The 54646-nt window shown below is 49.4% G+C and carries 73 protein-coding genes, 1 rRNA gene and 2 other annotated features (1 of these 76 cut by a window edge); of the genes, 70 read left to right on the top strand and 4 right to left on the bottom strand.

Annotation, left to right across the window (positions count from 1 at the left end; genetic code table 11):
• Together disA and pssA are read left to right on the top strand one after the other, a co-directional pair.
• Window positions 1-337: the final stretch of a DNA integrity scanning diadenylate cyclase DisA gene (disA, locus tag EDM60_RS27725; protein WP_122966815.1), read on the top strand. 740 nt of this gene lie to the left of the window's left edge; the window shows 337 of its 1077 coding nt (coding positions 741-1077); the start codon falls outside the window, past its left edge; the stop codon is at window positions 335-337.
• Window positions 338-455: 118 nt separating this feature from the next.
• Window positions 456-1184 (top strand): CDP-diacylglycerol--serine O-phosphatidyltransferase, encoded by a 729-nt coding sequence (gene pssA, locus EDM60_RS27720; protein WP_063231134.1) that lies wholly within the window; start codon window positions 456-458, stop codon window positions 1182-1184.
• Window positions 1185-1277: 93 nt separating this feature from the next.
• On the opposite strand, the gene EDM60_RS27715 is transcribed toward pssA, so the two are convergent.
• Window positions 1278-1673 (bottom strand): nucleoside triphosphate pyrophosphohydrolase family protein, encoded by a 396-nt coding sequence (locus EDM60_RS27715; RefSeq protein WP_063231133.1) that lies wholly within the window; start codon window positions 1671-1673, stop codon window positions 1278-1280.
• Window positions 1674-1960: 287 nt separating this feature from the next.
• Between EDM60_RS27715 and EDM60_RS27710 the strand changes: the two genes are divergently transcribed.
• From EDM60_RS27710 to EDM60_RS27585, 26 genes are all read left to right on the top strand, one after another.
• Window positions 1961-3049, top strand: a complete 1089-nt coding sequence (locus EDM60_RS27710) for a PIN/TRAM domain-containing protein (protein WP_122966814.1) — start codon at window positions 1961-1963, stop codon at window positions 3047-3049.
• A 38-nt stretch (window positions 3050-3087) separates the two neighbouring features.
• Entirely contained in the window at window positions 3088-3774 is a 687-nt protein-coding gene (gene ispD, locus EDM60_RS27705; protein WP_122966813.1) for a 2-C-methyl-D-erythritol 4-phosphate cytidylyltransferase, read from the top strand.
• A 3-nt stretch (window positions 3775-3777) separates the two neighbouring features.
• The gene (gene ispF / locus EDM60_RS27700; RefSeq protein ID WP_063231130.1) at window positions 3778-4251 is read left to right on the top strand and encodes a 2-C-methyl-D-erythritol 2,4-cyclodiphosphate synthase; all 474 of its coding nucleotides are present in this window, start codon (window positions 3778-3780) and stop codon (window positions 4249-4251) included.
• An 82-nt stretch (window positions 4252-4333) separates the two neighbouring features.
• Entirely contained in the window at window positions 4334-5800 is a 1467-nt protein-coding gene (gltX, locus tag EDM60_RS27695; protein ID WP_122966812.1) for a glutamate--tRNA ligase, read from the top strand.
• A gap of 25 nt (window positions 5801-5825) precedes the next feature.
• Window positions 5826-6087: a binding site (T-box leader), on the top strand.
• 88 nt (window positions 6088-6175) lie between these two features.
• Window positions 6176-6841, top strand: coding sequence for a serine O-acetyltransferase (cysE, locus tag EDM60_RS27690; protein ID WP_063231128.1), 666 nt, complete (start codon window positions 6176-6178; stop codon window positions 6839-6841).
• Complete coding sequence (gene cysS / locus EDM60_RS27685; protein WP_122966811.1) at window positions 6822-8228, top strand: cysteine--tRNA ligase; 1407 nt, start codon at window positions 6822-6824, stop codon at window positions 8226-8228. Before cysE ends, cysS begins: the two co-directional genes overlap by 20 nt.
• A gap of 17 nt (window positions 8229-8245) precedes the next feature.
• A complete protein-coding gene (locus EDM60_RS27680) occupies window positions 8246-8647 on the top strand; it encodes a Mini-ribonuclease 3 (protein ID WP_063231126.1) in 402 nt (133 codons plus the stop codon).
• Window positions 8648-8650: 3 nt separating this feature from the next.
• Window positions 8651-9406, top strand: a complete 756-nt coding sequence (rlmB, locus tag EDM60_RS27675; RefSeq protein WP_063231125.1) for a 23S rRNA (guanosine(2251)-2'-O)-methyltransferase RlmB — start codon at window positions 8651-8653, stop codon at window positions 9404-9406.
• Between the two features lies 1 nt (window position 9407).
• Window positions 9408-9932: an NYN domain-containing protein gene (locus EDM60_RS27670; RefSeq protein ID WP_122966810.1), complete on the top strand. Its 525-nt coding sequence runs from the start codon at window positions 9408-9410 to the stop codon at window positions 9930-9932.
• 82 nt (window positions 9933-10014) lie between these two features.
• Window positions 10015-10665 (top strand): RNA polymerase sporulation sigma factor SigH, encoded by a 651-nt coding sequence (sigH, locus tag EDM60_RS27665; RefSeq protein ID WP_005828894.1) that lies wholly within the window; start codon window positions 10015-10017, stop codon window positions 10663-10665.
• A 293-nt stretch (window positions 10666-10958) separates the two neighbouring features.
• Window positions 10959-11108, top strand: coding sequence for a 50S ribosomal protein L33 (rpmG, locus tag EDM60_RS27660; RefSeq protein WP_003392018.1), 150 nt, complete (start codon window positions 10959-10961; stop codon window positions 11106-11108).
• A complete protein-coding gene (gene secE, locus EDM60_RS27655) occupies window positions 11108-11356 on the top strand; it encodes a preprotein translocase subunit SecE (protein ID WP_063231123.1) in 249 nt (82 codons plus the stop codon). Before rpmG ends, secE begins: the two co-directional genes overlap by 1 nt.
• Before the next feature lie 45 nt (window positions 11357-11401).
• On the top strand, window positions 11402-11938 hold the full coding sequence (gene nusG, locus EDM60_RS27650; protein WP_063231122.1) for a transcription termination/antitermination protein NusG: 537 nt from the start codon (window positions 11402-11404) through the stop codon (window positions 11936-11938).
• Between the two features lie 183 nt (window positions 11939-12121).
• The gene (gene rplK / locus EDM60_RS27645) at window positions 12122-12547 is read left to right on the top strand and encodes a 50S ribosomal protein L11 (RefSeq protein ID WP_005828886.1); all 426 of its coding nucleotides are present in this window, start codon (window positions 12122-12124) and stop codon (window positions 12545-12547) included.
• A 90-nt stretch (window positions 12548-12637) separates the two neighbouring features.
• Window positions 12638-13321, top strand: a complete 684-nt coding sequence (rplA, locus tag EDM60_RS27640) for a 50S ribosomal protein L1 (protein WP_122966809.1) — start codon at window positions 12638-12640, stop codon at window positions 13319-13321.
• A gap of 42 nt (window positions 13322-13363) precedes the next feature.
• Window positions 13364-13528: a sequence feature (ribosomal protein L10 leader region), on the top strand.
• A gap of 24 nt (window positions 13529-13552) precedes the next feature.
• Complete coding sequence (rplJ, locus tag EDM60_RS27635) at window positions 13553-14068, top strand: 50S ribosomal protein L10 (RefSeq protein ID WP_063231120.1); 516 nt, start codon at window positions 13553-13555, stop codon at window positions 14066-14068.
• Window positions 14069-14123: 55 nt separating this feature from the next.
• On the top strand, window positions 14124-14486 hold the full coding sequence (rplL, locus tag EDM60_RS27630) for a 50S ribosomal protein L7/L12 (RefSeq protein ID WP_063231119.1): 363 nt from the start codon (window positions 14124-14126) through the stop codon (window positions 14484-14486).
• Between the two features lie 99 nt (window positions 14487-14585).
• A complete protein-coding gene (locus EDM60_RS27625) occupies window positions 14586-15182 on the top strand; it encodes a class I SAM-dependent methyltransferase (RefSeq protein ID WP_122966808.1) in 597 nt (198 codons plus the stop codon).
• A gap of 307 nt (window positions 15183-15489) precedes the next feature.
• A complete protein-coding gene (rpoB, locus tag EDM60_RS27620) occupies window positions 15490-19029 on the top strand; it encodes a DNA-directed RNA polymerase subunit beta (RefSeq protein WP_122966807.1) in 3540 nt (1179 codons plus the stop codon).
• A gap of 29 nt (window positions 19030-19058) precedes the next feature.
• Entirely contained in the window at window positions 19059-22685 is a 3627-nt protein-coding gene (gene rpoC, locus EDM60_RS27615; RefSeq protein WP_063231116.1) for a DNA-directed RNA polymerase subunit beta', read from the top strand.
• Between the two features lie 138 nt (window positions 22686-22823).
• Window positions 22824-23078: a 50S ribosomal protein L7ae-like protein gene (locus tag EDM60_RS27610; RefSeq protein WP_122966806.1), complete on the top strand. Its 255-nt coding sequence runs from the start codon at window positions 22824-22826 to the stop codon at window positions 23076-23078.
• 120 nt (window positions 23079-23198) lie between these two features.
• Window positions 23199-23642, top strand: coding sequence for a 30S ribosomal protein S12 (rpsL, locus tag EDM60_RS27605; RefSeq protein ID WP_005828873.1), 444 nt, complete (start codon window positions 23199-23201; stop codon window positions 23640-23642).
• A 54-nt stretch (window positions 23643-23696) separates the two neighbouring features.
• The gene (gene rpsG / locus EDM60_RS27600) at window positions 23697-24167 is read left to right on the top strand and encodes a 30S ribosomal protein S7 (protein WP_063231114.1); all 471 of its coding nucleotides are present in this window, start codon (window positions 23697-23699) and stop codon (window positions 24165-24167) included.
• A 71-nt stretch (window positions 24168-24238) separates the two neighbouring features.
• A complete protein-coding gene (gene fusA / locus EDM60_RS27595) occupies window positions 24239-26317 on the top strand; it encodes an elongation factor G (protein WP_122966805.1) in 2079 nt (692 codons plus the stop codon).
• 119 nt (window positions 26318-26436) lie between these two features.
• Window positions 26437-27627, top strand: coding sequence for an elongation factor Tu (tuf, locus tag EDM60_RS27590; protein WP_122966804.1), 1191 nt, complete (start codon window positions 26437-26439; stop codon window positions 27625-27627).
• Window positions 27628-27788: 161 nt separating this feature from the next.
• On the top strand, window positions 27789-28721 hold the full coding sequence (locus EDM60_RS27585) for a DMT family transporter (protein ID WP_122966803.1): 933 nt from the start codon (window positions 27789-27791) through the stop codon (window positions 28719-28721).
• Window positions 28722-28729: 8 nt separating this feature from the next.
• On the opposite strand, the gene EDM60_RS27580 is transcribed toward EDM60_RS27585, so the two are convergent.
• Window positions 28730-29128 carry a globin domain-containing protein gene (locus EDM60_RS27580; RefSeq protein ID WP_122966802.1) on the bottom strand — a complete coding sequence of 133 codons (399 nt, stop codon included), beginning with the start codon at window positions 29126-29128 and terminating at the stop codon, window positions 28730-28732.
• Between the two features lie 352 nt (window positions 29129-29480).
• On the opposite strand from EDM60_RS27580, the gene rpsJ reads away from it, so the two are divergent.
• The 38 genes from rpsJ (at window position 29481) to EDM60_RS27385 (ending at window position 51029) form a co-directional block, all read left to right on the top strand.
• A complete protein-coding gene (gene rpsJ, locus EDM60_RS27570; RefSeq protein WP_005828858.1) occupies window positions 29481-29789 on the top strand; it encodes a 30S ribosomal protein S10 in 309 nt (102 codons plus the stop codon).
• 150 nt (window positions 29790-29939) lie between these two features.
• Complete coding sequence (gene rplC / locus EDM60_RS27565; protein WP_122966800.1) at window positions 29940-30569, top strand: 50S ribosomal protein L3; 630 nt, start codon at window positions 29940-29942, stop codon at window positions 30567-30569.
• 17 nt (window positions 30570-30586) lie between these two features.
• A complete protein-coding gene (gene rplD / locus EDM60_RS27560; RefSeq protein WP_063231108.1) occupies window positions 30587-31210 on the top strand; it encodes a 50S ribosomal protein L4 in 624 nt (207 codons plus the stop codon).
• Window positions 31210-31500, top strand: a complete 291-nt coding sequence (gene rplW, locus EDM60_RS27555; RefSeq protein ID WP_007716243.1) for a 50S ribosomal protein L23 — start codon at window positions 31210-31212, stop codon at window positions 31498-31500. The genes rplD and rplW overlap by 1 nt, the downstream gene beginning before the upstream one ends.
• Before the next feature lie 32 nt (window positions 31501-31532).
• Window positions 31533-32363: a 50S ribosomal protein L2 gene (gene rplB / locus EDM60_RS27550; RefSeq protein WP_063231107.1), complete on the top strand. Its 831-nt coding sequence runs from the start codon at window positions 31533-31535 to the stop codon at window positions 32361-32363.
• 48 nt (window positions 32364-32411) lie between these two features.
• On the top strand, window positions 32412-32693 hold the full coding sequence (gene rpsS / locus EDM60_RS27545) for a 30S ribosomal protein S19 (protein ID WP_005828846.1): 282 nt from the start codon (window positions 32412-32414) through the stop codon (window positions 32691-32693).
• Between the two features lie 29 nt (window positions 32694-32722).
• Window positions 32723-33055 (top strand): 50S ribosomal protein L22, encoded by a 333-nt coding sequence (gene rplV, locus EDM60_RS27540; protein WP_063231106.1) that lies wholly within the window; start codon window positions 32723-32725, stop codon window positions 33053-33055.
• 13 nt (window positions 33056-33068) lie between these two features.
• On the top strand, window positions 33069-33731 hold the full coding sequence (gene rpsC / locus EDM60_RS27535; protein WP_063231105.1) for a 30S ribosomal protein S3: 663 nt from the start codon (window positions 33069-33071) through the stop codon (window positions 33729-33731).
• A 2-nt stretch (window positions 33732-33733) separates the two neighbouring features.
• On the top strand, window positions 33734-34168 hold the full coding sequence (gene rplP, locus EDM60_RS27530; protein ID WP_063231104.1) for a 50S ribosomal protein L16: 435 nt from the start codon (window positions 33734-33736) through the stop codon (window positions 34166-34168).
• On the top strand, window positions 34158-34355 hold the full coding sequence (gene rpmC / locus EDM60_RS27525; RefSeq protein WP_005828838.1) for a 50S ribosomal protein L29: 198 nt from the start codon (window positions 34158-34160) through the stop codon (window positions 34353-34355). Before rplP ends, rpmC begins: the two co-directional genes overlap by 11 nt.
• A gap of 22 nt (window positions 34356-34377) precedes the next feature.
• Window positions 34378-34644: a 30S ribosomal protein S17 gene (gene rpsQ, locus EDM60_RS27520; RefSeq protein ID WP_005828837.1), complete on the top strand. Its 267-nt coding sequence runs from the start codon at window positions 34378-34380 to the stop codon at window positions 34642-34644.
• A 41-nt stretch (window positions 34645-34685) separates the two neighbouring features.
• A complete protein-coding gene (gene rplN / locus EDM60_RS27515; protein ID WP_005828835.1) occupies window positions 34686-35054 on the top strand; it encodes a 50S ribosomal protein L14 in 369 nt (122 codons plus the stop codon).
• A 49-nt stretch (window positions 35055-35103) separates the two neighbouring features.
• Window positions 35104-35418, top strand: coding sequence for a 50S ribosomal protein L24 (gene rplX, locus EDM60_RS27510; RefSeq protein ID WP_005828833.1), 315 nt, complete (start codon window positions 35104-35106; stop codon window positions 35416-35418).
• Window positions 35419-35444: 26 nt separating this feature from the next.
• Complete coding sequence (gene rplE / locus EDM60_RS27505; RefSeq protein ID WP_063231103.1) at window positions 35445-35987, top strand: 50S ribosomal protein L5; 543 nt, start codon at window positions 35445-35447, stop codon at window positions 35985-35987.
• Window positions 35988-36011: 24 nt separating this feature from the next.
• The gene (locus EDM60_RS27500) at window positions 36012-36197 is read left to right on the top strand and encodes a type Z 30S ribosomal protein S14 (RefSeq protein ID WP_005828830.1); all 186 of its coding nucleotides are present in this window, start codon (window positions 36012-36014) and stop codon (window positions 36195-36197) included.
• Between the two features lie 27 nt (window positions 36198-36224).
• Window positions 36225-36623 carry a 30S ribosomal protein S8 gene (rpsH, locus tag EDM60_RS27495; protein WP_047074701.1) on the top strand — a complete coding sequence of 133 codons (399 nt, stop codon included), beginning with the start codon at window positions 36225-36227 and terminating at the stop codon, window positions 36621-36623.
• A 35-nt stretch (window positions 36624-36658) separates the two neighbouring features.
• A complete protein-coding gene (gene rplF / locus EDM60_RS27490) occupies window positions 36659-37195 on the top strand; it encodes a 50S ribosomal protein L6 (RefSeq protein WP_063231102.1) in 537 nt (178 codons plus the stop codon).
• A gap of 32 nt (window positions 37196-37227) precedes the next feature.
• Window positions 37228-37590 carry a 50S ribosomal protein L18 gene (gene rplR, locus EDM60_RS27485; RefSeq protein WP_063231101.1) on the top strand — a complete coding sequence of 121 codons (363 nt, stop codon included), beginning with the start codon at window positions 37228-37230 and terminating at the stop codon, window positions 37588-37590.
• An 18-nt stretch (window positions 37591-37608) separates the two neighbouring features.
• The gene (gene rpsE / locus EDM60_RS27480; protein WP_047074695.1) at window positions 37609-38106 is read left to right on the top strand and encodes a 30S ribosomal protein S5; all 498 of its coding nucleotides are present in this window, start codon (window positions 37609-37611) and stop codon (window positions 38104-38106) included.
• Window positions 38107-38122: 16 nt separating this feature from the next.
• Window positions 38123-38308 (top strand): 50S ribosomal protein L30, encoded by a 186-nt coding sequence (gene rpmD / locus EDM60_RS27475; protein ID WP_007716270.1) that lies wholly within the window; start codon window positions 38123-38125, stop codon window positions 38306-38308.
• A gap of 33 nt (window positions 38309-38341) precedes the next feature.
• Window positions 38342-38782, top strand: coding sequence for a 50S ribosomal protein L15 (gene rplO, locus EDM60_RS27470; RefSeq protein WP_007716272.1), 441 nt, complete (start codon window positions 38342-38344; stop codon window positions 38780-38782).
• Window positions 38782-40077, top strand: coding sequence for a preprotein translocase subunit SecY (gene secY, locus EDM60_RS27465; RefSeq protein ID WP_122966799.1), 1296 nt, complete (start codon window positions 38782-38784; stop codon window positions 40075-40077). The genes rplO and secY overlap by 1 nt, the downstream gene beginning before the upstream one ends.
• A gap of 61 nt (window positions 40078-40138) precedes the next feature.
• On the top strand, window positions 40139-40783 hold the full coding sequence (locus tag EDM60_RS27460; RefSeq protein WP_063231099.1) for an adenylate kinase: 645 nt from the start codon (window positions 40139-40141) through the stop codon (window positions 40781-40783).
• A gap of 7 nt (window positions 40784-40790) precedes the next feature.
• Window positions 40791-41537 carry a type I methionyl aminopeptidase gene (gene map, locus EDM60_RS27455; protein ID WP_005828809.1) on the top strand — a complete coding sequence of 249 codons (747 nt, stop codon included), beginning with the start codon at window positions 40791-40793 and terminating at the stop codon, window positions 41535-41537.
• A gap of 117 nt (window positions 41538-41654) precedes the next feature.
• Window positions 41655-41873 (top strand): translation initiation factor IF-1, encoded by a 219-nt coding sequence (gene infA / locus EDM60_RS27450; protein ID WP_003333772.1) that lies wholly within the window; start codon window positions 41655-41657, stop codon window positions 41871-41873.
• Between the two features lie 34 nt (window positions 41874-41907).
• Complete coding sequence (rpmJ, locus tag EDM60_RS27445; protein WP_003333770.1) at window positions 41908-42021, top strand: 50S ribosomal protein L36; 114 nt, start codon at window positions 41908-41910, stop codon at window positions 42019-42021.
• A 21-nt stretch (window positions 42022-42042) separates the two neighbouring features.
• The gene (gene rpsM / locus EDM60_RS27440) at window positions 42043-42411 is read left to right on the top strand and encodes a 30S ribosomal protein S13 (protein ID WP_063231098.1); all 369 of its coding nucleotides are present in this window, start codon (window positions 42043-42045) and stop codon (window positions 42409-42411) included.
• Window positions 42412-42427: 16 nt separating this feature from the next.
• A complete protein-coding gene (gene rpsK, locus EDM60_RS27435; RefSeq protein ID WP_005828803.1) occupies window positions 42428-42829 on the top strand; it encodes a 30S ribosomal protein S11 in 402 nt (133 codons plus the stop codon).
• Between the two features lie 156 nt (window positions 42830-42985).
• Complete coding sequence (locus EDM60_RS27430; protein ID WP_005828801.1) at window positions 42986-43930, top strand: DNA-directed RNA polymerase subunit alpha; 945 nt, start codon at window positions 42986-42988, stop codon at window positions 43928-43930.
• A gap of 127 nt (window positions 43931-44057) precedes the next feature.
• Complete coding sequence (rplQ, locus tag EDM60_RS27425; protein WP_063231097.1) at window positions 44058-44417, top strand: 50S ribosomal protein L17; 360 nt, start codon at window positions 44058-44060, stop codon at window positions 44415-44417.
• A 181-nt stretch (window positions 44418-44598) separates the two neighbouring features.
• Entirely contained in the window at window positions 44599-45450 is an 852-nt protein-coding gene (locus EDM60_RS27420) for an energy-coupling factor transporter ATPase (protein WP_122966798.1), read from the top strand.
• Complete coding sequence (locus EDM60_RS27415) at window positions 45426-46298, top strand: energy-coupling factor transporter ATPase (RefSeq protein ID WP_122966797.1); 873 nt, start codon at window positions 45426-45428, stop codon at window positions 46296-46298. The genes EDM60_RS27420 and EDM60_RS27415 overlap by 25 nt, the downstream gene beginning before the upstream one ends.
• Before the next feature lie 2 nt (window positions 46299-46300).
• On the top strand, window positions 46301-47098 hold the full coding sequence (locus tag EDM60_RS27410) for an energy-coupling factor transporter transmembrane component T family protein (RefSeq protein WP_122966796.1): 798 nt from the start codon (window positions 46301-46303) through the stop codon (window positions 47096-47098).
• Window positions 47095-47829 (top strand): tRNA pseudouridine(38-40) synthase TruA, encoded by a 735-nt coding sequence (gene truA, locus EDM60_RS27405; protein WP_122966795.1) that lies wholly within the window; start codon window positions 47095-47097, stop codon window positions 47827-47829. The genes EDM60_RS27410 and truA overlap by 4 nt, the downstream gene beginning before the upstream one ends.
• 252 nt (window positions 47830-48081) lie before the next feature.
• Window positions 48082-48519: a 50S ribosomal protein L13 gene (gene rplM / locus EDM60_RS27400; protein WP_005828789.1), complete on the top strand. Its 438-nt coding sequence runs from the start codon at window positions 48082-48084 to the stop codon at window positions 48517-48519.
• 20 nt (window positions 48520-48539) lie between these two features.
• Complete coding sequence (rpsI, locus tag EDM60_RS27395) at window positions 48540-48932, top strand: 30S ribosomal protein S9 (protein ID WP_005828788.1); 393 nt, start codon at window positions 48540-48542, stop codon at window positions 48930-48932.
• Between the two features lie 165 nt (window positions 48933-49097).
• Window positions 49098-49814, top strand: coding sequence for an N-acetylmuramoyl-L-alanine amidase CwlD (cwlD, locus tag EDM60_RS27390; protein WP_267901874.1), 717 nt, complete (start codon window positions 49098-49100; stop codon window positions 49812-49814).
• A gap of 111 nt (window positions 49815-49925) precedes the next feature.
• Entirely contained in the window at window positions 49926-51029 is a 1104-nt protein-coding gene (locus tag EDM60_RS27385; RefSeq protein WP_122966794.1) for a P-loop NTPase, read from the top strand.
• A gap of 54 nt (window positions 51030-51083) precedes the next feature.
• Here EDM60_RS27385 and gerD read toward each other — a convergent pair whose 3' ends face one another.
• Window positions 51084-51716 carry a spore germination lipoprotein GerD gene (gene gerD, locus EDM60_RS27380; protein ID WP_122966793.1) on the bottom strand — a complete coding sequence of 211 codons (633 nt, stop codon included), beginning with the start codon at window positions 51714-51716 and terminating at the stop codon, window positions 51084-51086.
• 125 nt (window positions 51717-51841) lie between these two features.
• On the opposite strand from gerD, the gene EDM60_RS27375 reads away from it, so the two are divergent.
• Window positions 51842-52429: a KinB-signaling pathway activation protein gene (locus EDM60_RS27375; RefSeq protein WP_122966792.1), complete on the top strand. Its 588-nt coding sequence runs from the start codon at window positions 51842-51844 to the stop codon at window positions 52427-52429.
• 53 nt (window positions 52430-52482) lie between these two features.
• Here EDM60_RS27375 and pdaB read toward each other — a convergent pair whose 3' ends face one another.
• Window positions 52483-53253, bottom strand: a complete 771-nt coding sequence (pdaB, locus tag EDM60_RS27370) for a polysaccharide deacetylase family sporulation protein PdaB (RefSeq protein ID WP_122966791.1) — start codon at window positions 53251-53253, stop codon at window positions 52483-52485.
• Between the two features lie 126 nt (window positions 53254-53379).
• Between pdaB and EDM60_RS27365 the strand changes: the two genes are divergently transcribed.
• The 3 genes from EDM60_RS27365 to EDM60_RS27355 all read left to right on the top strand — a co-directional run.
• Window positions 53380-54033 (top strand): stage II sporulation protein M, encoded by a 654-nt coding sequence (locus tag EDM60_RS27365; RefSeq protein WP_122966790.1) that lies wholly within the window; start codon window positions 53380-53382, stop codon window positions 54031-54033.
• A 114-nt stretch (window positions 54034-54147) separates the two neighbouring features.
• The gene (locus EDM60_RS27360; RefSeq protein WP_007787097.1) at window positions 54148-54381 is read left to right on the top strand and encodes a hypothetical protein; all 234 of its coding nucleotides are present in this window, start codon (window positions 54148-54150) and stop codon (window positions 54379-54381) included.
• A 195-nt stretch (window positions 54382-54576) separates the two neighbouring features.
• A 16S ribosomal RNA gene (locus EDM60_RS27355) occupies window positions 54577-54646 on the top strand; the annotation flags it as partial.

The raw sequence follows: 54646 nt of genomic DNA, 5'->3' as shown, positions 1-54646 counted from the left end.
CGCTCCTGAGCTTGTACTGGGCGAAATGAAAAAGCTAAGCTCGGAGGAAGTGCTGGAGTTGGGGTCTTTCCTGCGCGTTCTCGGATTTTCGGCAAGCGCCAGCATGCTGGAGGAGTCGGTGTCGCCCAGGGGCTACAGAATTTTGTACAAAATCCCCAGATTGCCAATTTCTATCATCACAAACCTCGTCGCACATTTCCATTATTTGCCCAGAATTATGATGGCAACGATTCAGGAATTAGACGAAGTAGAGGGGATTGGAGAGGTGCGGGCCAGGGCGATCAAAGAGGGTCTGAAACGGATTCAGGAACAAGTGTTCATTGACAGGCACATTTAAAGTAGAATAGGATAAAGGCATTATTTGTTATTCAACATTTGCCCAGGGGACTTGAAAGCGAAAGTCAGCTTGACAGGATACACTGTCTCCTCATGCAAAAGAAATCAGGAGGTAGTCTATGTTCGTGAAATCGTTGCCGAACATGCTAACCGTAAGCAACTTGTTTCTGGGAGTCTTGGCAATTATTCTTGCGTTTCGAGGAGATCATTACGTCGATTATGCGGCGATCACGGTGATCATCGGCATGCTGGCCGACGGGTTGGATGGACGCGTCGCTCGTATGTTGAATGCGCAAAGTGAGTTTGGAAAGGAACTCGATTCGCTTTCTGACGTCATTACGTTTGGGATAGCTCCGGCTTTCATCATGTATGTTGTTGTCCTTCAGCACTTCGATCTGCTGGGGATTCTCATTACGGCCATCTTCCCGATCTGTGGGGCGCTCCGTCTGGCGAGATTCAACGTCCAGGCCGGGGTTCCGGGATATTTCATCGGATTGCCAATCACAGCTGCCGGTGGTGTGCTGGCGACTCTTGCGCTTTATCACCAGGTTTTCAACCCGGTACTGCTTGCAGTGAGCATGCTGCTCCTCGCCTTCCTCATGGTATCGAAGGTCAAGTATCCCAACTTCAAAAAGGTCGGGATTCCAAAATCCGCTTACTGGATTACGCCCATTATTATCGCCATCGTCGTCGTTGTTGCGATCAAGTATCCGCAACAGTTTCCGAAGATCGTCTTCTTGCCGCTTGCCTTTTACGCCCTGTACGGAATAAAAAAAAACGTTGACTTTCTCGTCAAAAAATTACGCAAGCGGAAAAACAAAGAAGAAGAATCTGTGCCATTTGAATAAGCCAGACAATGAAAAAACCCGCACTTCGATGTGCGGGTTTTTCGTTTTTGTATGCAACTTTTCGTAGGGTTCATTCGTAATACGAGTGTGGGGTTAAGAAAGATTGAACACGCCCAGGGTATTCAGCCGGTTTGCCTCTTTTTGCAGGACGTCTTCCAGCTTGATGTCTGTGATGTTGCACAAGGCGGTCAGGTAAAAAAGATTTTTGCCAAGCTCTGCTGTGACTACATCGCGACAATGCTCGCATAGTGGGCCGTTAAAGTGAGTGTCCAGGTGGGACTTGTTCTCCTCCAGGTTTTTGCTGGAATCGTAACTTTGCTTTTTGGCTACCACTTCAACACAACCGCATTCGGTGATGGCTTTGGTCAGGGAGCGATTGATGCGAGATGCCGTCTCCTGAACTTTGGACATGACGTCCAGTACGCTTCGATGTCGGATCAAAAGCTCTGATACTTGCGTTTGAAAGTCGTCTACATTTCGTTTGTCCATATCAATTCACCTCTGCTTTAGGCTGATCGTATCGTCACAATTTTCGCTCATTGTGTTACTGCCATTATAAGAAGGGAGTCTGGTCGCTGTCAATTTGCCCGAGAAGGAAACAGGTGTTTGAGGTTGACGGGAAAATGACAACTATGTTAAAATTTTTGGCTATTTGACATGGTAAAATCATTTTTGCTATAGTGAGGGAAAGCGACAATGAAGCAATTTCGCTATTTGGAAAGTTACAGGGTTTTACTCAAAGGCTTCTGTCTATATTAATAAAAGGAGGTGAAGGCATGGTACGCCGCATAGGAAAAATCTTTTTTGTCTTGGTTGGCGGTGGCTTGGGCTACCAATACGGTGCCGAACTGTTTTCGCTGCTTAACCCGCTTTTGAATTTTGGAGTAGTTGGTGGAGCGCAATATATTGGGGCGGTACTTGGTGCCATTCTGTTCTTCTTTTTAGCTAATTGGCTTTTGGACTACGTCTTGAAAGTAGTTCGCTGGGGAGAAGAGACTCTCGTCAAAATGCCGATTGTTGACGTGATGTTCGGAGCGATGGGGTTGATTAGTGGTCTTATTGTTGCCTTTTTATTATTCCTGCCCATCAGTAAAATTCCGTTTCCGGTAATAGGTGATCTGTTGCCGCTGGTTGTTTCCGGGTTGCTTGGCTATCTGGGCTTTCAGGTAGGATTTCGCAAGCGGGACGAGATTATGTCGGTTTTCTCGATTGGACGCAAGGATAAGAAAAAGGAACAGGCTGCAACAGCAACAAATGTCGAGCACAAAATTTTGGACACGAGCGTCATTATTGACGGACGCATTGCAGATATTTGCCGTACGGGCTTTTTGGAGGGCGTACTGGTCATTCCGGGCTTTGTCCTGGAGGAACTGCAACACATTGCCGATTCTTCTGATGTACTGAAACGAAATCGCGGCCGTCGAGGCTTGGATATTCTCAACAAGATTCAGAAGGAAATGAAGGTCAAGGTTCAAATCTGGGAAGGCGACTTTGAAGAAGTATCCGAAGTGGACAGCAAGCTGATCAAGCTGGCGAAGGTCATGAACGGGAAAGTCGTCACCAACGATTTCAACCTGAACAAAGTATGCGAATTGCAAGGCGTGGCTGTATTGAACATCAACGATTTGGCGAATGCCGTGAAGCCTGTCGTCTTGCCAGGGGAAGAAATGAACGTGCAGGTCATCAAGGATGGAAAAGAGCACGGTCAGGGCGTCGCGTATCTCGATGACGGCACGATGATCGTCGTGGAAGGCGGACGCGAATACATTGGCAACGACGTGGATGTACTGGTCACCAGTGTACTGCAAACGTCTGCGGGACGAATGATTTTCGCGAAGCCGAAGCTCTTGGAAAGAGCACTGTAAGAAGAGACGAGAAGCACAAGACGGGAGAGAATGAAAAAGTGAGTACGGGTGTCGTGATCGTTGCTGCCGGTTCGGGGAAAAGAATGGGCGGCCACCGGAACAAACTATGGTTGCCGCTTGCCGGAGAACCGATTTTGGCTCACACAGTTCGCCTTTTCGCCTCGCATCAGGACATCGACCAGATCGTACTGGTAGTGAGCGAGCCGGACTACGCTGACGTGCTGGCCTTGCTCAAGGCCGAAAACTTGCCAGTAACGGTCGCCTTGGGCGGCAATGAGCGGCAGGACAGCGTCAGAAACGGTTTGGCTGCCTTGGCAACCTCCTGTACCTACGTGCTTGTTCACGATGCGGCAAGGCCATTCGTTACCAAGCAGCAGATCAGTGACATGATCAGACAGGTGCAGCGCGATCAGGCTACGATCATGGCTGTACCTGTCAAAGATACGATAAAAGTGGTGGGGGCATCAGGCTTTGTGGAAGATACCCCGGCACGGGAAAGCTTGTGGGCGGTTCAAACCCCACAAGCTTTTCGTATGTCTTTGCTGCAAGAAGCGCATGAGGCAGCCAAAAAGGCGGGCAAGCTCGGTACGGATGATGCCATGCTGGTCGAATGGCTCGGCCATCCGGTTTCAGTGATGCAGGGAAGCTATGAGAATATCAAGATCACTACGCCGGATGACTTGTGGCTGGGTGAAGAGATTATGCGAAAGCGAAGGGGAGAGTAATTCATGCGTATTGGACAAGGATTTGACGTGCATCAACTGGTAGAAGGCCGTCCGTGCATTATCGGCGGCATCACCATTCCGTACGAAAAGGGGCTGCTCGGCCATTCTGACGCCGATGTGCTGCTTCACGCGATCAGTGACGCGATTCTCGGTGCGATTGGCGAAGGCGATATCGGCCGCCATTTCCCTGATACAGATCCTGCGTTCAAAGGAGCGGACAGTGTCGTGTTGCTTGAGCATGTGTGGAAGCTGGCAAAAGAGCGCGGCTATCGCCTGGGCAACGTCGATGCGACTATCATCGCGCAAGCTCCCAAAATGGCACCTTACATACCGCAAATGTGCGAAGTCATCGCTCGTGTACTGGAGGCAGAAGATGCTTCCCAGGTTAACGTGAAGGCGACAACATCGGAAAAGCTCGGTTTTACAGGCAGAGGAGAAGGAATCGCGGCCCAGGCTGTATGCTTGCTTGTCAAGTAAAGGGGCAAGGTGTAACATAAAGCCTTAGAAACGTATTCATGAAAGATCATAGCCTTTTACATTCACAAGGATGGTGCTATCAATGGCGAAAGAAATCCGCACGCGTTATGCGCCGAGTCCTACGGGGCATTTGCACATCGGCGGTGCGCGCACAGCGCTTTTTAACTATCTGTTTGCCAAACATCACGGCGGTTCGTTTATTGTCCGGATCGAGGATACAGACCAAACGCGCAATAAAGAAAATGCCGATGAAGAGCAAATGAAAAACTTGAAGTGGCTCGGAGTCGAATGGGAAGAAGGCACGGATGTGGGCGGCCCTTATGGCCCGTACCGCCAAACCGAGAGATTGGATATTTACCGCCAATATATCGATCAACTGCTTGCGGAAGGCAAGGCTTACTACTGTTACGCGACGAAGGAAGAGCTGGATGCAGAGCGCGAAGAGCAACTGGCGCGCGGGGAGACTCCGCGGATTTTGGAGAAGCATCGCCATGTGACGGAAGAACAGCGCGCGCAGTATGAAGCGGAAGGCCGCGTGCCGTCCATTCATTTCCTTGTGCCGGACAACCGCGAATACGTAGTAAACGACCTGATCCGCGGACAGGTGATATTCAACTCGAACGAAATGGGAGACTTCGTCATCTGTCGTCCTGACGGAATCCCTACCTATAACTTCGCTGTCGTAATCGACGACTACCTGATGAAAATCAGCCACGTCATTCGCGGCGAAGAGCATTTGTCCAACACGCCTCGACAACTGATGATCTACGAAGCTTTCGGTTGGGAAGCTCCTGACTTTGCTCACTTGGCGCTGATTCTCAATCAGGACGGCAAGAAGATGTCCAAGCGTGATGAGAGCATTTTGCAGTTCATCGAGCAATATCGCGATCTCGGCTTCTTGCCGGAGGCGATTGTGAACTTCCTCGTCCTGTTGGGCTGGTCGCCAGGCGGCGAAGAGGAAATTTTCCTCATCGATGATTTGGTCAAGCTGTTCTCCATGGAGCGCGTGAGCAAGTCGCCGGCTGTATTCGACGCAACCAAGATGAACTGGATGAACAACTACTACCTGAAGCGTCAACCGCTCGATCTGATTACAGATATGTGCGTGCCGCACCTGCAAAAAGCGGGCTTCATCGAAGAGACGCTGTCTGACGCCAAACGGGAATGGGTACGCAGCATTGTCGCCCTGTACCAGGAGCAAATGTCCTACTGTGCACAAATCGTTCCGCTGGCTGCTCTTTTCTTCCTGGACGAAGTGGTGTACGATGAAGAAGCGACAATGGTGCTGAAAGAACCGCAGCTTCCGGAAGTCCTCGCTTCTTTTGTGAAACACCTGTCAGCCCAAGATGCATATAATGTGGATGTCATCAAAGCGGCGTTGAAGGAAGTGCAAAAGGAAACAGGCCACAAAGGAAAGGCGCTGTTCATGCCTGTACGCGTTGGCACAACAGGTCAGGCGCATGGCCGCGATTTGGCTGAGACTTTATTCCTGCTCGGACGTGACAAAGTATTGGCGCGCGCGCAGCGTGTGATTGAAAACGGAAAATAGCCTGTAACAAGGCACATGATATAAAACGAATGCGACGATCAGGAGAAGTACGTCAGGTTACACGTTTACAGAGAGGATGGTGGGGTGAGAACCATCCAGCGTGCCCTGTTCGGAAATGCGCCTGTGAGCAGTGAGCTGAACATGTCGGACTCTTCGGACGACACCAGTAGGTGACATCGGTTCCCGCCGTTATCGGGATGTAGAGCGAGATCGTTTGTCTGGCCGTTTTTAGCCAGAGGCCACAGCGATCTAAGCAGAGTGGAACCGCGGTATAACCCGTCTCTGTCCCTTCGTGTTGATGAAGGGGTAGGGGCGTTTTTTATTTTTCCGACCTTAGATCTAGCAGAAAATCCAGGCAGGAGGTGCCACCCAACTATGTTCGCACAGATGAAAGATGACATTCAGGCTGTATTTGAAAGAGACCCGGCAGCACGCAGTGCATTGGAAGTTGTCATGACCTATTCAGGTTTGCACGCCATTTGGGGGCACCGGATTGCTCACAAGCTCTGGAAGGCCGAGTGGTGTACACTCGCGCGGATTGTTTCGCAGGTCGCTCGCTTTTTCACAGGGATCGAAATTCACCCAGGCGCACGCATTGGCCGCGGATTGTTTATCGATCACGGTATGGGCGTGGTCATCGGGGAAACATGCGAAATCGGCGACAATGTTACGATCTACCAAGGTGTCACGCTCGGAGGAACCGGCAAGGAAAAAGGCAAGCGCCATCCCACCATCGGCAACGATGTGATTATCGCGACGGGTGCAAAAGTTTTGGGGTCTTTCAAAATTGGCGATAATTCAAAGATAGGGGCTGGCGCAGTCGTTTTGCAGGAAGTGCCGCCCAATTCGACCGTAGTAGGAATCAAGGCGCGCATCGTCATTCAGGATGGCAAACGCGTCAAACACGATCTGGACCACGTCAACATGCCTGACCCGGTTGCAGACACGATTCGTCTCATGCAAAAGGAAATTGATCATTTGCGCAAAGAATTGGATCTTTTGAGGGAGGATAAAAAGAACCATGGGCATTCAGCTGACTAACACAATGACACGCCGAAAGGAACCGTTCGTTCCTTTGGAGCCGGGCAAGGTGAAAATGTACGTGTGCGGCCCGACCGTGTACAATTACATTCACATCGGAAATGCTCGTCCGGCTATTGTTTTCGACACGCTTCGCCGTTATTTGAAGTATCGCGGTTATGAAGTGACTTTTGTACAAAATATCACGGATGTGGACGACAAGCTGATTCGGGTGGCGAACGAGGAAGGAACGACCGTCAAGGAAGTGGCTGACCGTTACACAGATGGATACAACCAAGACCTCGGCACATTGAATGTTCTGCCGCCTGACATTCAGCCGCGCGTGATGCAAACGATCCCGGAAATCATTTCGTTTGTCGAAGGGCTGATCGAAAAAGGCTATGCGTACGAGAGTGAGGGAGACGTGTACTTCCGCACCGGACGTTTTCAGGAATACGGAAAACTTTCTCACCAGCCGCTGGACGATTTGCAGGCAGGCGCTCGCGTCGAGATCAACGAGAAAAAGGAACATCCGCTCGACTTCGTGCTCTGGAAAGCTGCCAAGCCAGGAGAAGTTACGTGGAGCAGCCCGTGGGGAGACGGCAGACCAGGCTGGCACATCGAATGCTCGGCTATGGCGCTGAAGTTCTTGGGCGAGGAAATTGACATCCACGCGGGTGGAACCGATCTTGTGTTCCCGCACCATGAAAATGAGATTGCCCAATCCGAATGCTTTACCGGAAAAGTGTTTGCCCGCTACTGGCTGCACAACGGGATGCTCAACATCGACAACGAAAAAATGTCCAAATCCCTCGGCAATTTTTTGCTTGCCCGCGATCTGGTAGGGAAGTTCGGAGGCCAGCTGATCCGCTTTTTCATGCTCCAGGGGCACTACCGCAACCCGATCAATTTCAGCTACGAATTGCTTGAACAAGCGGCGAACGGCCTTGATCGCATCAAAACAGCGTATACAAACCTCTCCCACCGTCTGGATACGGCAAGGGAAGAAGAGCCGAACGGACAATCCGGGGAGCAGGCGCGTATCATTTCGGAATTGCGGGATCGGTTCATCGCCGAAATGGACGACGACATCAATACAGCGAACGCGATCACTGTCATTTTCGATGTGGTGAAGGAAGCGAACCTGTACTTGCGCCATCAAAATGTAGGGGCGGCCGAGGTGCGCGCTTACATGGAGCTGATCGTGGAGTTGACAGAGGTTCTTGGGCTGATCGTTGCAGAAGAGCAAGAGCTGTTGGACAGCGAGATTGACGCATTGATCGCAGAGCGCACAGAGGCGCGCAAAGCGAAAAACTTTGCCCGTTCTGACGAAATTCGCGATTTGCTCGCGGCAAAAGGAATCGTGCTTGAGGACACGCCACAAGGTGTTCGCTGGCGCCGAAAATAAGGGGCCGAAGAAACAAGATGCAAAAAGAAGAATTGACCCGAGATCCCAACCTGACAAATCCACTCGTGCTCGCCTTTCTGGGCGATGCTACCTATGCGCATTGCGTGCGGTACCATCTGATCGCCAAGGGGCTGGTTAAACCTAACCAGCTCCACAAGGCGGCCAATCGTTACGTGTCAGCCAAGGCACAGGCCAATGTGCTGCTTACGCTGATGCCGACATTGCCGGAGGATGAGTTGAATGTGGTGAAGCGGGGACGGAATGCGAAGTCTGGTTCTACCGCCAAAAATGCCGACATTATCGACTATCGGCATGCCACGGCCTTTGAAGCGCTGATTGGCTACTTGTATTTGTGCGGAAAAGAAGAGCGGATCGCAGAAATTGTGCAACAGGCGTTTGCTATTGTGGAAGGAGAGTAAGGCATGAGTGAAGAGTGGATTTTGGGGAAAAACCCCGTCATTGAAGCGCTGCGGTCCGGGCGCACTATCAATAAAATCTGGGTTGCGGAAGGGACCAACAAAAATCTGATGGCACCCGTTTTTGCTTTGGCAAAAGAGAACGGGGTCATCGTGACGACAGCCAACCGCAAAAAGCTGGATCAGCTCGTATCGACGGACAACCACCAGGGAGTTGTGGCATCGGTAGCTGCTTATGATTATGTGGAAGTGGACGATATTTTGAAACGGGCAGAGGAAAAAGGCGAGCAGCCGTTTATTTTGCTGCTGGACGAGCTGGAGGACCCGCATAACCTCGGCTCGATCATGCGTACGGCGGATGCTGTGGGAGCGCATGGAGTAGTCATTCCGAAGCGCAGATCGGTCAGCCTGACCGCAACAGTGGCAAAAGCTTCTGCCGGAGCAATCAATTACGTGCCGGTTGCGCGCGTCACCAATCTCGTGCGCACGATGGAGGAATTGAAAGAACGGGGAGTCTGGATTGCAGGAACAGACGCGAGTGCCAAGCAGGACTTCCGCCAGGGCGATTACACGATGCCGCTCGCAATCGTCATCGGCAGCGAAGGAAAAGGGATGAGTCGCCTCGTACGGGAAAACTGTGATTTCCTTTACAGCCTTCCGATGGCGGGAAATGTGACCTCTCTGAACGCTTCTGTAGCTGCTGCTTTGTTGATGTATGAAGTATATCGCTCCAGGAGTCCACTTCCGACGCGGGTGAAGTAAAATGGCAAAAAGAAAAGCCAAGCAGCTGTTGATCGTAGACGGCTACAATATCATCGGTGCCTGGCCAGAGCTGCGCGTTTTGAAGGATCAGGAACGGATGGCTGAGGCGCGCGATCTGTTAATCTCCCAAATGGCAGAGTACCAAAGCTATACCGGGACAAAAGTGATTATCGTGTTCGACGCGTACAACGTCCCGGGTATCGGTCGGCAGATGGAAGACTTTCTGGTTGAAATTTATTTCACGAAGAAAAAGGAGACGGCTGACGAGAAAATTGAACAGCTTGTCTCCGAATTTAACCAAAAAAATCGACAAATTTATGTAGCGACTTCTGACTACACATCCCAACGTGTTATTTTTGGACAGGGAGCCTTGCGCAAATCCGCGAGGGAGTTATTGCTGGACATGGAAAACGCAGGCAAGGAAATCAAGCAACAGGTTCAAAAAACGCATGAAGAACGCTTCTCCAAACGGGTTGTGCTGAATGACGAAATAGCGAAAATATTCGAAAAATGGAGAAGGGAATAACTTGGATTCGGTTGACGCTTTTTTATGGCATCATGTATAATAGCGTCATCTATGGAGAAACCGGTTGGCGGAGGGATCATTTGTGAGCGTTGACCTCAAGGAGTTAAAACATGCCCAATATGAACTAATGACCGACGAAGAAGTAGTCGACCTGGTTCGCGATAATGATGCCGAAGCTCTGGAGTATTTGATCAACAAATACAAGAACTTTGTGCGTGCCAAAGCGAGATCCTATTTTCTTATTGGGGCTGACCGCGAAGACATTGTACAAGAAGGCATGATTGGTCTGTACAAGTCCATTCGCGACTTCAGAGGCGACAAGCTCACGTCGTTCAAGGCATTTGCCGAGCTTTGCATTACCCGTCAAATCATCACGGCGATCAAAACGGCGACCAGGCAGAAGCACATTCCGCTCAATTCGTACGTTTCGCTGGACAAGCCTATTTACGACGAGGATTCTGACCGTACGCTGCTTGATGTGATTTCCGGAACCAAAGTAACCGATCCCGAAGAGCTGTTCATCAATCGCGAAGAGTTTGATGACATCGAAGGGAAAATGAGTGAAATTTTAAGTGATTTGGAGCGGCAGGTGCTGATGCTCTATTTGGATGGACGATCCTATCAGCAAATTGCCGTTGAGCTAAAGCGCCATGTCAAATCTATCGATAATGCGTTGCAACGCGTCAAGCGCAAGCTGGAGCGCTATCTGGAAGGCAGAGAGATTCATCTGTAAAACAGGGAATCTCTTTTTGTTTTTTCGCGTCATTGGGGCCAAAAAGCTTTGTACATAACGAGACTTCGGGTGAATATGGAAGCAAAAGCCCTTCTTTTTGTCAAGTCATTTTGTTTGACATGGGTATTTCGGTATGATAAATTTATTTAGGTAGCCATAGACTCTTATCTCTCTGTTCTATGGTTACTTTGATGAATGAAATGGTCAGGAAAAAGTAGCGGTTTTCCCGTACTATTTGTCATTGAGTACATTTAACGAATAGCAGGTTTGAAATGAGATGGAGGTGGCAATAAATGCGAGTAAACATCACGTTGGCGTGCACCGAGTGTGGCGAGCGTAACTATATCTCCACAAAAAACAAGCGAACCACTACTGAACGTGTTGAGCTGAAAAAGTATTGCTCCCGTGACAAGAAGCAAACCCTTCATCGCGAGACGAAGTAATGGTTGATGCGACGAAGTCAGGGGGTGGCAAAGTGGGTTTTTTAGCACGAATCGGAGCCAGTTTTCGCCGTACCGGTGATTTCTTTGGCGACGTAATGTCCGAACTAAAGAAAGTCCGTTGGCCGAACCGCAAGGAATTGACCACGTATACGCTGGTTGTTCTCATTACGGTTGTGCTTCTGGCAATATTCTTCTTCGTCGTTGATTTGGGAATCTCGCGCTTGATCGATTTGATTCTAGGAAAGTAATTTTGCAAGTCTTAGGAGGGACGGACGGTTAACGTCCTGGTGGATATGGAAAAAGCATGGTATGTCGTTCATACGTACTCAGGTTACGAAAACAAGGTTAAGACGAACCTGGAGAAGCGCGTCGAGTCGATGGGCATGGAAGATAAGATCTTTCGCGTTCTCGTTCCCACTGAGGAAGAAGTGGAGACTAAGGATGGCAAAAAGCGCACCGTCACGAAAAAGGTTTTTCCTGGATACGTCCTTGTTGAAATGGTGATGACGGACGACTCTTGGTATGTCGTGCGAAACACTCCTGGGGTTACCGGCTTTGTCGGATCCACGGGCGCTGGCTCCAAGCCGACAGCGCTGCGTCCTGAAGAGGCCGATACGATTCTCAAGCAAATGGGGATCGAAATTCCCAAGATCAGAGTCGATTTTGCTCTCCGCGATATGGTGCGCGTCACAGATGGTCCATTTTCTAATCGCACCGGGGAGATTATCGAGATTTACCCGGACAGACAGAAGGTTCGCGTATTGGTGGACATCTTCGGTCGCGAAACACCGGTGGAGCTAGACTTTACACAAGTTCAAAAATTGGATTAGGATTCAACTTGAAAAGTATCGCGCTATGTGGTACATTTCATTTTGTTTTAACAATCCCACAACAATATCTGGGGTTTCTTGCACTCTCACTATAGATCGAAAGTCTTTTACGAGACTTTCTTAATAAGGTGGGAGGGGGCATTCCCCCGTAATAACCACATGTGAAGTAAGGAGGTGTCTTACGTGGCTAAGAAGGTTATCCGCGTAATTAAATTACAAATCCCAGCAGGTAAAGCGAATCCTGCACCTCCAGTAGGTCCGGCTCTCGGTCAAGCTGGTGTAAACATCATGGGGTTCTGTAAAGAATTCAATGCACGTACAGAAAGCGAAGTTGGCATGATCATTCCGGTGGAAATCACCGTGTTTGAAGACCGCTCTTTCACTTTTATTACAAAAACTCCTCCAGCTGCAGTTCTGTTGAAGAAAGCTGCTGGTATCGAGTCCGGATCCGGCGTACCGAACAAAACAAAAGTTGCTACGCTGAAACGTGATAAAGTTCGCGAAATCGCTGAACTGAAACGTCCTGACCTGAATGCTGCATCCGTGGAAGCGGCTATGCGCATGGTGGAAGGTACTGCACGTTCCATGGGTATCGTAATCGAAGACTAATTGTCTTGAGTGCAAGGGGGCACAGACGTTGTGCCCCCCTGTCTGTGGGAGGATTAACCGCTACGACCACATTGAAGGGAGATTTAAATCATGGCAAAAAAAGGTAAGAAATATCAAGAGGCTGTAAAGCTCGTTGATAAAAACAAAGTATACGAAGTAGTTGAAGGCATTGAGCTGGTTAAAAAAGCAGCTACTGCTAAATTCGACGAAACAGTTGAAGCAGCATTCCGTTTGGGTGTAGATCCTAAACGTGCTGACCAACAAATCCGTGGCGCTGTAGTATTGCCACACGGTACTGGTAAAGTACAACGCGTTCTCGTATTCGCTAAAGGCGAAAAAGCAAAAGAAGCAGAAGCTGCTGGCGCTGACTTCGTAGGCGATGCAGACATGATCGCGAAAATTCAAGGTGGCTGGTTCGACTTTGACGTCGTAGTAGCTACTCCTGACATGATGGGTGAAGTAGGTAAATTGGGTCGTGTACTCGGTCCAAAAGGCCTGATGCCAAACCCTAAAACCGGAACTGTTACTTTCGACGTAACAAAAGCGGTTAACGAAATCAAAGCAGGTAAAATTGAGTATCGCGTAGACAAAGCAGGTAACATCCACGCTCCTATCGGAAAAGCATCCTTCGATGCTGATAAGCTGGCTGAGAACCTGGCAGCTCTGACTGAAGCACTGAACCGTGCGAAACCAGCTGCGGCTAAAGGCGTTTACATGAAAAATGTAACCCTGAGCTCCACTATGGGCCCTGGCGTACGCGTAGCTGTAAAATAATGACACTTGACTTCCTTTTGGGAAGTTGTTAAGATAGTCCCTGTTGATGAAAAGAATATGCCGTAGACAGAAGGTGCGGTACTTGCGAGAGTAACGCTTAATATCCCTCCGAGGCGTGTAATGTACGAAAGAGGAAACATTGATTTCCTTTGACGATAGAGCATTATGCCCTCGTGATGTCTGCGAGGGCATTCTTCATTTTCTAGGATTAGAGCACGGGAGGTGTAAACAATGGCAGAAATTCGTCCAACCGTTATTCGTGAAGAGAAAGTACAAGCGATCAACGAAATCGCAGCCAAGCTCCGCGAGAGCCAAACCACAGTGGTGGCTGACTACCGCGGTCTGACTGTAGCCCAAGTTACTGAGCTCCGCAAACAACTGCGTGAAGCTGGTGTTGAGTTCCAGGTGTTGAAAAACTCCCTGACTCGTCTGGCTACTGAAAAAGAAAGCTTGACTGAACTGGATCAATATCTGACTGGCCCGAACGCTTTGGCGTTCTCCAAAGACGATATCATCGCTCCAGCGAAAGTTATTGCTGAATTCGCGAAGAAAAACGACAAGCTGGAAATCAAGGGTGGCGTGATCGAGGGCAAAGTAGTTGGTGCTGAACAAATTCATGCACTGGCAACTCTTCCTTCCCGCGAAGGTCTCTTGTCCATGCTTCTCTCCGTCCTGCAAGCTCCAATGCGCAACGTTGCACTGGCAGTCAAAGCAGTGGCCGAGCAAAAAGAAGGTCAAGGCGCTTAATCGTCTGATCGGCTGATGTTTCAATAAAACTATCCATTGAATGGAGGATTTCAAAATGTCTAAAGAGCAAATCTTGGAAGCCATCAAAGGCATGTCCGTTCTCGAACTGAACGACTTGGTAAAAGCAATTGAAGAAGAATTCGGTGTAACTGCTGCTGCTCCTGTAGCTGTAGTTGCTGGTGGCGCTGCTGAAGCTGCTGCTGAGCAAACTGAGTTCACTGTAAACCTGGTAAGCGGCGGAGCTTCCAAAATCAACGTTATTAAAGTTGTTCGCGAGCTGACTGGTCTGGGTCTGAAAGAAGCAAAAGACCTGGTAGACAACGCTCCAAAAACACTCAAAGAGGGCGTTTCCAAAGACGAAGCAGAAGCTCTCAAAGCAAAACTCGAAGAAGCTGGCGCACAAGTAGAAGTGAAGTAAGTTAGCTTTCTTTAGAAATTCCCCTTGCCTGCGGCAGGGGGTTTTTCTGTAAGAGGACGGCGAGTTTTTTTTCAATCGATGAGGAAGGGTGAATCACACGTGGGAGATCACTATTACACCAGTCAACCGGGAACGGCGCATGACGAACAGCAATTTTCGTTTGTGCTTCGCGGGAGGGAGCTTCGCTTCACCACTGACGCCGGTGTTTTTTCCCGGGACCGGATTGATTTTGGCAGTGTATTGCTCATCGAAAACATGGAGATCGGCAGTCACGCTCGGGTTTTGGATGTGGGGTGCGGCTACGGGCCGATTGGCTTGACCGCTGCCACGCTGGCTGACCAGGGAAAAGTGACGATGATCGATGTGAACGAGCGTGCGGTTGACCTGGCTCGTCGGAATGCCGAAAGAAACGGAATCAAAAATATCGAAGTGCGGGTCAGTGATGTTTACAGTGCCGTGCAAGGTGAGCAGTACGACGTCATTTTGACCAATCCGCCGATTCGGGCGGGCAAAGAAATTGTACATCGCATTTTTACTGAAGGACATGAGCTGCTCGTTGAAGGTGGAGAGATGTGGGTAGTCATTCAGAAAAAGCAAGGCGCCCCGTCTGCATTGAAAAAGCTGCAAGAAACCTACCGTGAAGTGATAGAAGTGGATCGGGAAAAGGGCTACTCCATTTTTCGCGCAATCAAATAGTCAAGCGACAATCATTAGAAAACTTTTCTTGACGTGAATATTTGATTGTGGTAGCATTATAAAATGTCAATATGGGATAAATGTCTATTTTTCAGTAATTCCCTGTTTGTCAAGCGTTTCTACTTTTTTCCTGAAAGAGGAATGTTTGTGTAAAAACATGGGAATTCTTTTAAAATAGAGTTTCTCTGGGTTAAAAATGGTTGATGCTGCTTTAACCCATTTTTATTTTAAGGTGTTCGCCTGCAATTGCAAGATTGCCGAATGCCAAGTTTCTATGTGTGAAAACACAACCTGAGGGGTGAATAAGTTGGCAGGTAAAGTGATTCAAAGTGGCCGACACCGCCAGCGTCGTACGTATTCACGTATTAACGAAGTGCTGGGCCTTCCAAATCTCATCGAGATTCAGCAAAAGTCCTACCAATGGTTCCTTGATGAGGGGCTCCGTGAGATGTTCCAAGACATTTCGCCAATCCAGGACTTCACTGGCAATCTCGTGCTGGAGTTTATCGACTACAGCTTGGGAGAGCCAAAGTACGATGTTGACGAGTCGAAAGAACGTGACGTCACCTATGCGGCGCCTCTGCGTGTGAAGGTACGTTTGTTGAACAAAGAGACGGGAGAAGTGAAGGAACAAGAAGTCTTCATGGGGGATTTCCCGCTCATGACCGAAACGGGAACCTTCATTATTAATGGTGCTGAGCGCGTAATCGTCAGCCAGCTTGTTCGTTCCCCCAGTGTATATTACAACACCAAAGTGGACAAAAACGGCAAGCAGACGTTTACAGCTACGGTAATCCCGAACCGGGGTGCGTGGCTGGAGCTGGAGACCGATGCGAAAGACGTAATTTATGTCCGCATCGACCGTACGCGAAAAATCCCGGTAACGGTTCTTTTGCGTGCACTGGGCTTCGGTTCCGACATCGAGATTCTCAACTTGCTGGGTGAAGATGAGTACATCAAGAACACGCTGGAAAAAGACAATACCGACTCTACGGAAAAAGCGCTGATCGAGATTTACGAGCGCCTTCGTCCGGGTGAGCCGCCAACAGTCGAAAACGCGAAGAGCCTCTTGATCTCTCGTTTCTTCGATCCAAAACGTTACGACCTGGCTTCTGTAGGTCGCTACAAGATGAACAAAAAGCTTCATCTGAAAAACCGTCTGTACAACCAGCGTTTGGCTGAAACATTGGTAGATACCAAAACCGGCGAAATTTTTGCCGAGGCGGGACAAATGATTGACCGCCGCGTACTGGATCGCATTGTGCCTGCGTTGGAAACCAACATTGGTTTCCTTGATGTTCGTACGCATGGCGGCGTTTTGGAAGAAGAGACGATTCATCTGCAATCCATTAATATTTTCTCTCCGATTGAAGATGGCAAGATCATCAAAGTCATCGGAAACGGAAATGTGGATAAATCCTTCAAGCATATTACGCCGGCGGATATCGTTTCGGCGATCAACTATTTCATGAACCTGCTTCATGGCGTTGGTTCCACTGACGATATTGACCACTTGGGCAACCGTCGTCTCCGTTCCGTGGGTGAGCTTTTGCAGAACCAGTTCCGTATCGGTTTGTCCCGTATGGAGCGCGTGGTTCGCGAGCGTATGTCCATTCAGGATCAGAACCAAATCACGCCGCAGGCTCTGATTAACATCCGTCCTGTTATTGCGTCGCTGAAAGAGTTCTTCGGAAGCTCCCAGCTGTCTCAGTTTATGGACCAAACCAACCCATTGGCTGAGCTGACGCACAAACGCCGTCTGTCCGCTCTCGGACCTGGTGGTTTGACGCGTGAGCGCGCGGGCTTTGAAGTGCGCGACGTTCACCACTCTCACTACGGCCGTATGTGTCCAATTGAGACGCCAGAGGGACCAAACATCGGTTTGATCAACTCGCTGTCGTCCTTTGCGCGCATTAACGACTACGGCTTCATTGAAACGCCACGCCGCAAGGTAGACCCGGAAACAGGCTTTGTGCTGAGGGACATCGTCTATCTGACTGCGGATGAAGAGGATGTTTTCAACGTGGCGCAGGCGAACCAGCCTCTCGATGATGATGGACGCTTCGTGAACGACATGGTTATCTGCCGTCGTAAAGGCGAGATCTTGAGCGTGCCTCGCGACAAGGTAGACTTCATGGACGTATCGCCTAAGCAAGTTGTATCCGTTGCGACGGCGCTCATTCCGTTCCTTGAGAACGATGACGCGAACCGCGCGCTGATGGGTTCAAACATGCAGCGGCAGGCCGTTCCGCTTTTGATTCCACAAGCACCGTTCGTCGGTACGGGTATGGAGCACAAAGCAGCGCAAGACTCCGGTGTGGCGATCGTTGCCAAGCATCCGGGTCAAGTTGAGCGTGTAACGGCTCGCGAAATCTGGATTCGCCGCTATAAAGAAATCGACGGCAAGAAAGTTGCTGGCGATATCGACAAATACAAAATGCACAAGTTCATCCGTTCCAACCAGGGAACCTGCATCAACCAGCGTCCGATCGTAAGCCGCGGAGACTGGATTGAAAAAGGCGACATCATTGGTGACGGTCCTTCCACCGAAAAAGGTGAATTGGCATTGGGTCGTAACGTAATCGTCGCGTTTATGACGTGGGAAGGTTACAACTACGAGGATGCGATTCTCCTGAGTGAGAAGCTTGTGAAGGATGACGTTTATACGTCGATCCATATTGAAGAATACGAGTCCGAAGCTCGCGACACCAAGCTGGGCCCAGAAGAGATCACCCGCGATATTCCAAACGTCGGGGAAGACGCTCTGAAAAACCTGGATGAGCGCGGTATTATCCGCGTCGGCGCTGAGATTCAAGACGGCGACATTCTCGTTGGTAAAGTAACGCCAAAAGGGGTTACCGAGCTGACTGCGGAAGAACGCCTCTTGCACGCCATTTTCGGGGAAAAAGCCCGTGAAGTTCGCGATACATCCCTGCGCGTACCGCATGGTGGTTCCGGTATTATCGTAGACGTGAAAGTATTTACGCGTGAGAACGGCGACGAGCTGCCTCCAGGCGTGAATCAACTGGTTCGTGTCTACATCGCCCAAAAACGGAAAATCTCCGTGGGTGACAAGATGGCCGGACGACATGGTAACAAAGGGGTTATTGCCCGGATCATGCCAGAAGAGGATATGCCATTCCTCCCAGACGGCTCTCCTGTTGAAATCGTACTGAACCCGTTGGGCGTACCTTCCCGTATGAACATCGGTCAGGTATTGGAGACTCACTTGGGTATGGCAGCGAAGCTTCTCGGCATCCATGTGGCGACACCTGTATTCGACGGTGCCCGTCAGGCAGAAGTATTCGAGACTTTGGAAGAGGCTGGCCTCGACCGTGATGGTAAAACCATCTTGTACGATGGACGTACAGGTGAACCGTTCGATCGTCGTGTAACGGTCGGATGCGTATACATGCTGAAACTGGCTCACTTGGTAGATGACAAGATTCACGCCCGTTCTACCGGTCCATACTCTCTCGTTACTCAACAGCCATTGGGTGGTAAAGCTCAATTCGGCGGACAGCGTTTCGGGGAGATGGAGGTTTGGGCATTGGAAGCTTACGGTGCAGCCTACACCTTGCAGGAAATTCTCACCGTCAAGTCGGATGACGTCGTGGGTCGCGTGAAGACGTACGAAGCGATTGTCAAAGGTGAAAACGTGCCAGAGCCAGGTGTTCCTGAATCGTTCAAGGTTCTGATCAAGGAACTGCAAAGCTTGGGTATGGACGTGAAAATCCTGTCCGGCGACGAGCAGGAGATTGAAATGCGTGAAATGGAAGATGAGGATGAAGGCAACGGTGAAAAACTGAACCTCGTTCTCGAAGGTGGAAGCTTGAACGACGAGTAAGATTCCGGTACAAAGGGAGGTAACGCCCTGTGATAGACGTGAACAACTTCGAATATATGAAGATCGGCTTGGCTTCCCCCGATAAGATCCGTTCGTGGTCTTTCGGGGAAGTGAAAAAGCCAGAGACGATCAACTACCGCACACTGAAACCGGAAAAAGACGGCTTGTTCTGCGAACGCATCTTTGGACCGACCAAAGACTGGGAGTGCCATTGCGGTAAGTACAAGCGTGTACGTTATAAAGGTGTAGTGTGCGACCGTTGCGGCGTGGAAGTGACCCGCGCCAAAGTACGGCGTGAGCGCATGGGGCATATTGAACTGGCTGCCCCAGTTTCTCACATCTGGTATTTCAAAGGGATTCCAAGCCGCATGGGCTTGGTGCTCGACATGTCCCCGCGTTCCCTGGAAGAAGTTATTTACTTCGCTTCTTATGTAGTAACTGATCCAGGTGATACACCACTCGATAAAAAGCAGCTGCTCTCGGAAAAAGAGTACCGCAACTATCGTGAGAAGTACGGCCACTCTTTCCAAGCGATGATGGGAGCTGAGGCGATCAAACGCCTGCTCGCGGAAATCGATCTGGACAAAGATGTGGAAACGTTGAAAGAAGACCTGAAAACAGCACAAGGCCAACGTCGCAACCGTGCGATCAAACGTCTGGAAGTGCTTGAGGCATTCCGCAACTCCGGAAACCACCCGGATTGGATGGTTCTGGACGTACTGCCGGTAATCCCGCCAGAGCTTCGCCCAATGGTTCAACTCGATGGTGGACGTTTTGCCACTTCCGACTTGAATGACCTGTACCGTCGCGTAATCAACCGGAATAACCGTCTGAAGCGCCTGCTTGAACTGGGTGCTCCTGACATTATCGTACAAAACGAAAAACGGATGCTGCAGGAAGCAGTAGACGCACTTATCGACAACGGTCGTCGCGGCCGTCCGGTAACTGGACCAGGTAACCGTCCGCTGAAATCTCTCAGCCACATGCTGAAAGGTAAACAAGGACGTTTCCGCCAAAACTTGCTCGGTAAGCGCGTTGACTACTCCGGTCGTTCCGTTATCGTTGTAGGACCTAATCTGAAGATGTACCAGTGCGGTTTGCCAAAAGAAATGGCATTGGAACTCTTCAAACCGTTCGTGATGAAAGAGCTCGTTTCCAAAGGACTCGCTCATAACATCAAGAGCGCCAAACGCAAGGTAGAGCGCGTTCAGCCTGAAGTATGGGACGTTCTCGAAGACGTGATTCGCGAGCATCCGGTGCTTCTGAACCGTGCCCCCACCTTGCACCGTCTGGGTATCCAGGCTTTCGAACCAGTATTGGTTGAAGGCCGTGCGATCCGTTTGCACCCGCTCGTTTGTACAGCGTACAACGCCGACTTCGACGGTGACCAAATGGCGGTTCACGTTCCGTTGTCCGCAGAGGCGCAGGCAGAAGCCCGTATCCTCATGCTGGCAGCGCAAAACATCTTGAACCCGAAAGACGGTAAACCAGTAGTAACGCCATCCCAGGACATGGTGCTTGGTTCTTACTATCTGACACTGGAACGTGAAGGCGACAAAGGCGAGGGTACGATCTATCGCGATCCTCATGATGCGATCGCTGCTTACCAGCAAGGCTTCATCAGCTTGCATACGCGCATCGTTTTGCCAGCGAGACGCCTGAACAAAACCAGCTTTACTGAACGCCAACAGAACGCGCTCATCGTAACGACAGTAGGGAAAGTGATCTTCAACGAGATCTTCCCTCCAGATTTGCCGTTCATCAACGTTCCGACCAAATCGAACCTGCAAAACATGGTTCCTGACGAATACTTTATTTTTGACAAAGGTACCAACGTAACCGAGTTTGTGCGCAACCTGCCAGATCCGGGTGCAGTGAAAAAAGGCTTCCTGGGAACGATCATTTCCGAGTGCTTCCGTCGCTTCGGCACGATGAAAACTTCCATGATTCTCGACAGAATCAAAGAGCTTGGCTTCACGTACTCCACTAAAGCGGGTATCACAATCGCGGTAGCGGACATTGCCGTACCTGGCAAGAAGAAAGACATTCTCGATGAAGCGGATCAAAAGGTTGCAACTGTCATGACGCAGTTCCGCCGTGGTCTGATTACTGAGGATGAGCGTTATGACCGCGTTATCTCCATCTGGTCCAAAGCCAAGGATGAGGTAACCGAGGTACTCATGAAGTCCATGGATAAGTTCAATGCGATCTTCATGATGGCGAACTCCGGTGCCCGCGGTAACGTATCCCAGATCACTCAGCTCGCTGGTATGCGCGGTCTGATGGCGAACCCATCCGGTCGAATCATCGAGTTGCCGATCAAATCCAACTTCCGTGAAGGTCTGACTGTATTGGAGTACTTTATCTCCACGCACGGTGCGCGGAAAGGTCTCGCCGATACGGCGCTGCGTACTGCGGACTCGGGTTACTTGACCCGTCGTCTCGTAGACGTTGCCCAAGACGTGATCGTCCGCGAAAAAGATTGCGGTACAGATAAAGGTATTCGTGTTACAGCGATCAAGGATGGCCGTGAAGAAATCGAGAAGCTGTCTGACCGTCTGGTTGGACGTACATGCTTCGAGACTCTCCGCCACCCGGAAACAAAAGAAGTCATCATCGGCCGCAACGAGGAAATTTCCGAAGAGGTTGCCGAGTATATCGAAAAAGTGGGCATCACAAGTGTCTACATCCGTAACGTACTTGCTTGCCGCACCAGCCATGGTGTCTGCAAACTTTGCTACGGACGCAACCTGGCAACAGGAGCCGAAGTGGAAGTTGGGGAAGCGGTTGGTATTATTGCCGCTCAGTCCATTGGTGAGCCGGGTACCCAGCTGACCATGCGTACCTTCCATACCGGTGGGGTTGCGGGAGACGATATTACCCAAGGTTTGCCGCGTATTCAAGAGTTGTTCGAAGCGCGCAATCCGAAAGGTCAAGCCGTTATTTCTGAAATCGACGGGGAAGTTGTCGACATTCGTGAAGGTAAAGACCGTCGTGAAATCGAAGTTCGCGGTGAAGCGGAAAACAAAGTGTACGCTGCTCCATACGGCTCGCGCATCAAAGTATCTGTTGGTGTCAAGCTGAGCGCTGGTGACGAGCTCACGGAAGGTTCCGTCGACCCGAAAGAAATGCTCAAAGTTCGCGGCATGCGCGGCGTTTCCAACTACATTTTGCAAGAGGTACAAAAAGTTTACCGCATGCAGGGTGTAGAAATTAACGACAAGCACGTTGAGGTTATGATCCGTCAGATGCTCCGCAAGCTGCGCGTCATCGACAGCGGAGATACAGACCTCTTGCCAGGCTCCTATGTGGAAGTTCCTGAGTTTGAGCAGGCGAACGCAAAAGTTCTCATCGAAGGCAAAAATCCAGCAGTGGGTCGTCCGGTTCTTTTGGGGATTACAAAAGCATCCCTGGAAACCGACTCCTTCCTGTCGGCGGCTTCCTTCCAGGAGACAACGCGCGTTCTCACAGACGCAGCGATCAAAGGAAAAGTGGATCGCCTGCTCGGTCTGAAAGAAAACGTGATTATCGGGAAACTTGTTCCGGCAGGTACCGGTATGTCTCGCTATCGCAATGTAAAAGTAGCAAGTCAGGTTGATTACGAAGCAGAACTCGAAGCTCTCAAAGCTGAGCAAGAAGCGGTTTCTGTAGAGTAATTGTGGGGGTGGCGTCCGCCAGATTTTGGCGGGCGCCTTCCTGAATAAAAAATATGAGTTGGGCGTTGACAACAGCGAACCCAGCTGATATTATATTCAAGTGTGCCTGATATCTGTACTTTGGAGGATATGAGAATCATGTCTTATGAAAAAGTAGAGCGGGCCAAGGAGTTGACGATCGGTGTTAAGCAAACGATGAAAGCTGTAGAAAACCAGCAGGTTGAAGCAGTGTACATCGCGGTTGATGCTGATAGACGTTTGACCCAAAAAGTCGAGCTCCTTTGCAAAGAGAAGGGTGTTCCAGTCATTCATGTAGATTCCATGCGCCGTCTAGGCAAAGCGTGCGGAATTGAAGTGGGAGCGGCTACCGCTGCGATTAAGAAAAGTGGTTAACGATGTTTTTGTCTGTTGCGCGATGCGTAAAAGATGGACAAGAACTTTCTATTTGGCCTAAAAATGACTCACCTGGATCTGTGGTCTTGAAGATTGGGTATTAAGAAGGGAGGTAACATCATGCCTACAATTAACCAATTGGTGCGTAAAGGTCGCGAGGACAAGGTTGTGAAGTCTAAGTCCCCAGCTTTGCAAAAAGGGTACAACAGCTTCAAGAAAAGCCAAACCAACCAAAGCTCTCCTCAAAAACGTGGTGTTTGCACTCGTGTAGGTACCATGACTCCGAAAAAACCGAACTCCGCGTTGCGTAAATACGCTCGTGTGCGTTTGACAAACGGAATCGAGGTAACAGCTTACATCGGTGGTATTGGCCACAACCTGCAAGAGCATAGCGTCGTGCTGGTGCGCGGCGGTCGTGTAAAAGACTTGCCAGGGGTACGCTACCATATCGTTCGTGGTGCACTTGACACTGCTGGCGTAAACAACCGTAAACAAGGTCGTTCCAAATACGGTACAAAACGTCCAAAACCAGGTCAAGCAGCTGCAGCAGCGAAAAAGAAATAAGAAAAGCGCCTTTGAAGTGGCGTGAATTTATACCGAAAAGAAGGAGGGAATACGATGCCTCGTAAAGGTCCTGTAACCCGTCGTGACGTGTTGCCAGATCCTATTTACAACAGCAAGCTGGTTACTCGCTTGATTAACCGTCTGATGTTGGATGGCAAACGCGGTGTAGCGCAAAATATTCTCTACAACGCATTCACCATCATTCAGGAGCGCACAAGCCGCAACCCGATGGAAGTGTTTGAAGAAGCACTGAAAAACGTAATGCCTGTACTGGAAGTTAAAGCTCGCCGTGTAGGTGGTGCTAACTACCAAGTACCGATCGAAGTAAAACCGGAGCGCCGTACCACTCTTGGTCTGCGTTGGTTGGTTAACTACTCCCGTAACCGTGGAGAGAAAACCATGGAACAACGCCTGGCTAACGAGATCATGGACGCTGCTAACAACACCGGTGCAGCAGTTAAAAAGCGTGAAGACACGCACAAGATGGCTGAAGCGAACAAAGCGTTTGCTCACTATCGCTGGTAGGAAATTGAATCGGGTGTCCGTCTTGGATACCCGTTTATTCAAAAACTCGAGTATGGAAGGAGCATACCTGAATGGCTCGCGAGTTCTCTTTGCCGAATACGCGTAATATCGGTATCATGGCTCACATCGATGCTGGTAAAACGACAACGACTGAGCGTATTCTGTTCTACACCGGTCGCGTTCACAAAATTGGTGAGGTGCACGAAGGTGCAGCAACCATGGACTGGATGGAACAAGAGCAAGAGCGCGGTATCACCATCACTTCGGCTGCTACTACTGCTCAATGGGATGGCCATCGTATCAACATTATCGACACGCCAGGCCACGTAGACTTCACTGTAGAAGTTGAGCGCTCCCTGCGCGTTCTTGACGGTGCTGTAACCGTTTTTGACGCAAAAGGTGGCGTTGAGCCGCAAACCGAAACCGTATGGCGCCAAGCTGACCGCTACGGCGTACCGCGTATGTGCTACATCAACAAAATGGATATCTTGGGTGCTAACTTCGATATGTGCTTGGGACAGATCAAATCTCGTCTGGGTGCAAATCCTGTAGCAGTTCAATATCCAATCGGTGCTGAAGACCAATTCAAAGGTATGGTTGACCTGATCGAAATGAAGGCAATCATCTATACCGATGACCTGGGCAAAACTTCTGACGCTACCGAAATCCCAGCTGACCTGAAAGACAAATGCGAAGAGCTGCGTCTTGCACTGGTTGAAGCAGCTGCGGAACAAGACGAAGAGCTCATGATGAAGTACTTGGAAGGCGAAGAGCTGACCAACGACGAAATCCGCGCAGCTCTGCGTAAAGGTACAGTTGAGTGCAAACTGACTCCTGTAATGTGCGGATCTTCTTACCGTAACAAAGGTGTTCAGCCTATGCTGGACAACGTTGTTCGTTATCTGCCATCTCCAGTAGACATTCCTGCAATCAAAGGTACTTTGCCTGACACTGAAGATGAAGTTGAACGTCCAGCTGACGACAACGGTCCGTTCTCTGCTCTTGCTTTCAAGATCATGACTGACCCGTATGTTGGCCGTCTGACTTTCTTCCGCGTTTACTCCGGCGTACTGAACTCCGGTTCTTACGTTCTGAACTCCACAAAAGGTAAACGTGAGCGTGTAGGTCGTATCCTGCAAATGCACGCAAACCACCGCGAAGAGATTCAAATCGTTTACTCTGGTGACATTGCTGCAGCTGTAGGTTTGAAAGATACAACAACTGGTGATACTCTGTGTGATGAAAAGGCTCCAGTAATCCTTGAGTCTATGGAGTTCCCAGAGCCAGTTATCTCTGTTGCGATCGAACCAAAATCCAAAGCAGACCAAGACAAGATGGGTATCGGCCTGTCCAAACTGGCTGAAGAGGATCCAACGTTCAGAACCCGCACAGACGAAGAGACTGGTCAAACGATCATCTCCGGTATGGGTGAGCTTCACCTGGAGATCATTGTTGACCGTCTGAAACGCGAATTTAAAGTCGAGTCGAACGTAGGTGCACCACAAGTAGCTTACCGTGAAACATTCCGGAAGGAAGCGAAAGTGGAAGGTAAATTCGTTCGCCAGTCCGGTGGTCGTGGTCAATACGGTCACGTTTGGGTGGAGTTCGCTCCTCTCGAACCAGGTCAAGGCTTCCAATTCGAAAACAAAATCGTCGGTGGTGTGGTACCGCGCGAATACATCCCTGCTGTACAAGCGGGTATCGAAGAAGCGATGAAAAATGGTGTTATCGCCGGCTTCCCGCTGGTTGATATCAAAGCTACTATCGTAGACGGTAGCTACCATGATGTCGACTCCTCCGAGATGGCATTTAAAGTAGCAGGTTCTCTCGCTCTGAAAGAAGCTGCGAAAAAATGTGGCGCTGTATTGCTCGAGCCAATCATGAAAGTAGAAGTTACAATGCCTGAAGAGTACATGGGCGACGTAATGGGTGACCTGAACTCCCGCCGCGGTCGTATCGAAGGTATGGAAGCTCGTGCAAATGCACAAGTAATCCGTGCAATGGTACCACTGTCCGAGATGTTCGGATACTCCACAGTTCTTCGTTCCCGTACCCAAGGCCGTGGCGTTTACTCCATGGTGATCGACCACTACGAAGAAGTACCTAAATTTATCGCTGAAGAAATCGTTAAGAAATCTAAAGGCGAATAATTTACGGTTCCGCTTTATCTTGAATCAGGAAAGGTTTACAATATTTAAGGTACAACCCTTGGTAGGGTAAACCTTTCTTACCTATAAAACCCTTATCATTTAAGGAGGCTTTAGCTCTCATGGCAAAAGAAAAATTTGAGCGTAATAAACCACACGTTAACATCGGTACTATTGGTCACGTTGACCACGGTAAAACTACCCTGACTGCTGCCATCACTACTGTATTGGCAACACAAGGTAAAGCAAAAGCAATGAACTATGCTGCGATTGACGCTGCTCCAGAAGAAAAAGAGCGCGGTATCACAATCAACACAGCACACGTTGAGTACGAAACTGACAACCGTCACTATGCACACGTTGACTGCCCTGGTCACGCGGACTATGTGAAAAACATGATTACTGGTGCTGCTCAAATGGACGGAGCTATCCTGGTTGTATCCGCAGCTGATGGCCCAATGCCACAAACTCGCGAGCACATCCTGCTCTCCAAACAAGTAGGCGTACCTTACATCGTAGTATTCATGAACAAATGCGACATGGTAGACGATGAAGAGTTGCTCGAACTGGTTGAAATGGAAATCCGTGACCTGCTGTCTCAATACGAGTTCCCAGGTGACGACACTCCAGTAATCAAAGGTTCTGCTAAAGAAGCTTTGGACAACCCAACTGGTGACTGGGCTAAGAAAATCGTTGAACTGATGGACGCTGTTGACAGCTACATCCCAACTCCTGAGCGCGCAACTGACAAGCCTTTCCTGATGCCAGTTGAGGACGTGTTCACAATCACTGGCCGTGGTACAGTTGCTACTGGTCGTGTAGAGCGCGGTATCGTTAAAGTTGGTGACCCAGTTGAGATCATCGGTCTGGCTGAAGAAACAAAAACTTCCACTGTAACTGGTGTTGAGATGTTCCGCAAATTGCTGGATCAAGCTCAAGCTGGTGACAACATCGGTGCTCTCTTGCGCGGTGTAGACCGTAAAGACATCGAGCGTGGACAATGCTTGGCGAAACCAGGTTCCGTTAAGCCTTACACTAAGTTCAAAGCAGAAGTTTACGTTCTGTCCAAAGAAGAGGGCGGACGTCACACTCCTTTCTTTGCTAACTACCGTCCACAATTCTACTTCCGTACAACTGACGTTACAGGTATCATCCAACTGCCAGAAGGCGTTGAAATGATCATGCCTGGCGACAACACTGAGTTCACCGTTGAACTGATCGCTCCAGTAGCGATGGAACAAGGTACTCGCTTCGCGATCCGCGAAGGTGGCCGTACAGTAGGCGCTGGCGTTGTAGCTTCTATCGACGCGTAGGATTTACTGATACGTACAAAAACCCGACAGCATATGTTGTCGGGTTTTTCTTTTTGCCTGTTTACTCTCATCGATTTTCTGCATGGCTCCCATCAAAATGATTCAATAAGCCAATAGATGACCGTGTGCTACAATACGATCAGCGGATGGGGGATAGAGAAATGAAAAACAATGAAAAGCTGTTATTTTTCATGCTGGCTGGCGTAGTCATACTTTGGGGCTTGAACGTGGTAATGGTAAAGTATCTCACGTCGTTTCCGCCGCTGTATGTAGCAGCTATTCGCATGACGGTCGCAGGAATTTGCTTGGCGCCAATCATTTATAAATACAGAACGAGCTTGCGGTTGAAAAAAACAGATTGGCTGTTGATTGCCGGAGTAGGGGCCAGCTCTATTGCGTTGCACCAGATCACATTGGCAGCAGGCGTGCAGACGACTACAGCAGGCAATGCGTCGCTGATCCTCGGATTGAACCCACTGGCAACAGCTCTGCTGGCTATGCTTTTCCTCGGAGAACACATGTCGTGGCAAAAAGGACTCGGCATTGGCGTAGGGTTTGCGGGAGTGTTGATTGTCGTCATTTCGCAACATGGCGGAATCCATATGAACGGCTGGGGAGATGCGATCATGTTTTTCTCCATGCTGATGTACGTCACTGGCGGCTTATTGATTCGCAAGCTTGTCGTCCGGGGAGTCCCTGTGCTGCTGATCACAGCCTTGTCGCAAATGTTCGGAATCGCGTTTTTGTGGGCGACAGCTCTCACGCTGCAACCGGCATCCTACTACTTGTCGCTTGAAGTGTCTGCGTTCCAATGGCTGGTGATCTTCATTTCCGGGGCGCTTTCTACAGCTTTGGGTTCGGTAGGCTGGAACTATGGCATTCGCCAGCTGGGAGCAAGCCGAACTGCCTTGTTCTTGAACGGAATGCCAATGGCGAGCCTGTTCTTTGCAGCGCTGTTCCTGGGGGAACAATTAAAGCTGGTCCACATGCTCGCGCTGTTAATGATTGTGGCCGGGGTGTACCTCGGATCAAGAAATCTCGTCAAGACGAAGCCCAGCTCAGCAAAAACGATGGCTAAAATAACAAAAGCGTAGGGAGATCCCTACGCTTTTTCTTCTTGGTCCCACTTGTTCACCATATGATAAGCGGTCAAACGCAGACGCTCAAAAATTTGCTCGCGTATCTCGCCCTCAAGTCCGGTTTTGTCCATCGCCGTTTTCATGCAAGCCAACCAGGCTTCTGCCTGTACAGGGCCAATGGGGAAACGAATGTGGCGTGCACGCAGCATCGGATGTCCGTGGCGATTTGAATAGAGGGTAGGCCCACCGAGAAACTGGGTAAGAAACATATATTGGCGCTCTTTCACTTCCGTAAAATCTTCGGGGAAGAGCGGAGCAAGGTCAGGGTGCCGGGCAACCAGGTCGTAAAATGTATCAACCAGACGGGACAAAGTATCAGCCCCGCCGATCATCTCATAGGGAGTGCGCATGGTCTCAGACATACAAATAACCTCCTTTGCAATGACGAATCCCTTTAAGTATAACGTGTTCTTTCTATTATAGATAGAACAGTGGCGAGTTGGCAGGGAATCCCGCTTGCCTTTCTGCTCAGAAATCAGTAAGATGTTCAAGGTGAGTCTTTCAGTAGGCTCGCGTGTACAAAAAAATGTGCGGGAAACTAAGAAATCACTTGCGTAGCCCAAATATTTTTAGTACAATATTGAATGTTGGTCATGGACTTGCGATGATGTGGGAGGTTGCTGACACACCCGGCCCCTTTGCCATGACCGGGGTGCAGGATATTTCCACGGAGAAATGTCTGTTTAATAAATGGGCGAAAAAGGAGGGACTAAAATGGCAAAGCAAAAGATTCGTATTCGTTTGAAGGCGTATGATCACAAAATCCTCGATCAATCCGCGGAGAAAATCGTGGACACAGCGAAGCGTTCCGGTGCAAACGTATCCGGTCCAATTCCGCTTCCTACCGAGAAAGCAGTTTATACGATCCTGCGTGCGGTGCATAAGTACAAAGATTCTCGTGAGCAATTCGAGATGCGTACTCACAAGCGTTTGATCGACATCTTGAACCCTACACCACAAACAGTAGATGCTTTGATGCGTCTGGATCTGCCGTCTGGTGTAGATATCGAGATCAAACTGTAAGGTCCCAAAAAGCGATACACGCGCAGACGTTGTCTTGATAAGCGTGTTATACCAAGCAACAAACCCTTAAAATGGCACCCCTGCGCATCGATGGGGACTTGATACAACATAAAAAACGTTTTACTGAAATAAGCACAGGAGGTGGCACAAATGACCAAAGGAATCTTAGGGAAAAAACTTGGAATGACTCAAGTTTTTGGTCCAAACGGAACAGCGATCGCTGTAACGGTTATCGAAGCAGGTTCTAACGTGGTTCTTCAAAAGAAAGACGTGGAGAACGACGGCTACGAAGCGATCCAAATCGGCTTCGAAGACAAAAAAGAACAGCGCGCTAACAAGCCGGAAAAAGGCCATGCAGCAAAAGCTAACACTGCTCCTAAGCGCTTCGTTCGCGAAATTCGCGGAATTAACCTCGCTGATTACGAGGTTGGTCAAGAGTTGAAAGTAGACATTTTTGCCGAGGGAGAAATCGTTGACGTATCCGGCGTAACCAAGGGTAAAGGTTTCCAAGGTGCGATCAAACGTCACAACCAATCCCGCGGTCCTATGGCTCACGGTTCGCGTTACCATCGCGGTCCTGGTTCCATGGGTGCTGTCGCTCCAAACCGCGTTTTCAAAGGTCAAACCCTGCCAGGTCAAATGGGTGGCGACAACGTAACCATTCAAAACCTGGAAGTAGTTAAAGTAGATGCTGCTCGCAACCTGATTCTCGTTAAAGGCTCCGTGCCTGGTCCGAAAAACAGCTGCGTGCTCGTATCGACGGCAGTCAAGAAACACTAAGGAAAGGAGGAACTGACATGCCGAAAGTAGCTCTTTATAACCAAACTGGTTCTCAAGTTGGCGAAATCGAATTAGCAGATAGCGTGTTCGGGATTGAGCCTAACAACGCTGTTCTGTACGATGCGATCGTGATGCAACAAGCATCCCAACGTCAAGGAACACACGATGTAAAGAACCGCTCTGAAGTACGTGGTGGTGGCCGCAAGCCATGGCGCCAAAAAGGTACAGGTCGCGCACGCCAAGGTTCCATTCGCTCTCCGCAATGGAAAGGTGGCGGTGTTGTATTCGGTCCAACTCCGCGCAAATACGGTTACAAACTGAACCGTAAAGTTCGCCGTTTGGCTCTGAAATCCGCACTGTCCGCGAAAGTACAAAACAACGAACTCCTGGTTCTGGAAGCTCTGAACTTCGCAGCTCCTAAAACCAAGGAAATGACAGCTGTTCTGAACAGCTTGAAAGCAGATCGCAAAGTTCTGATCGTGACTTCCGAGTACGATCAAAACGTAGCTCTCTCTTCCCGTAACATCCCAGGTGCCAAATTCGTAGATGCTGCAGGCATTAACGTTCTGGATCTGGTAGCGCATGACAAAGTAATCGTGACGAAAGAAGCGGTTGCGAAAGTAGAGGAGGTGCTCGCATAATGAAGAGCCTTCATGATGTCCTTAAACGCCCTGTCATTACCGAGCGCACCACTGACATGATGGCTGAGAAGAAGTACGTTTTCGAAGTACCTCTCAAAGCTAACAAAACAGAAATCAAGCAAGCTGTTGAAAAAGTATTTGGCGTAAAAGTAGAAGCAGTAAACACTGTTCGTGTTCCTGCGAAACCAAAACGCTACGGAAAATACTCCGGTTACACATCCGAGTGGAAGAAAGCAATCGTTAAGCTGACTGATGACAGCAAAGAATTGGCCTTCTACGAGGGAGTATAACCTCGACGACTACCGAAAAGGAGGGTAATAACATGGGTATCAAAAAGTTTAAACCGACTTCTCCTGGTCGTCGCCAAATGACGGTTTCTACTTTCGAGGAGATCACCACATCGACTCCCGAAAAATCCTTGTTGGCGCCTCTCAGCAAAAAAGCTGGTCGCAACAACCAAGGTAGAATTACCGTTCGTCATCAAGGTGGCGGTCATAAACGTAAATACCGTATTATCGACTTCAAGCGTAACAAAGATGGTATCGTAGGTCGCGTAGCTACTATCGAGTACGATCCAAACCGTTCCGCTAACATCGCGCTGATCAACTATGTTGACGGTGAAAAACGTTACATCCTCGCTCCACACAACCTGAAAGTGGGCGACGAGATCGTATCCGGAGCAGATGCCGACATCAAAATCGGTAACGCGCTGCCACTGGAGAAAATCCCGGTAGGTACTACCATCCACAACATCGAGTTGAAACCTGGTAAAGGTGGACAACTGGTGCGTGCAGCTGGTGCTTCTGCTCAACTGCTCGGTCGTGATGGTGAGTTCGTAATCGTTCGCCTGTCTTCCGGTGAAACTCGCCGCATCCATAACGTATGCCGCGCTACCATCGGTCAAGTAGGTAACCTGGATCACGAACTGCTGAACATCGGTAAAGCAGGACGTTCCCGCTGGTTGGGTATCCGTCCAACTGTACGCGGTAGCGTAATGAACCCTAACGATCACCCGCACGGTGGTGGTGAAGGTCGCGCTCCAATCGGTCGTAAAGCACCTGTTACTCCTTGGGGTAAACCAACCCTGGGTCTCAAGACTCGCAAGAAGAAGAACAAGTCCGACCAATACATCATCCGCCGCCGCAAGAAATAAGGTAGGCTGATATAATACCGAACGCCTTTGGCGAAGGGAGGTTCACTAATGGGACGTAGCTTAAAAAAGGGTCCTTTCGTGGATGACCACTTGATGAAAAAAGTTGACGAGCAAAATGAAAAGAACGAGAAACGCGTGATCAAAACTTGGTCTCGCCGTTCCACCATCTTCCCTGAGTTCGTAGGACACACGTTTGCAGTATACGATGGCCGCAAACATGTACCAGTATACGTATCGGAAGACATGGTTGGTCATAAATTGGGTGAATTCGCACCAACTCGTACCTTCAAGGGTCACGTCGACAACGACAAGAAATCCAAGAAGCGCTAAATTTCTCTTGACAGAGAGGAGGTACAAAGATGGAAGCTAAAGCAGTTGCTCGCAATATTCGCATCGCGTCTCGTAAAGTCCGCCTGGTTGTTGACTTGATCAGAGGCAAGCAAGTAGGTGAAGCGTTGGCGATCCTGAAACACACGCCAAAAGCAGCTTCTCCGGTTGTTGAAAAGCTCCTGAAGTCGGCTATTGCAAACGCTGAGCACAACTACGAAATGGATCCAAACAGCCTCGTAGTGAGCAAAATCTTCGTAGACCAAGGTCCTACGTTGAAGCGTTTCCGTCCGCGCGCTATGGGTCGCGCAAGCCGCATCCATAAACGCACAAGCCACATCACAGTGGTACTAAACGAGAAATAAGGAGGGATTACGTGTGGGTCAAAAGGTAAGCCCGGTAGGACTTCGGATCGGTGTCATTCGTGACTGGGAGTCCAAATGGTACGCTGACAAGGACTTCGCAACTCTGTTGCACGAAGACTTGAAAATCCGCAAGTTTGTAAAAGGGCGTCTGAAAGACGCTGCTGTATCCACTATCGAAATCGAACGCGCAGCTAATCGCGTGAACGTTACGATTCACACCGCTAAGCCTGGTATGGTAATTGGTAAAGGTGGAGCTGAGGTTGAAACTCTGCGCAAATCCTTGACTGATCTGACTGGCAAACGCGTTCATATCAATATCAACGAAGTAAAACGTCCGGATCTGGATGCTACTCTGGTAGCTGAAAATATCGCACGTCAACTGGAAAACCGCATTTCCTTCCGCCGTGCGCAAAAGCAATCGATCACTCGTACGCTGCGCGCTGGTGCAAAAGGTATCAAAACTTTGGTAAGCGGTCGTCTTGGCGGCGCGGACATCGCACGTTCTGAAGGTTACAGCGAAGGTACTGTTCCGCTCCATACGCTGCGTGCTGACATCGACTACGGTACTGCTGAAGCACATACCACTTATGGTCGTATCGGTGTAAAAGTATGGATCTATCGTGGAGAAGTCCTTCCAGCGAGAAAGAACGTCGCTACTGAGGAAGGAGGCAAGTAATCATGTTGACGCCAAAACGCGTGAAACACCGTAAACAACACCGCGGGAAAATGGCTGGTAACGCAAAAGGCGGTACTACTGTTGCGTTCGGTGAATACGGATTGCAAGCAATGGAGCCATCTTGGGTAACTAACCGTCAGATCGAGGCTGCTCGTATCGCGATGACTCGTTACATCAAACGTGGCGGTAAAGTATGGATTAAAATCTTCCCTGACAAGCCAATTACACAAAAACCGCTCGAAGTACGGATGGGTTCCGGTAAAGGTTCTCCTGAGAAATGGGTAGCGGTAGTGAAGCCAGGCAAGATCATGTTTGAACTTGCTGGCGTACCTGAAGAAGTCGCTCGCGAAGCTATGCGCCTTGCTATGCACAAGCTGCCTATCAAGTGCAAATTCGTGAAGCGTGAAGAAGTGGGTGGTGACGCACATGAAGGCTAATGAGTTCCGTAATTTGACCACTGCCGAGATCGAACAAAACGTCGCTTCTTTGAAAGAAGAGTTGTTCAACCTTCGTTTCCAGTTGGCTACGGGTCAACTCGAAACCACATCTCGCATTAAACAAGTGCGTAAGGATATTGCTCGTGCGAAAACCATCCTGCGCCAGAGAGAATTGGGAATCGGCTAATTAAAGGAAGGAGGTTTGAACGATGACCGCAGAACGCAATATGCGTCGATCCGTTGTAGGTCGCGTTGTTTCCGACAAAATGGATAAAACCATTGTTGTGCTTGTTGAAACTTACAAGACACACCCGTTGTACGGCAAACGCGTGAAATACTCCAAAAAGTTCAAGGCTCACGACGAGAACAACACGGCAAAAGTGGGCGACATCGTAGAATTGATGGAAACTCGTCCTTTGTCCAAAGATAAACGTTTCCGTTTGGTACGTATCGTCGAAGAGGCAGTAATCGTATAAGTCAGATTTTCGGATATCAAATCCGAAAGGAGGAACAGTAAATGATCCAAACTCAGACGAGATTGGCTGTTGCTGACAACTCCGGTGCAAAGGAACTCATGTGCATCAAGGTTCTGGGTGGTTCCGGTCGCAAAACGGCGAACATCGGTGATGTTATCGTGTGCTCCGTAAAATCCGCTACACCCGGCGGCGTTGTCAAGAAAGGTCAAGTAGTTAAAGCAGTTGTAGTTCGTACTGTAAGTGGCGTTCGTCGTCAAGATGGTTCTTACATTCGTTTTGATGAAAATGCAGCTGTAGTCATCAAAGAAGATAAGTCCCCACGTGGTACTCGTATCTTTGGACCAGTAGCTCGTGAGCTCCGCGACAAAGATTTCATGAAGATCATCTCTCTGGCTCCAGAGGTTATCTAATTGAACGGAAAAACTCAGGCAGTTTGTTCGATAGGAGGTGCACCAAGCGATGCACGTTAAAAAAGGCGACACTGTTATCGTAATTGCGGGCAAAGATAAAGGCAAAAAAGGTCGCGTTCTCGCTGCTTATCCGAAGAAAGAACGCGTACTGGTTGAAGGTATCAACCTCGTGAAGAAACACAGCCGTCCGTCCCAAGCTAACCCGCAAGGTGGCATTGTGACTCAAGAAGCAGCGATTCACGTTTCCAACGTATCTTTGATCGATCCGAAGTCCGGAAAAGCTACTCGCATCGGTTACAAAGTTTTGGATAACGGTAAGAAAGTACGGTATGCGAAAAAGTCTGGCGAAGTACTCGACAAGTAGTCAGGTTGGAAAGGAGGATATCCTAGATGGCAACAAGATTGAAAGAAAAGTACACTAACGAAATCGTGCCTGGTTTGATGAGCAAGTTCAACTACACTTCCATCATGCAAGTGCCGAAAGTAGAAAAGATCATCATCAATATGGGTGTTGGCGAAGCGGTAGGCAACGCTAAATCCTTGGATACTGCGGTTGAAGACCTGCAAATTATCGCTGGTCAAAAGCCTGTAGTAACTCGCGCTAAGAAGTCCATCGCTGGCTTCAAATTGCGTGAAGGTATGCCGATCGGTGCGAAGGTTACCCTGCGCGGCGAGCGTATGTACCACTTCCTCGACAAATTGATGAACGTATCTCTCCCGCGTGTTCGTGACTTCCGTGGAATTTCTTCCAAGGCATTTGACGGTCGCGGTAACTACACACTTGGTCTGAAGGAACAACTGATCTTCCCTGAGATCGAGTACGATAAAATCGACAAAGTTCGCGGTATGGACATCGTAATTGTTACTTCCGCGAAAACGGATGAGGAAGCTCGTGAGTTGCTGACTCAAATGGGTATGCCATTCCGTAAATAAACCCACTCGTAAGGAGGGAAGAATGTGGCAAAGAAATCTATGATCATCAAGCAACAGCGGCAGCCGAAGTTTGCAGTACGCGCGTACACTCGTTGCGAGCGTTGCGGACGTCCTCACTCCGTATTGCGCAAATTCAAACTCTGCCGTATTTGCTTCCGTGAACTTGCTTATAAAGGTCAAATTCCAGGCGTGAAAAAAGCAAGCTGGTAATTTGAAACGGGAAGGAGGTTTTCTCTCATGGTTATGACTGATCCAATCGCAGATATGTTGACACGTATTCGTAACGCCAACATGGTTCGCCACGAGAAAGTGGAAATCCCGGCGTCCACCATCAAGAAGGAAATCGCGCGCATTCTGAAAGAAGAAGGCTTCATCCGCGATGCGGAGTTTGTTGAAGACAACAAACAAGGAATCATCCGCGTATTCCTGAAATATGGTGCGAACAACGAGCGCGTCATCACAGGTCTGAAACGTATCTCCAAACCAGGACTTCGTGTTTATGCAAAAAACAATGAAGTACCTAAGGTTTTGGGTGGCCTCGGTTGCGCGATCATCTCTACATCCACTGGCGTTATGACTGACAAGCAAGCTCGTCAAGCTCATGTTGGTGGAGAAGTTCTTGCATACGTTTGGTAATCAACAGAATGTAAAAAGCACAGGAGGTGCACCACATGTCTCGTGTCGGTAGAAAACCGATCGTGGTACCTGCAGGCGTTACCCTCACTCTGAACGGAACTGAGCTGACGGTAAAGGGCCCTAAGGGTCAACTCGTTCGTAACTTCCATGAAGATATTAAAATCAACATCGCTGAAAACGAAGTAGTAGTAGAGCGTCCAAGCGATAACAAACTTCACCGTTCCCTGCACGGTACAACTCGTGCGCTTGTTGCCAACATGGTAAAAGGCGTATCCGAAGGCTTCACTCGTACCTTGGAACTGGTCGGTGTAGGTTACCGTGCTGCCAAAACTGGCAACGGCGTTACTCTTTCTCTTGGTTTCTCCCACCCAGTGGAAGTTACTCCAGAAGCGGGTATCGAAATCGATGTACCAAACCAAACCACTCTGGTGGTTAAAGGCATCAACAAAGAGCGCGTAGGTCAAGTTGCTGCTGAAATTCGTTCGCTGCGTAAACCCGAGCCTTACAAAGGTAAAGGTATTAAGTACAGTGATGAAGTGGTTCGTCGTAAAGAAGGTAAAAAAGGTAAATAAGCTTCTAGCTTCATGAGAAAGGAGGCCGCTTAATGTTTACGAAAGCTGATAAAAACAAAGCTCGGAAAAAACGTCACCTGCGTATCCGCAAACGTGTGATTGGTACTGCCATTCGCCCACGTCTGAACGTATTCCGTTCTTCTAAGCACATCTACGCTCAACTGATTGATGATGCAACTGGCGTAACACTGGCATCTGCATCTTCTTTGGATAAAGAGCTGGGCCTGAAAAATGGCGCTAACGTGGAAGCTGCTACAGCTGTTGGCACACTGATCGCTAAGCGTGCACAAGAAAAAGGTGCGACTGAAGTGATTTTTGACCGCGGTGGTTACATCTATCATGGACGTATTAAAGCACTGGCAGAAGCAGCTCGTGAAGCTGGTCTGCAATTCTAACAACAAGGAGGGTAAGGAATGCGTATCGACCCTAGCAAATTAGAGCTCGAAGAAAAAGTAGTCGCTGTTAACCGCGTAGCTAAAACGGTTAAAGGTGGACGTCGTATGAGCTTCAGCGCCCTGGTTGTTGTGGGAGACCGTAACGGCCACGTAGGTGCTGGTATGGGTAAAGCTCAAGAAGTTCCAGACGCCATTCGCAAAGCGATTGACGACGCTAAGAAAAAATTGATCCGTGTACCGATGAGAGGAACAACTGTTCCACACGAAGTTATGTGCCAATTCGGTGCTGGTAAAGTTCTCATCAAACCTGCTGCCCCTGGTACAGGTGTTATCGCCGGCGGACCTGTTCGTGCCGTACTCGAACTGGCTGGTGTAGGCGATATCTTGAGTAAGTCTCTTGGTTCCAACAATCCTATCAACATGGTCAACGCTACGCTGGAAGGCCTTGGTCGCCTGAAAACAGCGGAAGATGTCGCGAAATTGCGCGGTAAGACTGTTGACGAGTTGTTGGGTTAATAAGGAGGGAATGAACATGGCAAAATTGCAAATCACCCTCAAACGTAGCCTGATCGGTCGCACTGTAGACCAACAAGATACTGTAAAAGCTCTTGGTCTTCGCAAAATTAACTCCACTGTAGTGAAGGAAGACAACGCTGCAATTCGTGGAATGGTTTTCAAAGTGAAGCACTTGGTTGAAGTGAAAGAAGTAGAAGCATAATTGAACATCTCAATCAGTTAGGAGGTGCAACGTATGAAATTGCATGAACTGCAACCTGCAGAAGGATCCCGTCACACTCGTAAGCGCATCGGTCGCGGTATCGGTAGCGGTACTGGCAAAACTGCTGGTAAAGGTCACAAAGGTCAAAACGCTCGTTCCGGTGGCGGTGTACGCCCAGGTTTCGAGGGTGGTCAAAACCCATTGTACCGTCGTCTGCCTAAGCGTGGTTTCACTAACATCAGCCGCAAAGAATTTGCGATTGTTAGCCTGGACGCGCTGAACCGTTTCGAAGAGGGTACTGTAGTAACGCCTGAACTGTTGAAAGAAACAGGTGTTATCAGCGCGCTGCGCGACGGTGTTAAGGTTCTTGCTAACGGTGAACTGACTGTGAAGCTGACCGTTAAAGCTCACAAGTTCTCCGGAGCTGCTGCTGAGAAGATCGCTCAAGTCGGTGGAACAACCGAGGTGATCTAATGTTAGCGTCCTTAACTAACATTTTTAAGATTGGCGACTTACGTCGTAAGATCCTTTTTACTCTCATGATGTTGGTCGTCTTCCGGATCGGAAGCTTTGTACCCGTTCCTAACGTAAACGTCGAGCTGTTTCAGCAGAACACAAACCACTTGTTGGGCTTGTTGAACACCTTCTCTGGTGGAGCACTGCAAAACTTCTCGATTTTTGCCATGGGTATCATGCCATACATTACGGCCTCGATTATCATGCAGCTGATGTCGATGGATGTAGTGCCTAAGCTGACGCAATGGGCACGCGAAGGGGAAGTTGGCCGTCGCAAGATTGCTACTGTTACCCGTTACGCTACGATCATCCTCGGCTTGATTCAGTCTGTTGGTATGACGATCGGTTTTAATAATATGGCGCCTGGCTTGCTCAAGGACACTTCCGTTGGCAGCTATGCACTCATTGCGTTGACACTGACGGCTGGGACCGCATTCATGATGTGGATGGGGGAACAGATTACGGAAAAGGGTATCGGTAACGGGATTTCGATCCTGATCGTTGCTGGTATCGTCGCGAACATTCCACACGGAATCACGACGATTTACACCACGCAATTCGCTGACCCTTCTCAAAACGTATTCTTCAGCATCGTCAAAGTTGTGATCATTCTGCTGGTGATCCTCGCTATTATCGTCGGGGTTATCTTTATGCAGCAAGGGATTCGTAAAATTCCAGTGCAATACGCGAAGCGAGTGGTTGGACGTAAAATGTACGGTGGTCAATCCACACACATTCCACTGAAAATCAACTCTGCGGGTGTTATTCCTGTAATCTTTGCGGTCTCGCTCGTACTGTTCCCTTCGACAATCGCACAGTTCTGGGTGGATTCATCCGGTACAGGGTTCGCCAACTGGATCTATCGCAACTTCCAAGTCAATGAACCGTTGGGAATGACGTTGTACGCTATCTTGATTCTCGGGTTCACCTATTTCTACACATTTGTTCAGATCAATCCTGTGCAAATGGCAGAGAACATGAGAAAAAATGGCGGTTACATTCCTGGTATCCGACCCGGTAAAAACACTGAGGTTTACATTACTCGTACACTAAACCGCCTTACATTGGCTGGCGCTTTGTTCTTGATGGCAATTGCTATCTTGCCATTCTTCTTCAGTAAGCTGGCTAACTTGCCGCAGCAGATTTACATCGGCGGCACTTCGCTCTTGATTGTGATCGGGGTAGCCCTTGATACAATGAAGCAGATCGAAAGCCAGATGATCAAACGCCACTACCAAGGGTTTATCAAGTAATGACTTAGATGTTTACAGAAAAGCCTCTGTAGCTTTTCTTTATGGGACGGAGGGAATGGACGTGAATATAATTCTGATGGGGCTGCCTGGTGCCGGTAAAGGAACACAGGCAGAACGTATCGTAAAAGAGTTTGATATCCCGCACATTTCGACTGGCGACATGTTCCGGGCTGCGGTTAAAAACGAAACGCCGCTCGGACTGCAAGCCAAATCCTTTATGGATAAAGGTTTGCTTGTTCCCGATGAAGTAGTCATCGGAATTGTGCGGGAGCGCCTCTCGATGGAAGACTGCGCAAAGGGTTTCCTGTTGGATGGATTTCCGCGCACAGTTCCACAGGCGGAAGCGTTGACAGCTACCGTAAAAGAGCTGGGACGCGAAATTGATCATGTGATTAATATCAACGTTCATCGCGAGCAATTGATTGAACGTCTGACCGGTCGCTGGATCTGCCCTGTATGTGGAGCTAGCTATCACACGATGTTCAATCCTCCAAAAGAGGCTGGCGTGTGTGACAAAGATGGTGGTAAGCTGTATCAGCGTGAAGATGACAAGATCGAAGTGGTAACACAACGTCTTGACGTCAACATCGCGCAGACTCAGCCACTCATCGACTACTACTCCGCACAGGAACTCCTGCGAGATATCAATGGGGAACAAGATATCCAGGTAGTGTTTGCGGAAATTAAGTCATTGCTAAGAGGGTAATTGCCGAATGATTATCCTGAAGTCGAAAGCAGAACTTGAGGTTATGCGCGAAGCTGGTCGTATCGTCGCACTCACCCATCAAGAACTGGCCAAGGCAATTAAGCCTGGTGTCACGACAAAGCAGCTAGACGAAATTGCCGAGACATTTATTCGCAGCATGGGAGCAGTTCCATCATTTAAAGGCTACGGTGGCTTTCCAGGTAGTATCTGTGCTTCAGTCAATGAAGAACTCGTACACGGGATCCCAGGGAAACGGGCGTTGCAAGAGGGAGACATCATCAGTATCGACATCGGTGCTCAGTTCCAAGGGTACCATGGAGACTCCGCTTGGACGTATCCGGTCGGCAAGATTTCAGCAGAGAATGAAAAGCTGTTGCGGGTAACGGAAGAATCGCTCTTCAAGGGGCTTGAAAAAGCTGTTCCTGGTGGACGATTGTCTGATATCTCACATGCGATTCAAGTTCATGCAGAAGCTGCCGGCTTCACACTCGTCCGCGAGTATGTGGGGCATGGGATTGGGCAAAACTTGCACGAAGATCCGCAGGTTCCTAACTACGGTCCTCCTGATCGGGGGCCGAGGTTAAAACCAGGCATGGTGTTGGCAATTGAGCCAATGGTAAATGCCGGCGAACGTTATGTCCGCACATTGGAGGACAATTGGACGGTAGTAACATTGGATCGGAAAACATGTGCTCATTTTGAACACACCATCGCGATTACGGAAGATGGCTATGAGATTTTTACACGAACATAAAGCGGGAGTTCCGAGTGATTCGGGATTGTCGTCCAACGTGTCGACGATAAGTTCGTTGTGTGATCATTTCGCAAAACTCATGGTCCGACTGAAGAGCAGAAGAAAGGAGAGTTTACCATGGCAAAAGATGATGTAATTGAGGTAGAAGGCACAGTAATTGAGCCTTTGCCGAATGCTATGTTTCGAGTAGAATTGGAGAATGGACACAAAGTCCTTGCTCACGTGTCCGGAAAAATCCGCATGCACTTTATCCGTATCCTGCCGGGGGATAAAGTAACTGTTGAACTGTCGCCGTACGACTTGACCCGCGGACGTATTACGTACCGCTATAAATAGTAAGCAAAACCCCTAGAAAAGGGAGGCAAGAACCATGAAAGTGAGACCTTCGGTTAAACCGATCTGCGAGAAATGCAAGGTTATCCGTCGTAAAGGTAACGTAATGGTTATTTGTGAAAATCCTAAGCATAAGCAAAAACAAGGGTAAACAAGGAGGTGCTTCTGACACATGGCACGTATTGCAGGCGTAGACTTGCCGCGCGAAAAACGCGTTGAAGTTGCTCTTACCTACATTTTTGGTATTGGCCGCCCCACGTCTAAAAAAATTCTGTCTGCCACTGGCGTAGACGTGAACACTCGTGTTCGCGATCTGACAGAAGATGAAGTTAGCAAACTGCGTGAGTACATCGACAAAACCGTTAAGGTGGAAGGCGATCTCCGTCGTGAGATTTCCCTGAACATCAAACGTTTGATGGAAATCGGATGCTTCCGTGGAATCCGTCACCGTCGTGGACTGCCAGTTCGTGGTCAACGCTCTAAAACAAATGCTCGTACACGTAAAGGTCCACGTCGTACGGTAGCAAACAAGAAGAAGTAAAGGAGGGTAAACTGACATGGCGAAAAGAAAACAGGCTACAGCAACTCGTACCCGTCGTCGTGATCGTAAAAATGTTGAAGTCGGCGTAGCACATATCCGCTCTACTTTCAACAACACGATCGTAACCATTACAGATCCACACGGTAACGCGATCTCTTGGTCCAGCGCTGGTTCCCTCGGCTTCAAAGGCTCCCGTAAAAGCACTCCATTTGCTGCACAAATGGCTGCTGAAGCGGCTGCACGTGTTGCTATGGAACATGGCATGCGTTCCCTTGAAGTATCGGTAAAAGGCCCAGGTGCTGGTCGTGAAGCAGCGATCCGTTCCCTGCAAGCAACTGGTCTTGAAGTGAACATGATTAAAGACGTGACGCCAATTCCGCACAACGGTTGCCGTCCACCAAAACGTCGCCGCGTGTAACTGGTTTATATTGTTCAGAACATGTCCATACTAGAATGGTAAATTCTGATTTATAGCTTGTCATGCACGCAAACGGTAAACCGCCGGGGAAATTCCTGAGTGGGCACGTATGCGGCCCACCCAAGGATTTCGACGTTTTGAAGGAGGGTTTGTTTAATGATAGAAATAGAAAAACCAAAAATCGAGGTTGTGGAAGTAAGCGACGACAACTCGTATGGGAAATTTGTTGTAGAACCTCTGGAGCGCGGATACGGAACTACCCTTGGCAACTCGCTGAGACGAATTCTTCTTTCGTCCTTGCCAGGCGCGGCAGTTCGTACTGTTCAAATCGATGGGGTTCTTCACGAGTTCTCGACAGTGGAAGGCGTCGTTGAAGATGTAACCGAGATCATCCTGAACATCAAAGGCTTGGCGCTGAAGATCCATTCCGATGAAGAAAAAGTAATCGAGATCGATGCAGAAGGCGAAGGCGTTGTCAAAGCGGGAGATATCCGTGCTGACAGTGATGTGGAGGTCTTAAACCCTGATCTTCATATTGCAACGTTGGCCAATGGCGGTCGTCTGCATATCCGCATGACAGCTGGACGTGGTCGTGGTTATGTTCAATCAGATGGAAACAAATCCGAGGATCTGCCTATTGGTGTGATTCCGATTGATTCGATCTACACGCCGATCAAGCGCGTTAACTATCAAGTGGAAAATACCCGCGTAGGGCAAATGACCAACTATGATAAGTTGACACTTGAGGTTTGGACAAACGGCAGTATCAGTCCGGAAGAAGCCGTAAGTCTCGGCGCCAAAATCATGACGGAGCACTTGAACCTGTTTGTCGGTCTGACCGATGAGGCGAAAGATGCTGAAATCATGGTTGAAAAAGAGGAAGACAAAAAGGAAAAAGTTTTGGAGATGACTATCGAAGAGCTGGACCTTTCTGTTCGTTCCTACAACTGCTTGAAGCGTGCCGGTATCAACACCGTGCAAGAGCTGACGCAGAAGACCGAAGAGGACATGATGAAAGTGCGCAACTTGGGTCGCAAATCTCTGGAAGAAGTGCAGGAAAAGCTGGCTGAGCTGGGACTTTCCCTGCGTAGCGACGACTAGAGTAGCAATTCCAAAAGGCAAGCTTTTGTTCTCTCAAGTCAGTCCCTTTAGGGGGATTACAGATCTGGCTTCCCGACAGTAGAGGTTTCTACGTAGTGTTGCCAGCTTGAAAAGGGAGGTAAAGACAATGGCATACCGTAAATTGGGTCGTCGTAGTTCAGCTCGTAAAGCGTTGTTCCGCGACTTGGTAACTGACCTGATCATCAACGAGCGTATCGAAACTACAGAGATGAAGGCGAAAGAACTGCGCCCAATCGCTGAGAAAATGATCACGCTCGCGAAACGCGGCGATCTGCATGCTCGTCGTCAAGTGGCTGCTTACGTTCGTAAAGAAGTTGCGAACGCAGAAGGTCGCGATGCTGTACAAAAACTGTTCGATGAAATCGCGCCACGCTTCAAAGAGCGCAACGGTGGATACACTCGTATCCTGAAAGCCGGCCCTCGCCGCGGCGACGCTGCTCCAATGGCGTACATCGAATTTGTTTAATAGTGGATAGAAATTGGTCGTTTGACATTGGGAGCGAGACACAACCTCGGCACCGGTGGTAATTGACCGTGAAAAGGGTGGGGGCAGATCTGGTCATAGGCTGGACTCTGATTCAACCCTTTTTTTCTTTCTGTCTGGAGAAATCCTGCTGGTCTGTTGAAGGCTGGGGAGGAAACACCTCATGAATGAAGAGAGCCTGCTGGCACTGCAAGATGTTTCGTATTCCTACGATGGAGAGAATGGCAGTCACGTTCTTGTATTGAAGGATGTCGATCTGACCATTCAAAAAGGTTCCTTTGTGTCCGTACTGGGCCATAACGGGTCCGGCAAGTCTACGATGGCGAAGCTGATGAACGCCTTATTGCTTCCTGAAGGCGGGAGGGTGCTTGTCGCTGGCATGGATACTGCCAAGGGAGAGATGGTCTGGGAGATACGCCGTCATGTAGGCATGGTCTTCCAAAACCCTGACAATCAGATTGTCGGGGCTACCGTGGAGGATGATGTCGCCTTCGGGCTTGAAAACATGGGGGTTGATCCCGAGCAGATGCGGCAGCGTATTGATGAGGCATTGGCTTCGGTAGGGATGGAGGCGTACTTGCTGGCACAGCCGCACCGCTTGTCAGGGGGACAAAAGCAGCGCGTGGCGATTGCCGGAATCATGGCAATGCGGCCATCGGTCATCATTTTGGATGAAGCGACAGCTATGCTGGACCCCCAGGGCAGACAGGAAGTGCTGCAACTGGTGAAGACCTTGAATCGTGACGAAGGGATTACCATCATCAATATTACGCATTTCCCGGATGAAGCGATCTACTCAGACCGGGTCGTCGTGATGAATGCCGGAGAAGTTCTGATGGAAGGAACGCCTGAAGAGGTGTTTAATCAGGTCGAGCGTTTGAAGAAAGTCGGACTGGATGTTCCATTCGCTGTCCGGATTCGGCATGTGCTGGCTTCCAAAGGAATTGATCTCCCGTTTGTACTGCACCAAGAGGAGCTGGTGGAGCACGTATGCAGATTACTTTTGACCAGGTAAGCCATGTTTACGGAAAAGGAACACCGTTTGAGCGTATAGCCTTGCACGACATCTCGTTTATGATTCCATCGGGGTCTTTTGTAGGGATTATCGGGCAAACAGGCTCCGGCAAGTCGACATTGATCCAGCATTTGAACGGCTTGCTTTTGCCAAGCGCCGGGAAAATAACCTTGGGTGATACGGTAATCACCGCGAAGCAGCGATTGCCGCATGAGCAAAGGCGGGATATCGGTCTTGTTTTCCAGTACCCGGAACATCAATTGTTTGAGGAAACGGTAGCGAAGGATGTTGCCTTTGGGCCTTCAAACTTTGAATTGCCGGAAGCGATGGTGGATGCCAGGGTGCGGGAAGCTCTTGAGATCGTTGGTCTGGATTACGAAAAAGTCAAGGATCGCTCCCCGTTTCACATGAGCGGAGGGCAAATGCGGCGTGTAGCGCTGGCGGGTGTTCTGGCCATGCAGCCGAAAGTTCTCGTTTTGGACGAGCCGACAGCCGGTTTGGACCCAGAAGGGCGCAATTTGATCCTCGAAGCGATCTACCGCATTCATCAGGAGCAGAAGCTGACGACGCTCCTGGTCACTCACAGCATGGAAGAGGCGGCGAGGTATGCCGACTATATGCTCGTGCTGGCGCAGGGAAAAGTGGCTTTGCAGGGCAAGCCGGATGAAGTCTTCATGCAGGCAGAACGACTCCGCGAGCTGGCTATGGATGTGCCTGAGACGGTTGCGTTTGTGTCGAGGCTGAATCAGATGCTGCCGGACAAGGAAGGTCTGCCGAACTCCGTCTATCGGGAAGAAGAGTTGATTGCCCATCTGCTGGAACGTCTTTCCGTACCAAAGGAGGGCTAGGCATGCTGCAAAATATAGCCATTGGTCAATACGTACCTGGGCATTCCTTTTTACATCGCGCTGATCCGCGAAGCAAACTGCTCTTTATTATTCTTTTTGCCACGTTAGTCTTTTTGGCTAACAATGCGTTAACGTACGCAGTATTGATCGCTTTTACGCTGTATGCCGGACTGCTGTCCAGGCTCTCGCTTGGCTATATTCTGAAAAGCTTGAAGCCTGTCTGGATACTGATCGTGTTCACCATCGTCCTGCACATTTTCATGACCAAAGGCGGTACCGTCTACTTCCAGTGGGGCTGGTTTACTGTGGAGGAACGCGGGGTGCAGCAAGCAATCTTCATTTCCTTCCGTCTTGGGTTGCTGGTGATCATCAGCTCTTTGCTGACGCTGACCACCTCGCCCATCGATTTGACGGAGGGGCTTGAACGTCTGCTTGGCCCATTTGCCCGGATTGGCGTCCCTGTGCACGATATTGCCCTGATGATGTCGATTGCGATCCGTTTCATACCTACGTTGATGGAAGAGACGGACAAAATCATCAAGGCGCAGACTGCCAGAGGAGCCAACTTTACGAGTGGCAGCCTGATAAAACGCGCGCAGAATCTGATACCGATCGCGATTCCGCTGTTCGTCAGCGCGTTTCGCCGGGCAGAGGATCTTGCTCTCGCTATGGAAGCCAGAGGATATCGCGGAGGTGTCGGACGGACCCGACTGCACAAGCTTGCCTTTTCCTGGCGAGATGCAGGAATGGCCGTTGCAGGCGTTTTGCTGGCGATTACGATTGGATGGTGGCGAGCATGAGACGGCTGCGCTGTGTTTTAGGATACGACGGAACAGACTTCAGCGGCTTTCAGGTGCAGCCAGACCAGGTGACGGTGCAAGGGGAGATTGAAGCGGCGTTGACGAGAATTACGGGGGAATCGATCCAGATTCACGGCTCAGGACGAACGGACGCAGGCGTGCATGCACGCGGCCAGGTGATTCATTTTGATACGGGCAGCCATATTCCTTTGGATAAATGGCGATTCGTGCTGAATAACCAGTTGCCTGATGCCATCGTGATCCGCTCTGTGGAAGAGGTGGCAGAGTCCTTTCACGCCCGTTTTGACGTGCAGGTGAAGGAGTATCGGTATTGCATCGACAACAACCCTGCGCCGGACGTGTTTCGTCATCGCTATGCCGACCATATTCGTTTTCCGCTGGACGTTGCGGCCATGCAGCAAGCTGCCTGTCATTTGGTAGGAGAACATGACTTTACGTCATTTTGCTCAGCCAAAACGTTTGTCGAGGACAAGGTCCGCACGATTTACAGCCTGACAGTAGAGCGCAGCGGCGGCGAAGTATGGGTAACGTGCCGGGGCAATGGCTTTTTGTACAACATGGTGCGCATTATTGTGGGCACCTTGGTGGAAGTCGGGCAGGGCAAACGCCATCCCGATGAACTCAAAAAGATTCTTGCGGCACGCGATCGGGAAATGGCAGGGAAGACAGCGCCAGCCAAAGGTTTGACGATGTGGGAAGTCGTCTATTAACAGACAGATTTCCAACTATTAGACCAAGTGGAGGCACTTGACTACGAGACTGCGATGTAGTACGATATTCCTTGGTATTTTAACCCCGCCTAGCCCCACTCTAGCCCCGGGATTGAAAGACAAGATCGTGATTAATGGAACACCTGGAAGAGTTGCTCACCCGTAACAGCAATTATCTTCCATTGCAAGTTTCGGTTGTTTTGGTTATAAGTAGATGGACATGTAAAGGTAAGATATTTAGGAGGGACAAAAATGCGTACCACATATATGGCGAAACCGCTCGAAGTTGAGCGCAAATGGTACATCGTTGACGCAGAAGGCCAAACGCTGGGCCGTCTGGCAAGCGAAGTAGCTTCTATCCTGCGCGGCAAATTGAAACCTGAATTCACTCCTCACGTTGACGCTGGCGATTTCGTAATCGTAATCAACGCTGACAAAGTGAAACTGACAGGTAACAAGCTGCAAGACAAAATTTACTACACTCACTCCCTGTATCCAGGTGGTTTGAAAAAGACTACTGCTGGCGACATGCTGAACAAAAAACCAGCTCGTATGTTCGAACTGGCGGTAAAAGGTATGCTGCCTAAAAACAGCTTGGGACGTCAAATGTTCACTAAGCTGAAAGTTTACGCTGGTACTGAGCATCCACATGCAGCACAAAAACCAGAAGTTTGGCAAATTCGCGGTTAAGGTAAAGGGAGGAAATATACGTGGCACAAGTACAATACTACGGTACAGGTCGTCGTAAGCACTCCGTAGCACGTGTTCGCCTGGTTCCAGGTGAAGGTCGCATCGTGATCAACAAACGTGAAATGGATACTTACTTTGGTTTGGAAACACTGAAATTGATCGTAAAACAACCACTCGTTCTGACTGAGACTCTTGGTCGTTACGATGTACTGGTTAACGTAAACGGCGGCGGAACAACTGGCCAAGCTGGTGCAATCCGTCACGGCGTTGCTCGCGCTCTGCTGAAAGCAGATCCAGAACTGCGCGGCGCTCTGAAACGCGCTGGCTTCCTGACTCGCGACCCACGCATGAAAGAACGTAAAAAATACGGCTTGAAAGCTGCTCGTCGCGCACCTCAATTCTCCAAACGTTAATTTTTGTTTGGCAAGGCTCTCGAACCTTTTTGGTTCGGGAGCTTTTTTGCATTTTGTCCCAGCGCCTGATCAGCCTTTTGGTTCCAGGCTGCTGACCTACGGAATATTTGTCCATGTTTGTCCATATGATGAAACGAGAGAATGGGACAAAGGGGACGATACGCCGTGACACGAAAAGGGGTAGGCTGGATACTGGCTTTCGCTTTACTGGTGGTGTTGTTCACCTACGAATCGCCGGACCGTTCGTCGTGGACGGCATGGTCATTGCCGTTGACCGGAACCGTTATTGCCATCGACCCGGGACACGGGGGCAAAGATGGCGGGGCTACGTCCAGTTCAGGCGATGTGGTGGAAAAAGAGGTGACGCTGGCAATCAGTATGTACTTGCGCGATTTTCTCCAGCAGTCAGGTGCATTTGTCATCATGACAAGGGAGGAAGACAAGGATCTCGCTTCACCGGAAGCTGATCGGGCCAAAAAAAGAAAGTCGGAAGATATCCGCAACCGGGTGAAACTGGTGAACGACAGCTCTCCCGATTTTCTGGTCAGCATCCATGTAAATTCGATTCCTTCGCCCAAGTGGTCGGGTGCGCAAACTTTTTACTCGCCGACTTTCAAAAAAAGCGGAGAGGTATCGTACCTGATTCAGGATGAGATCAAACGGGTGCTGGGCAATACCGATCGTGTTCCAAGCAAGACGAACAACGTGTTTTTGATTCGCGAGGTGAACTGCCCCGCTGTATTGGTCGAGGTTGGGTTTGTCAGCAATACAGAAGAGGCAAAACGGCTGCAGAGCACGGAGTACCAAAAAGCTATGGCGAATGCGATTTACCAGGGGATTTTGCGGCAGTATTCCGGAGAAAAAGCGCCAATTGCACCTTGAGCGGGCGGCGACTGTGTGCCGCTCGTCTGAATGTGCTATAATGAACGCGCAAACTACCTTGTAAGAACGGTATGAAATCAATTGCCAAGACTATAGATGAGGTGAACAAGCATGTTGACCAGAGAACAAATTTTGGAAGCGCTGCGCGATGTAAAAGACCCTGAGATCAATCGCAGCCTGGTCGAGTTGAACATGATCAGAGACATACGTGTTGAAGGCGCTACAGTTAGCCTGACAGTCGTATTGACGATCTCCGGCTGTCCTCTCAAGGCCAAGATCGAAGACGACGTCATAGGGGCCGTTAAAGCGCTTGGAGCGGAGGAAGTACGTGTCCAGTTTGGCTCGATGACGGACGAGGAGCGTGCGGCTCTCAGCGCCCAGCTCCGCAATACTCAGGGAGGTCAAACCCACAACATGACGCCGGGACAAGCACCTCTGCTCAATCCGATTTTGGCCAAGGATTCGAACACGACCTTCATCGCGATTACTTCCGGTAAAGGCGGAGTTGGAAAATCGACAGTGACGGTCAACCTGGCAGTCGCGCTTGCCCGCCTGGGGAACAAAGTCGGGATTATCGACGCTGACATCTACGGCTTCAGCGTGCCTGACATGATGAACATCGACCAGCGCCCAACCGTTATCGGAGAAACAATCCTTCCGGTAGAAAAGCAAAACGTGAAGGTCATGTCCATGGGCTTCTTCGTAGAGGACAACTCGCCGATCATTTGGCGTGGGCCGATGCTTGGCAAAATGCTGCGCAACTTCTTTACGGAAGTTCACTGGGGCGAAGAGTTGGACTACTTGCTGCTGGACTTGCCGCCAGGAACGGGTGACATGGCTTTGGATGTGCACACGATGATTCCGCAGAGCATGGAGATCGTTGTGACGACCCCACACGCTACGGCAGCCTTTGTAGCGGCGCGTGCCGGTGCGATGGCAAAGCGGACGGGACACGAGATTCTTGGCATCGTGGAGAACATGGCGTGGTACGAGGCGAAAGATGGTTCCAAAGAATACGTATTTGGACGCGGTGGCGGAGCGAAGCTGGCTGAGACACTGACTACCGAGCTTTTGGCGCAAATTCCGCTGGGACAACCTGAGAATCATCCGTCCGAACCAGATTACTCTCCATCTGTTTATCGCGAGGACAGCGCAATCGGGCAGCTGTATATGGATATGGCGAAACGCGTTATGGCAAAATGTGAACAGCAGTAAGCACAAAAGACAGGAAAAAGGTGGGCCCGCCCTTCGGGAGCTCACCTTTTTTTGTTAGGAAGAGGAGTCGCCAGAATCTCCACCGCTATCCCCGCCGCTTTTGCCTTTTTTCTTCGGTTTCAGTTCTTTCGGCTTGGTCATGTCTTCGGAGACTTTGGTCATTAGCTTCATCAACTCGGCTTGAAACAGCGGGCTTTGCAAAGACTCCTTCATGACCTGCATCGTTTGTTGGCGGTAAGCTGCGCTTTTCATCAAGTCCATGAGGTTTTTTTCGAACTCAGGGTCTTTCATTACGCTGATAAGCTGCTTTTGGTACTCGGGGTCTTTCATCAAGTCCTTCATCAAAGTTTTTTGCTCATCCTTCATCGATTTGGCCAAGGTGCTGGCGAATTTCGGATCTTTGAAGGCCTCCTTGATGTGGGGGCTGTTCGGATTGGTCATGCTTTGTATCAATGTGGTCCGAACAGTGGACTCGTCAATCATCAGGTTTTGCTTGAACTTCTCATCTTTCATCATTTTGCCAACAGATTGTTTGGCTTCGTCAGTCTGCAATATGTCCAGCACCATGTCTTTGACACTCTTATAATCAGGCTGAGACGAACTTTGCGCTTGTCCGCCGCTTGAGCAACTGGAAAGGACCAGACAGACAAATGCGGATAGCCAAAAAGACAATGCCTTCTTTCTCATGGGGTGGACACCTCCTTCTTTACTCTGCCTAAGAGTAACGTGCGCATTTTGTTTTGTTCTTACGCTAGTATTTTCTTGTATCCATTGGTACAATCATATTCGATGTGGAATGGAGGGAATGTTTGGTGAGTTTGCGAAAGTATGGCTGGCTCTTTGTCACCACGTTGCTCTTGGGTGGATTGGGCGGAGTCCTGGTCGCCTTTATTTTTGACTTGGACAAGCTGTTGGAAGGCAGCGCGGGCAACTTTTTTGTCGGCACGCTGATGTATCTTTTGTACGGGATGACCATTAGCATTGTGGCCCAAATGGGTTTTTTCGCCTATATGACGATTAATTATTTTGCCAAAACGATTTTCAAAACGCCGTCCATGTGGAAGAGCGTTCAAGTGTTTTTGATCCTCTTTGTCTTTTTTGATATGATTTACCTCCGTTACACGTCGCTTGGCGAAGGAAAAGGAATCGGGACATACTTTATTGAGCCGATCCTGCTCTTGATCGTTGCTTTGGCTACCGCTTACGGAAAAGTGAAGCTGACGAACAGAACGGCATGGATTCCCACGATGTTTTTCATGTTTGTGGTGACGTCACTGGAATGGATTCCGGCCTTGAAGGAAGACAACGTGCATGCGACCTTGTCCATGCTGGTTCCGTTGCTTTTTTGCAACGTATGGCAAGTGATGCATCTACACCGCCTGGTAAAAAGAGAAAGCTGACCTCATCGGACATGAGTCAGCTTTTTTGCTTTTTGTAGGGAGTAGTCTGGCAATCAGTTGATTTCTTTACTCTGGATATTGGTGCCGGCGATCAGTTCGGACACCGTGACAAATTCGTATCCTTGCTTGCGCAGCTGGTCAATGATGATAGGGAGGGCAAGGTGTGTTTCCTTGGCCGAGTCACTGGCGTGCAGCAGGACGATATCGCCCGGGTGTGCTTTTGACAGGACGTTTTGAACAATGACATCCTTTTTCGGCTCGATCCAGTCTTTGGAGTCTGTATCCCATTGAACGACCGTGTAACCCAAACGGTTGGCGATTTCCAGAACCCGTTTATCAAAATCACCGTTTGGCATGCGCAAAAGCGTCGGCTTTTTCCCCGTCATCTCGGTCAGGATGGAATCGGCTTTGGTAATTTGCGTGCGAATTTCCTCGTCTGTATATTTGCTGTAGTTGTCGTGTTTATGACCGTGCGAGCCAATTTCCAGCCCGTCCTCCTTGATTCTCTTGACGATTTCCGGGTGGCGCTGACTCCAGGGGGAGGAGAGAAACAGCGTTGCTTTGTTCACATTTTTTTCTTTTAACACGTCGAGGATGGGGAGTGCGCGTGTTTCGCCCCAGCTGATGTCAAAGGTGAGGGCAATTTTTTTGTCTTTGGTATCCACCTTGTAGATGGCTTGGGGGCCTTGCTTATTGCCATTGCTGGAAAAAGCCGCAATCGTATCGCGCTCGGCATAGCCGATGCCCGCGGTTAGCAAAATGGCCGCAGCGATAATGAGAATTTGCTTCAAGCGCTGAGCGCTCACGACGTAAATAAATTTCATCGTTAGGCACCTCCTTTGTCCGATAACAGTTTATGCAGGGGAGACAAGGATATTCTTTGGCCTCGTGGCTATAGTTGAGGTACAATGCATATAGTGAAAGTAAGAGGCAGTAAAGGAGCGTGGCTCATGAAGAAAAAACTGCAGCATCTGTGGTTTGATAACAAACGGTTTTTCTTGGCCGCTTGTCTTATTTTTCTCGGGGGCGGTTTAATTGGCTACTTCCAGGCTCCTGCGGTGGAAACCGTGGTGCAGAGCTTGATGGGACAATTGAAAGAAATAGCGGAGCGAATCAAAGAGAGCGGCGGGGGAGTGCTGGCTACGTTTTGGATGATTTTTTCCAACAATGTGCTCAGCTCCTTGATGATGATGGCTCTCGGGTTGTTTTTTGCATTCTTTCCCATAATTGGGATGCTGGCGAATGGCGTGCTGCTCGGATTCATCATCGCGAAGTACAGTGCTGCCGGAGTTGATCCATGGGTGATTTTTAGCGCGGGAATTTTGCCGCACGGGATATTTGAACTGCCGGCTGTGCTGTTTGCTGCTGGTATCGGGATCAGACTCGGTTTGCTCAGCTTGCGCTCTGTCGGTTTGCTGTTTGCGCCGCATAATGGGGAACGGGTGAAAAATGATTGGTATGACACCCTCAAGCAATTTCCAGTTGCCGTGTTGACTGTAATTGTCGCGCTCTTTATCGCAGCGGTCGTCGAGAGCTCGATTACGCCACTGATCCTCAAGGCAACACTCGGGGAGCAGCTGCAGCAATTAAACTTGCTGAAATAATTCTGATTTGCCAAGAAATTGAAGCCTTCCTAAACGGGAGGCTTTTTAATTTGAATAGGGTTGAATTGTGATGGAAAGGATAGAGGAGAGACTCGTAAGGCGGAGGCGATATCGTTGTTAGGGTTTTTGTTTAATGCCAAAGAAGTGCAAGAACTAGAGTATTTGCTGAAGCGGGAGCTGGAAGAAATGCTGCTCGACTTTAGCGACAAACGAATCGATTATTTGGTGAAGCGTGCTATGGAAGAGAGGTACTCCATCATGTTTCGCATGTACGCGAGAATAGCCTCTCCCAATGAGCTTTCCAAGTATGTGAGACGCAGAAAACTGGGGGAAGAACATTTCACCTGAAAACTTTTTTGAAAAACCTATTGACTCTTGTATAGTGGCCATGATAGATTAGTTCTTGTCCTTGAGACGCCATCACGAAAAACGATGAACACTCAACGGATTCACAACAAGTAATTGCTCCTTGAAAACTGAACAGCGAAAGCGTTGATGAGTCTATCATTAAATGATTTGCCAGCTTTGAACCAGCAACAAACTTTATTGGAGAGTTTGATCCTGGCTCAGGACGAACGCTGGCGGCGTGCCTAATACATGCAAGTCGAGCGAG

Origin of the sequence: Brevibacillus parabrevis (assembly GCF_003710905.1) — a bacterium.
GTDB classification, from domain to species: domain Bacteria; phylum Bacillota; class Bacilli; order Brevibacillales; family Brevibacillaceae; genus Brevibacillus; species Brevibacillus parabrevis.
This window is presented reverse-complemented; position numbering and strand designations above follow the sequence as displayed.

Coding starts and splice junctions, on each gene's coding strand:
- rplB (WP_063231107.1), top strand. CDS start 31,533: ATGGGTATCAAAAAGTTTAAACCGACTTCTCCTGGTCGTCGCCAAATG.
- pdaB (WP_122966791.1), bottom strand. CDS start 53,253: ATGAAATTTATTTACGTCGTGAGCGCTCAGCGCTTGAAGCAAATTCTC.
- rplV (WP_063231106.1), top strand. CDS start 32,723: ATGGAAGCTAAAGCAGTTGCTCGCAATATTCGCATCGCGTCTCGTAAA.
- rpsJ (WP_005828858.1), top strand. CDS start 29,481: ATGGCAAAGCAAAAGATTCGTATTCGTTTGAAGGCGTATGATCACAAA.
- secY (WP_122966799.1), top strand. CDS start 38,782: ATGTTAGCGTCCTTAACTAACATTTTTAAGATTGGCGACTTACGTCGT.
- rpsQ (WP_005828837.1), top strand. CDS start 34,378: ATGACCGCAGAACGCAATATGCGTCGATCCGTTGTAGGTCGCGTTGTT.
- EDM60_RS27585 (WP_122966803.1), top strand. CDS start 27,789: ATGAAAAACAATGAAAAGCTGTTATTTTTCATGCTGGCTGGCGTAGTC.
- rplF (WP_063231102.1), top strand. CDS start 36,659: ATGTCTCGTGTCGGTAGAAAACCGATCGTGGTACCTGCAGGCGTTACC.
- EDM60_RS27715 (WP_063231133.1), bottom strand. CDS start 1,673: ATGGACAAACGAAATGTAGACGACTTTCAAACGCAAGTATCAGAGCTT.
- pssA (WP_063231134.1), top strand. CDS start 456: ATGTTCGTGAAATCGTTGCCGAACATGCTAACCGTAAGCAACTTGTTT.
- EDM60_RS27410 (WP_122966796.1), top strand. CDS start 46,301: ATGCTGCAAAATATAGCCATTGGTCAATACGTACCTGGGCATTCCTTT.
- rpsS (WP_005828846.1), top strand. CDS start 32,412: ATGGGACGTAGCTTAAAAAAGGGTCCTTTCGTGGATGACCACTTGATG.
- gerD (WP_122966793.1), bottom strand. CDS start 51,716: ATGAGAAAGAAGGCATTGTCTTTTTGGCTATCCGCATTTGTCTGTCTG.
- EDM60_RS27710 (WP_122966814.1), top strand. CDS start 1,961: ATGGTACGCCGCATAGGAAAAATCTTTTTTGTCTTGGTTGGCGGTGGC.
- EDM60_RS27385 (WP_122966794.1), top strand. CDS start 49,926: ATGTTGACCAGAGAACAAATTTTGGAAGCGCTGCGCGATGTAAAAGAC.
- rplN (WP_005828835.1), top strand. CDS start 34,686: ATGATCCAAACTCAGACGAGATTGGCTGTTGCTGACAACTCCGGTGCA.
- truA (WP_122966795.1), top strand. CDS start 47,095: ATGAGACGGCTGCGCTGTGTTTTAGGATACGACGGAACAGACTTCAGC.
- rpsH (WP_047074701.1), top strand. CDS start 36,225: ATGGTTATGACTGATCCAATCGCAGATATGTTGACACGTATTCGTAAC.
- rplO (WP_007716272.1), top strand. CDS start 38,342: ATGAAATTGCATGAACTGCAACCTGCAGAAGGATCCCGTCACACTCGT.
- fusA (WP_122966805.1), top strand. CDS start 24,239: ATGGCTCGCGAGTTCTCTTTGCCGAATACGCGTAATATCGGTATCATG.
- EDM60_RS27680 (WP_063231126.1), top strand. CDS start 8,246: ATGCAAAAAGAAGAATTGACCCGAGATCCCAACCTGACAAATCCACTC.
- EDM60_RS27670 (WP_122966810.1), top strand. CDS start 9,408: ATGGCAAAAAGAAAAGCCAAGCAGCTGTTGATCGTAGACGGCTACAAT.
- rpmC (WP_005828838.1), top strand. CDS start 34,158: ATGAAGGCTAATGAGTTCCGTAATTTGACCACTGCCGAGATCGAACAA.
- nusG (WP_063231122.1), top strand. CDS start 11,402: ATGGAAAAAGCATGGTATGTCGTTCATACGTACTCAGGTTACGAAAAC.
- EDM60_RS27420 (WP_122966798.1), top strand. CDS start 44,599: ATGAATGAAGAGAGCCTGCTGGCACTGCAAGATGTTTCGTATTCCTAC.
- rplP (WP_063231104.1), top strand. CDS start 33,734: ATGTTGACGCCAAAACGCGTGAAACACCGTAAACAACACCGCGGGAAA.
- rpmD (WP_007716270.1), top strand. CDS start 38,123: ATGGCAAAATTGCAAATCACCCTCAAACGTAGCCTGATCGGTCGCACT.
- rplW (WP_007716243.1), top strand. CDS start 31,210: ATGAAGAGCCTTCATGATGTCCTTAAACGCCCTGTCATTACCGAGCGC.
- secE (WP_063231123.1), top strand. CDS start 11,108: ATGGTTGATGCGACGAAGTCAGGGGGTGGCAAAGTGGGTTTTTTAGCA.
- rplX (WP_005828833.1), top strand. CDS start 35,104: ATGCACGTTAAAAAAGGCGACACTGTTATCGTAATTGCGGGCAAAGAT.
- rlmB (WP_063231125.1), top strand. CDS start 8,651: ATGAGTGAAGAGTGGATTTTGGGGAAAAACCCCGTCATTGAAGCGCTG.
- rplJ (WP_063231120.1), top strand. CDS start 13,553: ATGGCAGAAATTCGTCCAACCGTTATTCGTGAAGAGAAAGTACAAGCG.
- ispF (WP_063231130.1), top strand. CDS start 3,778: ATGCGTATTGGACAAGGATTTGACGTGCATCAACTGGTAGAAGGCCGT.
- rpsG (WP_063231114.1), top strand. CDS start 23,697: ATGCCTCGTAAAGGTCCTGTAACCCGTCGTGACGTGTTGCCAGATCCT.
- map (WP_005828809.1), top strand. CDS start 40,791: ATGATTATCCTGAAGTCGAAAGCAGAACTTGAGGTTATGCGCGAAGCT.
- rplE (WP_063231103.1), top strand. CDS start 35,445: ATGGCAACAAGATTGAAAGAAAAGTACACTAACGAAATCGTGCCTGGT.
- infA (WP_003333772.1), top strand. CDS start 41,655: ATGGCAAAAGATGATGTAATTGAGGTAGAAGGCACAGTAATTGAGCCT.
- rplD (WP_063231108.1), top strand. CDS start 30,587: ATGCCGAAAGTAGCTCTTTATAACCAAACTGGTTCTCAAGTTGGCGAA.
- rpsE (WP_047074695.1), top strand. CDS start 37,609: ATGCGTATCGACCCTAGCAAATTAGAGCTCGAAGAAAAAGTAGTCGCT.
- rplC (WP_122966800.1), top strand. CDS start 29,940: ATGACCAAAGGAATCTTAGGGAAAAAACTTGGAATGACTCAAGTTTTT.
- rpmG (WP_003392018.1), top strand. CDS start 10,959: ATGCGAGTAAACATCACGTTGGCGTGCACCGAGTGTGGCGAGCGTAAC.
- gltX (WP_122966812.1), top strand. CDS start 4,334: ATGGCGAAAGAAATCCGCACGCGTTATGCGCCGAGTCCTACGGGGCAT.
- rpsL (WP_005828873.1), top strand. CDS start 23,199: ATGCCTACAATTAACCAATTGGTGCGTAAAGGTCGCGAGGACAAGGTT.
- cysE (WP_063231128.1), top strand. CDS start 6,176: ATGTTCGCACAGATGAAAGATGACATTCAGGCTGTATTTGAAAGAGAC.
- cysS (WP_122966811.1), top strand. CDS start 6,822: ATGGGCATTCAGCTGACTAACACAATGACACGCCGAAAGGAACCGTTC.
- rplQ (WP_063231097.1), top strand. CDS start 44,058: ATGGCATACCGTAAATTGGGTCGTCGTAGTTCAGCTCGTAAAGCGTTG.
- EDM60_RS27580 (WP_122966802.1), bottom strand. CDS start 29,128: ATGTCTGAGACCATGCGCACTCCCTATGAGATGATCGGCGGGGCTGAT.
- rplL (WP_063231119.1), top strand. CDS start 14,124: ATGTCTAAAGAGCAAATCTTGGAAGCCATCAAAGGCATGTCCGTTCTC.
- rpmJ (WP_003333770.1), top strand. CDS start 41,908: ATGAAAGTGAGACCTTCGGTTAAACCGATCTGCGAGAAATGCAAGGTT.
- EDM60_RS27430 (WP_005828801.1), top strand. CDS start 42,986: ATGATAGAAATAGAAAAACCAAAAATCGAGGTTGTGGAAGTAAGCGAC.
- rpsM (WP_063231098.1), top strand. CDS start 42,043: ATGGCACGTATTGCAGGCGTAGACTTGCCGCGCGAAAAACGCGTTGAA.
- EDM60_RS27365 (WP_122966790.1), top strand. CDS start 53,380: ATGAAGAAAAAACTGCAGCATCTGTGGTTTGATAACAAACGGTTTTTC.
- rplM (WP_005828789.1), top strand. CDS start 48,082: ATGCGTACCACATATATGGCGAAACCGCTCGAAGTTGAGCGCAAATGG.
- tuf (WP_122966804.1), top strand. CDS start 26,437: ATGGCAAAAGAAAAATTTGAGCGTAATAAACCACACGTTAACATCGGT.
- rplA (WP_122966809.1), top strand. CDS start 12,638: ATGGCAAAAAAAGGTAAGAAATATCAAGAGGCTGTAAAGCTCGTTGAT.
- rplR (WP_063231101.1), top strand. CDS start 37,228: ATGTTTACGAAAGCTGATAAAAACAAAGCTCGGAAAAAACGTCACCTG.
- rpsK (WP_005828803.1), top strand. CDS start 42,428: ATGGCGAAAAGAAAACAGGCTACAGCAACTCGTACCCGTCGTCGTGAT.
- EDM60_RS27610 (WP_122966806.1), top strand. CDS start 22,824: ATGTCTTATGAAAAAGTAGAGCGGGCCAAGGAGTTGACGATCGGTGTT.
- EDM60_RS27415 (WP_122966797.1), top strand. CDS start 45,426: ATGCAGATTACTTTTGACCAGGTAAGCCATGTTTACGGAAAAGGAACA.